The following is a 57671-nucleotide window of genomic DNA, read 5'->3' as shown; positions in this document are numbered from 1 at the left end:
CGCGGAACCGGAGTGGATGCAGTTCCTGGTGCTGGTCCTGGTTTTCTCCGCGTTCGGCTGGATTCCGCTCGCGCTTTCCCTGCGAGCCGCCGTGCGCTCGCTCCGGGAAAGGGATTTCGTGCAGTCCGCCCGAGCCCAGGGCGCGAGCCGCTTCCACGTCGTCGTCCGCGAACTGCTGCCGAACGTCCGGTCACAGCTCCTGGTGCACGCCACCATGGCGGTGCCGACGTACGTCGCCTCCGAGGCCGCGCTGTCCTTCCTCGGCGTCGGCATCACCGAGCCCGTCCCGGACTGGGGGCGGATGATCTCGCGCGGCTCCGAGGTCTTCCGGGCCGACCCGACGTACCTGGCCTTCCCCGGGGTGGCACTGCTGCTGTTCGTGATCGCCTTCAACCTGCTCGGCGACGCCGTCCGGGACGCGCTGGACCCGCGCTCCGGCACCCGTTGAGCGATCCGCGCACCCTGCTCCGCCTTTCCTTTTCCTTCTGTTCTGTTCTGTCCCGTTCGCCCCCTTCCGTTCGTTTCCGTTCGTCACCCGAACCCTCCCGGCGCGATCCGCCGGGGCGAGGAGAGATTCGCCATGCGCTGGACCCGACCGTCCCTCGCCGTCATCGCCACCGCCCTGCTGGCGACCTCCTGCTCGGCCGGCGCGGGCAGCACCGGCTCCGCCGGCACCGGGGCCTCCGCCAAGGAGACCTCCCCGCTGACCGCCACGCTCGGCACCGAACAGGAGAGCGCCGGCCCCGCCCCCGCCGTCCCGGGCGCCCGTGCGGGCGGCACGGTCAACGTGTACAACAGCGTCGAGTTCCGCCACCTCGACCCGCAGAAGGTCTACGCCGGGGCCACCTACAACGCCTCGCTGCTCTGGGGGCGTCAACTGACGCAGTATCAGGTCATTGACGGCAAGGCCAAGTTGGTCGGCGACCTGGCCACCGACACCGGCACCCCGACCGACGGCGGGCGCACCTGGACGTACCGGCTCAAGCAGGGCGTGGCCTGGGAGGACGGCAAGCCGATCACCGCCCAGGACGTCAAGTACGGCATCGAGCGCACCTTCGGCAAGGGCTACGAGGTCGGCCCGCCCTACTGGCCGCAGTGGCTCACCGGCGCGGCCGACTACGAGGCGGCGCGGGCCGCGTACAAGGGCCCGCAGGACGGCGACCTGGCCGCGATCGAGACGCCGGACGAGCGCACCGTCGTCTTCCACTTCCCGCAGCCGCAGGCCGACGTGCCGTACATGGCCGCCCAGTCCTCCTCCTCACCGGTGCGCCGGGACAAGGACACCGGGACGGACTACGACCGGCAGCCGTTCGCCACCGGCCCGTACCGGATCGTCGAGCACGTCCAGAACACCCGCATGGTGCTGGAGCGGAATCCGGCCTGGAAGCCCGAGACCGACCCGATCCGCAACCAGTACCCGGAGCGGTTCGTCTTCACGTACGGCAAGGAGGCGCTCAACCTCAACCAGGAGATCCTCTCCGGACGGGACGGCGGCGCCGACGCCACCACGGCCGCCGACACCCTCTCCCCCGAGCTGTACCAGACGACCGACACCGACCCGAAGGCCCGCGAGCTGGTCGTCTCCGGCCGGCAGGGCGCCTTCGTCACCCAGCTGGTGATCAACAACGAGCGGGTGCCGGACGTCGAGGTCCGCAAGGCGCTGCACCTGGCCTACCCGCGCCAGCAGGCCCGCCAGGTCCAGGGCGGCGCCCGCACCGGCGAACTCGCCACCACGCTCAGCTCGCCCGCGCTGATCGACTGGCAGAAGTACGACCTGTACCCGGCCAAGCCCGAGGGCGACCCGGAGGCGGCCGGGGCCGAGCTCGCCAAGGCCGAGCAGGCCCCGGGCAGCCTGACCTACGCGTACAGGAACACGCCGAACGGGCAGCGCGTCGCGCAGGTGCTGGTCGACGGCTTCGCCAAGGCGGGAATCGCCGTCGTGCCCAAGCCGATCGATCCCAAGGCCTTCCTGGACGAGGTGCACCGCGCCGACTCCCCGTACGACCTGTTCGAGGAGACCTCGTCGGTCGACTGGCCCACGCCGTCCACGCTGGTCCCGTTCTCCTTCGACGGGCGTGCCGGCGGAGACATCAACTCCGCGCGCTACCGCAATCCGGCGGTGGACGCGGAGATCGACCGGATCAACCGGATCGGCGAGCCGCGCGCCAAGGCCAAGGAGCTGTACGCGCTGGAGCAGACGGTGATGAAGGACGTGCCGGTGCTGCCGTTCGCCTACCCGACCGTCAGCCAGCTGCACGGCAGCAACGTCGGCGGGGCGTTCATCCACCCGATCTACGGGACGGTGTCGCTGGCCTGGCTGTACCTGAAGTCCTGAAGCTCTGAAGTCTGAAGGCCTCAAGTCCTGAGGTCTTGAGGCCCCTTGAGGTCTTGAGGTCTTGAGGCCTTGAGGTCCCGCCGTCTCCCTCCCCTGCCACCCCTCCCCCGGATCGGCCATGCTCTCCTTCGTCCTGCGGCGGACCGCCCAGGCCCTCGCCGTCCTGGTCGCGGTCTCCGCCGCCGCCTTCGCCCTCTTCTACGCCGCGCCCGCCGACCCGGCCCGCGCCGCCTGCGGTCCGCGCTGCGACAGCGGGCAGGTCGCAGCGGTGCGCCGGAGCATGGGCCTGGACCAGCCGCTCGTCGCCCAGTACACCGACTACCTGGCCGGGATCGTCGCCGGCCGGGACATCGACGACGTGGACGGCTCGACCGTCCACTGCGCCGCACCCTGCCTCGGCTACTCCTACCGGCTGCACCAGCCGGTCAGCGAGGCCCTGGCCGACCACCTGCCGGTCACCTTCTCGCTGACCGCCGGGGCCCTGGCCGTCCTGCTGGTGCTCGGCCTCGGCACCGGATTCGTCTCCGCGCTGCGGCACGGACGGCGGACCGACCGGCTGCTCTCCGGCTTCACCCTGGTCGGCGCCAGCGTGCAGATCTACTTCCTCGGGTACATCGCCCAGTGGCTCCTGGTCTACTCCACCGGCCTGCTGCCGCTGCCCTCCTACACCCCGCCGGGCGAGGACCCGGCGGCCTGGGCGGGCGGGATGCTGCTCCCCTGGGTCGTCCTCGGCTTCGTCAACTCGGCCGTGTTCGCGCGGCTTTCGCGCTCGCAGCTGCTGGAGACGATGAACGAGGAGTACGTCCGCACGGCCCGCGGCAAGGGGCTCGGGCGGCTGCGCGCCCACCTCAAGTACACCTCGCGCGGCGCCGCCGGGCCGCTCGTGCAGCTGCTCGGGCTGGAGGCCGGGGCGCTGCTCGGCGGGGCGGTGATCACCGAGACGGTGTTCGGGCTGAACGGGGTCGGGCGGTTCGCCGCGCAGGCCGTCGCCGGGCAGGACCTGCCCGCCGTCGTCGGCGCGGTGCTGCTGGCCGCCTGCTTCGTGGTGCTGTTCGTCGCGCTGGCCGACCTCGCGGTGGCCTGGCTCGACCCGCGTGTCCGGCTGAGCTGAGGGGAACGGTTCGATGAAGTCCACTGCCACGAGGGCCGCCGGCACGAGGTCCGCCGGCACGAGGTCCGCCGGCACGGCCACTGCCACCGCCGCCGCCACGGGTGTCGGCGCCGACGGTGCCGTGCCGGGTCTCGACCGGGGCACGGCCGAGCCGGTGCTGAGCGTCCGCGACCTGACCGTCAGCTTCGCCGGCCCGCGCGGCGGCCCGCCGGTGACCGCCGTCCAAGGGCTGTCCTTCGACCTCGCCCCGGGTGAAGTCCTGGGCCTGGTCGGCGAATCGGGCTCGGGCAAGTCGACGGTCGGCCTCGCCGTCCTCGGCCTGCACGACCCGCGCACCACCACCGTCTCCGGTTCGATCCGGCTGGGCGGACAGGAGTTGGTCGGCGCCGGGGAGGCGACGCTGCGCGCGGTGCGGGGCGGCCGGGCCGCCCTGGTCTTCCAGGACGCGCTCACCTCGCTCAGCCCCTTCCACGGTGTCGGCGCCCAACTCGCCGAGGCGTACCGCCTGCACCACCCCGGGGCGGGCCGCGCCGAAGCCCGTCGGCGGGCGGTCGAGATGCTCGACCGGGTCGGCATCCCGGCGGCCCGGGTGCGCGACCACCCGCACCGGTTCTCGGGCGGGATGCGGCAACGCGTGATGATCGCGATGGCGCTGATGAACGACCCACAGCTGCTGATCGCCGACGAGCCGACCACCGCCCTGGACGCCCGCGTCCAGCGGCAGGTCCTCGACCTGCTGGGCGAGTTGCAGCGCGAGCACGGCACCGCGGTGCTGCTGGTCAGCCACGACCTGGGCGTGGTGGCCGGGACGACGGACCGCACGCTGGTGCTGCGCGGCGGCGTCCGGGTCGAGTCCGCGCCGACCGCCGACCTGCTGGCCGCACCGCGCGAGCCGTACACCCGGGCGCTGGTGGGAGCGGCGCTCCGCCTCGACTCCGTACCCGGCACGGCTCTGCCGACAGTCGACGACCCGTCACCTCGGCGGTCGTTCCGGCCGAGGGTCGTCGAGCGGCCCGCGCGGTGGCTGGTCGAGGTGGACGACCTCACCGTGCACTTCCCCGGGCGGCGGCGTCTCCCCGGCCTGCGGGCCGAGCCGGTCCGGGCGGTCGAGGGCGTGGGCCTGCGGATCGCGCCCGGCGAGACGGTCGGCCTGGTCGGCGAGTCGGGCTCCGGCAAGTCCACCACCTCGCGGGTCCTGGCCGGCCTGCAACGACCCACCGGCGGACGGGTCTCGTACGACGGCCGGGACGTCACCCGCCCGGACCGGGAGCTGCGACGCCGCCTCGGCCGCGAGATCCAGCTGGTCTTCCAGGACCCGTACGCCTCGCTCAATCCGCGCCGCACCGTCGCCCAGACCCTCGACACCCCGCTGCGCCTGCACACCCCGCTGACCGCGCCCGAACGGCGGGAGCGCTCCGCCGAACTGCTGGAGCAGGTCGGGCTGGAGGCCGCGCACCTGGACCGCTACCCGCACGAGTTCTCCGGCGGGCAGCGCCAGCGGATCGGCATCGCCCGGGCCCTGGCGCCCCGGCCGCGGCTGATCATCGCGGACGAGCCGGTCTCGGCGCTCGACGTGTCGGTGCAGGCGCAGGTGCTCAACCTGTTGATGGAGCTGCGTGAACGCCTCGGCGTGGCCTTCCTGTTCGTCTCCCACGACCTGGCCGTGGTCCGGCACTTCTGCGACCGGGTGGCGGTGATGCACGGGGGCCGGCTGGTGGAGTCCACCGACCGGGACCGGCTGTTCGCCGCGCCGCACACCGACTACACCCGGGAGCTGCTGGCGTCGGCGCACTGAGGGCGCGGGGGTGGAGGCGGCGGGGACACGGGGGGAGGCGGCGGCAAAAGGGGTGGCACGATCGACGGCGGGTGGATCATGATCCGGCCCTGTCAGGTCCGACCGGAGAGCAAGGTGCGACGAACATGGTGAACACGACGAATGCGGCGGACACGGCGAGCGGCAACGGGGCGCCCGTGGACGAGGAGCTCGTCGCGGCGGCGCTGGAGGTGGCGCGGCGGTACGCGCGCGGTGACAACCACACCGTGGCGGCGGCCGGGCGCAATGCCGACGGGCGGATCGTCACCGCCCTGAACGCCTACCACTTCACCGGCGGGCCGTGCGCAGAGCTGGTGCTCATCGGCGCGGCGGCCGGGCAGGGGGCGTACGAGCTCACCACCGTCGTGGCGGTCGGCGACCGGGAGCGCGGGGTGATCCCGCCGTGCGGGCGCTGCCGCCAGGTACTGCTGGACTACTTCCCGGAGGTGCGGATCGTCGTCGGGCAGGGGGCCGACCTGCGTACCGTTCCGGTGGCGGACCTGCTGCCGGAGACGTACGTCTGGGCCGACCACCAGGTCGACTGAGGGCTGCGGGGCGCGGGGCGGCACGGCCCTGCGTTCGCCCTTCGTTCGGCTGCGCGAGCGCAACCCGAGGCGTTAGCGTGCAGGCGATGTGACGTAGGAGACCCAGGAACCGCCAGCCGAGGGGACACATTGTCGGACGACCTTCTCATCGCAAAGATCAACCACGGCTTCGACCACCTCGACGCCGACGGCGACGGCCTCATCACCGAACGGGACCACGTCCTGATGGGCCACTCGGTGGCCCGCTCGCTCGGGCACCAGGAGGGCTCGGAGGCGGAAGCCGTCATCGTCCGCGCCTACCTGACGATCTGGCACGACCTGCACCTCGCGCGGCTGCCCGCCGGCACCGAGGCGATCACCCGGCAGCAGTTCGTCGCCTCGACCGGCTCGCTCGTCGACGACCCCGAGGCCGCCCGGGACATCCTCGGGGCACTCGCCGAGGCCTTCCTCGCCGTCGCCGACGCCGACCGCAGCGGAACGGTGGACGCCGGCGAGTTCTTCGTCTTCCAGCGCGGCCACTTCGCCGGCCTGTGCCGCGACGACGCCGACGAGGCCTTCCGCCACCTCGACACCGACGGCGACGGCGTGCTGTCCGCGACCGAGTTCACCAACGCGATCATCGAGTACTGGACCAGCCGCGACCCCGACGCACCCGGCAACTGGTGGACGGGGAAGCCCCCGCACGCCTTCTGATCCGGGCCTCGGCCCCGCGCCTCCGACCTGCACGAACCGGGGCCGCCCCCGCGAGCCGGAAGCTCGGGGGCGGCCCCGCACCCGTCACCCCGACGGCGGCTCGTCACCTCACCGGCGCGCGGACACGCCCTTCGCCGGAGGCGTCGACGACGGACCGCGCCGCGGCCGCCGGCTGACGCTCACCACCAGGCAGACGCCCGCGACCACGATCGCCCCGCCCGCCAGGGTGGGGCCGGTCAGCGGCTCGGCCAGGATCAGCCAGCCCAGCAGCACGGCGACCACCGGGTTCACGTACGCGTAGGTGGCGACCAGTGTCAGTGGCGCCGAGCGCAGCAGCCAGGCGTACGCGGTGAAGGCGAGCAGCGAGCCGAACAGCACCAGGTAGGCGAGGGCCAGCCAGGAGCGGCCGGAGACGGCTGCCGGGTCCAGCCCGTGCTGCTCGCCGCGGACCAGGCCGATCACCAGATCGCAGAGGCCGCCGGCCAGCATCTGGTAGGCGCTCGCGGCCAGCACGTTGCCCGGCATCGGGACCTTCTTGCTCGCGAACGAGCCGGACGCCCAGAGCAGCGTGGCGCAGATGATCAGGATCACGCCGAGCGGCTCGACGGACCCGCCGATCGCCGGGGCCGAGAGCACCCCGAGGCCGACCAGCCCGAGCAGCACACCGACGAGTTCGGCCGGCTTCGGACGCTCGCCGCCGAAGGACGTCAGCACCACCATCCACAGCGGGACGGCGGCCACCAGCAGGGCCGCCAGGCCGGACGGGACCGAGGTCTCGCCCAGGACCACCAGTCCGTTCCCGCCGGTCAGCAGCAGCACGCCGACCAGGGCGGAGGAGGCCAGCTGGCGCCCGCTCACCTTCAGCCCGGCCGGGCCCTGACGCACCAGCAGGTAGCCGGTCAGCAGAAGCCCTGCCACGAGGAAGCGGGCGGCGGCGGAGAGGAAGGAGGGCATCGTCTCCACCGCGATCCGGATCGCCAGGTAGGTCGAGCCCCAGACGACGTAGACCACGGCGAGGGCGAGCCAGACCGCGCCGCCCAGGCGGGCGGCCGGGCGGGTGTCCTTGCGCAGGGAGGGGACGGCGTCGCCCAGCGGGCTGGGGACGGCGTCGTCGACCGGGGTGGCGGCGGCGTCGCCGAGCGGGGAGGGGACGGCGACGTCGACCGGGGTGGGGATGGCGTCGGACGGCGGGTCGGGGGTGGTGGCCGGTTGTGAGGAAGCGGGCGGTGTCATGTGTGTCCCCCTTGAATGGTGCTGGCCGAACATCCGATATGACAGCGCATCGACGGCCCGGTGCGCCAGTCGGTATCACGAATCGGACCGGAGCACGTACCGTGGGCGCTCCCCAGCCAGGAGGTCGAACCCGTGTCCGCATCCGACGAGGACCTGCCCTTCTTCGTCTACGGAACCCTGCGCAGCGGCGGCCGGAACCACGCGGTGCACCTGGCCGGACGCTGTGCGGACATCCGCCCGGCGGTGCTGGAGGGCGCCGCGCTGCACGCGGGCCCCGGCTTCCCGTACGCGCTGCCCGATGCGACGCCCGGGCGCCGGATCCTGGGCGAGCTGATCACCGTACGCCCGGGCGCGTACGCCGGAGCACTGGCGGACCTGGACCTGCTGGAGGAGTGCCGGGCGGACGGAACCGGGCTGTACGTGCGGCGGCGGCTGGCGGTGCGGACGGCGGCGGGCGGGTCGCGGGACGCGTGGGTCTACCTCGCCGGGCCGGCCGTGGCGGCGCGGCTCCGGGAGCGGCCGGCGCTGATCGCGTCGGGGGACTGGGCGGACAGGTGACAGGTGACAGGTGACAGCTTTCAGGTTTCAGATTTCAGCGAACAGAGTTTGAAATCTGTCAGCTGTTCTCCGTTGCCCGCCGGCAGTCGGCTGACCCCCCGGACCCACCCGGATATCGCCAGGTAGGCTGCCCCGACCAGCAGGATCGCTGGACCCAGGACCGAACGACGAGGAGCCACCCGGTGCCCGAGCTGCCACCCCCGATCACCGTCGTCGGGATCGGGGCCGACGGCTGGCCCGGCCTCGCCGCCACCTCCCGGGCCGCGCTGCAAAACGCCGAGGTGGTCGTCGGCGGCCCCCGCCAGCTGGACCTGCTCCCCGCGGAGGAGGTCACCGCCGAGCGCGTCCCCTGGCCGTCCCCGCTGCGCCCCGCCGTCCCCGCCCTGTTCGCCGCCCACGCCGACCGCCGCGTCGCCGTCCTGGCCAGCGGCGACCCGATGTTCTACGGCATCGGCCGCACCCTCGCCGAGACCCTCGGCGCCGAGCGGCTGCGCGTCCTGCCGCACCCCTCCTCCGTCTCCCACGCCTGCGCCCGGCTCGGCTGGCCGCTGGAGGCGACCGAGGTGGTCAGCCTGGTCGGCCGCCCGCTGGACACCCTCGCGCTCACCCTCCACCCCGGCCGCCGCCTGCTGGTGCTCAGCGCCGACGCCGCCACCCCGGCCGCCGTCGCCGCGCTGCTCACCGCGCGCGGCTACGGAACCGCCCGACTGCGGGTCCTCGAACAGCTCGGCTCCCCCGCCGAACGGCACCTGGACGGCCCGGCCGACGGCTGGCCGCACCCGCCCGGCGACGCACTGAACCTCATCGCCGTCGACCTCGGCGACGGCCCCCGCAGCTCCCTCGTCCCCGGCCTGCCCGACGCCGCGTACGAGAGCGACGGACAGCTCACCAAGCGCCACGTCCGAGCCGCCACCCTCGCCACGCTCGCCCCCTCCCCCGGCGAGCTGCTCTGGGACGTCGGCGGCGGCTCGGGCTCGATCGCCATCGAGTGGCTGCGCGCCCACCGCGACTGCCAGGCCGTCAGCGTCGAGCGCGACCCGGTGCGCGCCGAGCGGATCACCCGCAACGCCGCCGCGCTCGGCGTGCCCCGACTGCGCGTAGTGACCGGCCGCGCCCCCGCCGCGCTCGCCGAACTCCCCACCCCCGACGCCGTGTTCATCGGCGGCGGCCTCACCGCGCCCGGCCTGCTGGACGGTTGCTGGGCCGCTCTGCGCCCGGGCGGCCGACTGGTCGCCAACACCGTGACCCTGGAGTCCGAGGCGCTGCTCACCGAGTGGTACCGGCGGCACGGCGGCGAGCTCGTCAAGCTGGCCGTCGCCCACGCCGTCCCGGTGGGCGGCTTCACCGGCTGGCGCCAGGCCATGCCGGTCACCCAGTGGTCCGCCGTCAAACCCGAAACCGGCACGCCCAACACCCGCCAGGAGGACGCCTCGTGACCGTCTACTTCATCGGAGCCGGCCCGGGTGCCGCCGACCTGATCACCTTGCGCGCCCAGCGGCTCCTGGCCCGCGCCGAGGTCTGCCTGTACGCCGGCAGCCTCGTCCCGGAGGAGCTCCTGGCCGAGTGCCCGCCCGGCGCCCGCCTGGTCGACACCGCCAACCTGACCCTGGCCATGATCATCGACGAGATGACCGGCGCGTCCGACCAGGGCAAGGACGTGGCCCGGCTGCACTCCGGCGACCCGTCCGTCTTCTCCGCGGTCGCCGAGCAGATGCGCCGCCTGGACGCGGTGGGCATCCCGTACGAGGTCGTCCCCGGCGTGCCCGCCTTCGCCGCCGCCGCAGCCGCGCTGAAGCGGGAGTTGACCGTGCCGACCGTCGGCCAGACCGTCATCCTCACCCGGATCGCCAAGCGCGCCACGCCCATGCCCGAGGGCGAGGACCTCGCCACCCTCGGCCGCAGCGGCGCCCTGCTGGTGCTGCACCTGGCCGCCGGGTACGTGGACGACGTGGTCGAGCAGCTGCTCCCGCACTACGGCGCCGACTGCCCGGCCGCCGTCGTCGCGATGGCCAGCCGCCCGGACGAGCTGGTGCTGCGCGGCACCGTCGGCGACATCGCCGGGCAGGTCAAGGCGGCGGGCGTGGTCCGCACCGCCGTCATCCTCGTCGGCCGGACGCTGGCCGCCGAGCAGTTCCGCGACAGCCACCTCTACTCGGCGGACCGCGAGCGGCCGCACGAGCCCTGCGGGTCGTGATGCGCCACCTGCTCGTCCTCGGCGGGACGACGGAGGGCCGGGAGCTGGCCGCCGCCCTCGACGGCCGGCCGGCCCTGCGGGTCACCAGCTCGCTGGCCGGCCGGGTCGCCAACCCCCGACTGCCCGCCGGGGAGGTGCGGATCGGCGGGTTCGGCGGCCCGGAGGGTCTGGCCGACTGGCTGCGCGCCGAGCGGGTGGACGCCGTCGTCGACGCCACCCACCCGTTCGCGTCCGGCATGTCGCAGAACGCGGCCCTCGCGGCGGCCGCCACCGGCGTACCGCTGCTGGTGCTCCGGCGCCCCGGCTTCACCCCCGTGGAGGGGGACCGCTGGCTCCCCGTCCCCTCGCTCGCCGCGGCGGCCGACCTGCTGCCGCGGCGCGGTGAGCGGGTCCTGCTCACCACCGGACGGCAGGGCATCGCCGCCTTCGCCCACGTCGACGGGGTCCACTTCATCGCCCGCTCGGTCGACCCGCCCGAGCCGCCGCTGCCGCCCTCCTTCGAAGTCCTGCTGGACCGCGGCCCGTTCACGGTCCAGGGCGAGGAGGCGCTGTTGCGCGCGCACCGCATCGACGTCCTGGTCACCAAGGACAGCGGCGGCGCCGCGACCGCGCCCAAGCTGACCGCCGCCCGCGGGCTCCGGCTGCCCGTCGTCATCGTGGAGCGCCCCCCGGTGCCGGACGGCGTGCCGGTCGTTCCGGACGTGGCGGGCGCGGTGCACTGGCTGGAGCGGCTCGGCTGAGTCCGGTCCGTGGAAAAGCCGGGCGGCGGTGCCGTCCGCCCGGCAGGATGGCCCGATGAGCGACGATCAGCGCACCCGGACCCCGCAGACCGCCGACGAACGCGCCACCCTGGCAGGCTTCCTGGACTACCAGCGGGACACCCTCGCGATGAAGTGCGCCGGTCTGACGACCGAGCAGCTCCGCGCCCGGGTGCTGGAACCCTCCGGACTCTCCCTGCTCGGCCTGGTCCGGCACCTCGCCGAGATGGAGCGCGGCTGGTTCCGCAACGTCCTCGCCGGCGAGGAGGCGCCCGGATTCTGGAAGCACCCCGACGGCTCCTTCGCCGAGTTCGACGTCGACACCGCAGACCCGGACGAGGCCTTCGCGACCTGGCGCGGCGAATGCGACCACGCCCGGGAACTCGTCGCCGCCGCCGAGTCGTTGGACGTCCTGGGCCACCACGGCGAGGAGGTCTTCTCGCTGCGCTGGATCGTCACCCACATGATCGAGGAGTACGCCCGCCACAACGGCCACGCCGACCTCCTGCGCGAACACCTCGACGGCACCACCGGCGAGTAGCGCCGGACGGGTCGGCCGGGAGGGAGCACCGGTGCGGACCCGCCAGAAGGAACGCGGCACCCCCGGACCGTCGGACCGGTGGAACGAGATCGTCCCCGGGCTCTGGATGGGCGGGCACTACTTCACCCCACCCGGCGGCGAGCTGGAACCCGCCGTCGTCCGGCACGAGTTCGACCTGGTGGTCAGCCTGTTCACGCTGCCCGGCCACGGCCCGGCACCGGGGGTGGAGCACGTCGTCCGGGAGGTGCCGGACGATCCGCTCTCCCCCGGCCAACTGCTGGCGGTGCAGGAGGCGGCGGAGCTCACGACGGCGGCCGTCCGCCGGGGCCGCCGGACGCTGGTGCGCTGCCACTCGGGCTACAACCGCTCGGGCCTGGTGGTGACGCAGGCACTGGTCGGGCTCGGCCGGGACACCGGTGAGGCGGTCCGGCTGGTGCGGGAGCGGCGTTCGCCCTGGGCACTGAACAACCCGGTGTTCACGGAGTACCTGAACACCGGGTTGGACGTGGCGATCCTGCTGACCGGGCTCAACGCGTGAGGCCGGCCGGCAGGATGGCGGTGATGACGTCGATGACTGTGCGTCAGATGTCGCGGAAGGTCTCGATCCGGGCGCCGATCGAGTTGAGGCGCTCGGCCAGGTCCTCGTAACCGCGGTTGATGACGTACACGTTGCGCAGGACGGAGGTGCCCTGGGCGGCGAGCATCGCGAGGAGGATGACGACGGCCGGGCGCAGCGCGGGCGGGCACATCATCTCGGCGGCGCGCCAGCGGGTGGGGCCCTGGACCAGCACGCGGTGCGGGTCGAGGAGCTTGACGTCCGCGCCGAGGCGGGTCAGCTCGGTGAGGTAGATCGCGCGGTTGTCGTAGACCCAGTCGTGGATCATCGTGGTGCCGTGGGCGGCCGCGGCGATGGCGGCGAAGAACGGCACGTTGTCGATGTTGATGCCGGGGAACGGCATCGGGTGGATGGTGTCGATCGGCGCGGTCAGCTTGGAGGGGCGCACCGTGAGGTCGACCAGACGGGTGTGGCCGTTGTGGGCCCGGTACTCGGGGGTGCGGTCGTAGTCGAGGCCCATGCCTTCGAGCACCGCGAGCTCGATCTCCAGGAACTCGATCGGCACCCGGCGGATCGTCAGTTCGGAGGAGGTGACGACGGCGGCGGCGAGCAGGCTCATCGCCTCCACCGGGTCCTCAGCCGGGGTGTAGTCGACGTCGCGGGTGATCTGCGGGACGCCGTGCACGGTGAGGGTGGTGGTGCCGATGCCCTCGATCCTGACGCCCAGCTCCTCCAGGAAGAAGCAGAGGTCCTGGACCATGTAGTTGGGCGAGGCGTTGCGGATGACGCTCACGCCGTCGTGGCGCGCGGCGGCCAGCAGGGCGTTCTCGGTGACGGTGTCCCCGCGCTCGGTCAGCACGATCGGGCGGTCCATCGGCACGCCCGGCTGGACCGAGGCGTGGTAGGCGCCGCCGGTGGTGGCGACCTCCAGGCCGAAGCGGCGCAGCGCGGTCAGGTGCGGCTGGACGGTGCGGGTGCCGAGGTCGCAGCCGCCCGCGTACGGGATCTCGAAGTGCTCGGCGCGGTGCATCAGCGGGCCGAGGAACATCAGCACGCTGCGGGTGCGGCGGGCGGCCTCGACGTCCATCGCGGCGAGGTCCAGCTCGGCGGGCGGGGTGAGTTCGAGGTCGCGGCCGTCGTTGATCCAGCGGCTCTTGACGCCGATGCTGGTGAGCACTTCGAGGATGCGGTAGACCTCCTCGATCCGGGCGACGCTGCGGATCGTGGTGCGACCGGTGGTCAGCAGCGAGGCGCAGAGGATCGCGACGCAGGCGTTCTTGCTGCTGCGGACGTCGATCGCGCCGGAGAGCCGGGTGCCGCCGGCGACCCGCAGGTGCATCGGGCCGGAGTAGCCGAGGGAGACGATCTCGCTGTCGAGGGCTTCGCCGATGCGAGCGATCATCTCAAGGCTGACGTTCTGCTTGCCCTGTTCGATGCGGTTGACCGCGCTCTGGCTGGTGCCGAGTGCCTCTCCGAGCTGCGCCTGGGACCAGCCACGGTGCTGACGCGCGGTGCGGATGAGGGTGCCGATACGGGTGAGATAGTCGCCTGTCACTCGCCAGACCATATCTCATGGTTGAGATGGCAACGGAAACCAAGGGCGGCATGGCGCTCCTTTTGTCCGTTTCTCTCCTTGTATGGCCGTCAGATCTTCACATCACCACGCGGCGTTGTCACGCTCCCATGACAGTCGTGACGATGTCACGGGCCCAGCGGCTCCGCCCGGCCGACGACGGTTCCGGCGCGGTCGATGCAGATGACGTCCACCGCGACGGGCGAGCCCAGCAGCACGCCGAGCGCCGTCGCCCGCGCCGCCTCGGCGACCAGGTCCCCGAGCGGAACCCCGGCCGCACGGCACAGCTGCACCGCCTCCAGACCGGTGTTGGCGGCCGCCACCGCCGCGGCCAGCGCCTCGTCCGCCCCACCGCGCCGCGCCAGTTCGGCCAGGTACCCCTTGTCCACCTGGGAGCGCGCCGAGTGCAGGTCGAGGTGGCCGGCCGCGAGCTTGGACAGCTTGGCGAAGCCGCCCGCGATGGTCAGCCGGGGCACCGGGTGGCGCTTCAGGTACTTGAGCACGGCACCGGCGAAGTCGCCCATGTCGAGCAGCGCGTCCTCGGGCAGCCCGTGCACCGCGACCGCGACCTTCTCCGAGGTCGAGCCGGTGCAGCCGGCCACGTGCGTGCGCCCCGCCGCCCGGGCCACGTCCACGCCGCGGCGGATGGAGTCGATCCAGGCCGAACAGGAGTAGGGGACGACGATCCCGGTGGTCCCGAGGATCGACAGGCCCCCGAGGATGCCGAGCCGCGGGTTCCAGGTCGAGCGGGCGATCTCCTCGCCGTGGTCGACGGAGATCTCGACCACCACGTCCCCGGTGCCGCCGAACTCGGCGGCCACCTCGGCGACGGCGTCCCGGATCATCTGCCGGGGCACCGGGTTGATCGCCGGCTCGCCGACGGGCAGCGGCAGGCCGGCCTTGGTGACCGTCCCCACCCCGGGACCGGCCCGGAACACCACCCCGGCGCCGGGCTCCCCGGCCCGGACGGTCGACCGGATCAGCGCGCCGTGCGTGACGTCGGGGTCGTCACCGGCGTCCTTGACCACCCCGGCCGTGGCGTGGGACCGCCCGTCCGTCCCCAGTTCCTCGGCGGCGAGGGCGAAGGAGGGCTGCTGGCCCTTGGGCAGGGTGACGGCCACGGGGTCGGGGAACTCGCCGGTGAGCAGCGCGGTGTACGCGGCCTTGGTGGCGGCGGTGGCGCAGGCACCCGTCGTCCAGCCGTGCCGCAGGCCGCTGCTCTTCAGCTGCCCGGCCCGGCCGCCCGCCCCGGCCCCCGCCTGGGCTCCGCCATCGGCTCCCGCTGCGGCCACCTGCGCCTCGCTTCCGACGGCGCCCCGCGCCGTCCCGTCTTCCCGGGCGGCCACCTCGGCCGCCGCCGCCGATTTTCCCCCACTCGCCCGGGCGGGGCCCGACCGGGGTGACCGGCGGTGACCGACGGCGGGCGGTGGCGGGCGGTGGCCGGCGGCGGGCTGTGGCGGGGCGGCGGCCCGTAGCGGGCGGAGCGCGAGCGGCAGGCGGAGCGCGAGTGGCGGCACGGGCCGCCGGGGCGCCGTGTGCGACTTGCGGAGGAGTCCTTCCGATCCGTTCCCGAAGAGTTCTCTGCACGGGTCTCGTCCCGCGGCCTACCAGTGAGTAATCTGGCCGTCCGCCAGATGCGGGTTCATGACACGTCGGTCCGGTGCACGGGTTGTCCGCCCTGCCGGGCCATCACTATGTGGGGGTTTTCTGTGGCAGGGATGAGTCGGCGTACGTTCCTCACCGGTACGTCGGTGGCCGCAGCATGGTCGGCCTTGTCGCTCGGCGGCGCACAGTTCGCCTCGGCCGCGGCACGCGACCAGGCGCTGGCGGCCACGGCCGCGCGGGCGGTCAGAGTCACCGGGACCACCCTGGAGCAGGTGGCCACGCCCGTCGGTACCGGCGGCTACAAGCGGCTGACGGCCGGTCCGGGCTGGCCGCTGGTGGTGCGCGGCGACCTGGCGGCGGCGGGCTCCGGTCGGGACGACCGCCGCACCGGCCTCGCCAGCTTCGTCCAGTTCAGCGACCTGCACCTGGTGGACACCGAGTCCCCGGTGCGCTTCGAGTACCTGGCCCGGTTCAACGGCAGCGCCTACCGGCCGCAGGAGGCCCTGAACGCCCGCGGTGTGTCGGCCCTCGTCGAGCGGGTCAACTCGCTCGCCGGCGGCCCCTACACCGGGATGCCGTTCAGCATGGTGATGGCCACCGGCGACAACACCGACAACCACGAACTGGCCGAGCTCGACTGGTACCTCAAGGTCATGGGCGGTGGCCGACTGGCCCAGAACACCGGCGACCCGAACCGCTACGAGGGCGTGCAGAACTCCGGCAACGCGGCCTACTGGAACCCCGAACTCGCCTACAGCGACGGCTACAAGGCCAAGGGCTTCCCGCAGGTGCCGGGCTTCCTCTCCGCCGCCGGGCGCCCCTTCGACGCGCCGGGCCTGCGCACGCCCTGGTACACGACGGTCGGCAACCACGACGACAGCATCGAGGGCACCCTGCCGGACCTCGGACTGCTCAACGACCTCTACACCGGTCAGTACAAGCTGGAGGGCTGCGACGACGCCACCGCCGCCCAGCTGATGGACTCGCTGCGCCGCGACCCGGCGGGTGCCGTGCTGCTGCTCGCCAAGCTGATCGCCAACGGCGAGGCGGTGCGCCGGATCACCCCCGACGAGCGCCGGAAGCCGTTCACGCTCAAGGAGTTCGCCAAGGCCCACCTGGACCCGGCCGCCACCGGCGCGGGCCCGTACGGGCACGGCTTCACCTCGGACATGGTGGGCAGCGGGAAGCTCTACTACACCTTCCGCATCTCGGAGAAGGTGGTCGGCATCAGCCTGGACACCACCAACCAGGCCGGGTTCGCCGACGGTTCGCTGGGCACCGCGCAACTGCGCTGGCTGGAGCAGCAGTTGAAGGCGCACAGCGGGCACTGGTACGACACCAACGGGAACCGGGTGACGGGCGGCAGCACGGACGACCTGATCCTGGTCTTCAGCCACCACACCAGCACCAGCATGGGCAACCTGCTGCCGGACCCGCGGAACATCTTCGAGAAGCGGCACGACGGCAACGAGCTGGTGGCGCTGCTGCAGCGCTACCCGAACGTGGTCGGGTGGGTGAACGGGCACACCCACATGAACAAGATCACGCCGCACGGCCACGCGGTGCCGGAGCGGGCGTTCTGGGAGATCAACACCGCCTCGCACATCGACTACCCGCAGCACGGCCGGATCATCGAGGTCGTGGACAACGGGGACGCCACGATCTCGCTGTTCACCACGCTGATCGAGTCCTCCGCGCCGTACGGCACGGACTTCGGCAGCACCTCGGACGCCAACCTCGCGGCGCTCTACCGCGAGCTGTCGTACAACGACCCGAACGGGCGGGTGACGTCGCTGCTGGGCTCGGGCGAGGACCACAACACGGAGCTGCTGCTCGCCAAGCCGACCCGCTGACGGCTGACGGCTGACGGCTGACGGCTGACGGAAAACGGATGACAGCTGACAGATGATGAAATCTGTCAGCTGTCATCCGTCAGTCGATCGCCGTCACTCCGCCGCGGGGCCCTCGGCCTCCGGGTACCGCCGGGGCGTCCAGACGACCTCCACGCCGCCGCCGCGCTCGACCGCCCGGGTCTGCGAGGAGCCGATCAGCAGGATCGTCCGCATGTCGACCAGCGCCGGGTCCAGCTCGCCGAGCCGGACGATCCGCACCCGCTCGGTCGGCCCGCCGACGTCGCGGGCCATCACCACCGGCGTCTCCGGCGCCCGGTACTCCAGCAGCAGGTCCCGGGCGAGGCCGACCTGGGTCGTGCGGGACTGCGAGCCCGGGTTGTACAGCGCGAGCACCAGGTCCGCCTCGGCGGCGGCGCGCAGCCGCTTGGCCACCACGTCCCAGGGCTTGAGCCGGTCCGAGAGCGACACCGTCGCGTAGTCGTGCCCGAGCGGGGCGCCGGCCCGGGAGGCGGCCGCGTGGGCGGCGGTCATCCCCGGCAGGACCCGCACCGGTACGTCCCGGTAGGCCTCCTCGCAGGCGACCTCCAGCACGGCGGTGGCCATCGCGAACACGCCCGGGTCGCCCGAGGAGACCACCGCGACCCGGTGCCCGCGCCGCGCGAGGTCCAGCGCGTACTCGGCGCGCTCCGACTCGACCTTGTTGTCCGAGCCGTGCCGGAGCTGCCCCGGGCGCTCCGGCACCCGGGCCAGGTAGGTGGTGTAGCCGACCAGGTCGGTGGCCTCGGCCAGCGCGCCGCGCGCCTCGGGGGTGAGCCAGAGCGGTCCGGCCGGCCCGGTGCCGACGACGGTCACGCTGCCGGTGCCCTCCGACAGCCGGACCTCGGGCTCCAGCGGCGCGACCTTGCTCGGCAGCACCGCGACCGAGAAGTACGGCACCGTCTCCTCGTCGACCTCCGCGAGCGGCGCGATGCGCTCCCCCGCCATGAAGGCCCGCTCGACGTACTGGGCGTCCGCCAGCCGCCCCGCCCGCTCCAGGGCCCGGCGGACGGTCGGGAAGGTGCGCCCCAGCTTCATGATCACGGCGGAGTCGGCCGACGCGATCCGCGCCGTCAGCTCCTCCTCGGGCAGCGTGCCCGGGATGACGGTGAGCGTCTCCTCGGCCTCGGTCAGCGGCTGTCCGAGCCGGGCCGCCGCGGCGCTGACCGAGGTCACGCCGGGCACGACCTCGGTCGGGTAGCGGTACGCGAGCCGCTTGTGCATGTGCTGGTAGGAGCCGTAGAAGAGCGGGTCGCCCTCGGCGAGGACGACGACGTCGCGGCCGGCGTCCAGGTGGGCGGCCAGCCGGGCGGCGGCCTCCTCGTAGAAGTCGTCGAGCGCGCCCCGGTAGCCGCCGGGGTGGTCGGTGGTCTCGACGGTGAGCGGGTAGACCAGCTTCTCCTCGATCTGACCACCAGTCAGATAGCGCTCGGCGATCGAGCGCGCGATGGACCGGCCGTGGCGGGCGCTGTGGTACGCCACCACGTCGGCCTTGCCGATGAGTTCGGCGGCGCGGACGGTCACCAGCGACGGGTCGCCCGGGCCGAGCCCGACACCGTACAGCCTTCCGACCGAGGCGTTCTGATGCTCCGTCACTCTTCCTCGCTCGCAATCGCGTTGACGGCGGCGGCGGCGATCGCGCTGCCACCGCGCCGGCCGCGCACCACCATGTGCTCAAGGCCGGAGGGGTGCTCGGCCAGGGCCTGCTTGGACTCGGCGGCACCGATGAAGCCGACCGGGACGCCGATCACCGCAGCCGGGCGCGGCGCGCCCGCCTCGATCATCTCCAGCAGCCGGAACAGCGAGGTCGGCGCGTTGCCGACGGCGACCACCGCACCCTCCAGCCGGGGCAGCCACAGCTCCATGGCCGCGGCGCTCCGGGTGTTGCCCATCTTCCGGGCGAGCTCGGGCACCGACGGGTCGGTGAGGGTGCAGATCACCTCGTTGTCGGCGGGCAGCCGCTTGCGGGTCACCCCGCTCGCGACCATGTTGACGTCGCAGAGGATCGGCGCACCAGCGTGCAGCGCGGCGCGCGCGGAGGCGACCACGCCGGGCGAGTACACCAGGTCCTCGACCAGGTCGACCATCCCGCAGGCGTGGATCATCCGCACCGCGACCTGGGAGACGTCCGCCGGGAGGGCGGCCAGATCGGCCTCCGCGCGGATGGTGGCAAAGGACTGGCGGTAGATGGACGCGCCGTCCTTCTCGTACTCGATCACTTCGTGGTCCTCCTGGCCTCGGCGACCGCCTCGGCCATCTCCTCGTTCGTCACCTCGGCGGCCGTGGGGGCAGCCGCCGGTCCGTTCACCGTCACCCGGTAGCCGTGCCCCGTGGCGAGCACGTCCACCCACCGCCCGGCCGGGTGGCCGCAGCGCCGTTCACAGCCCGACCAGTGGACGGGCAGCGCGTCGTGGACCCCGTCACCGGCCGCGGACCGGGGGTCGGCGTCCAGCGCCCGGGCCGCGTCCGAGCGGACGTCGGCGAGCGACTTGGCGCACCCCGGCAGCCCGGTGCAGGCGGTGGCCCGCTCCCAGGGCGAGCCCGGCTCGGTACGGAAACCGGCCCCGGCGAGCGCGGGCAGCAGGTCGGCGGAGGCGCCGGGCAGGACCGCACCGCGCCAGGGCGTCAGCCGCAGCTCACCGGCCGAAGCCGTCGCGGCGGCGACCAGCGCCCGCCACTGAGCGGCGCTCGCCCGGCCGAAGCGCAGGCCCACCGAGAGCCCGCCGGGAAGCGCGCCCACGGCGGGCGCCGCACCGGCGAAGGCCGGCAGCGGCACCGAGCCGGCGGGCAGCAACTCGGGGACCTCGCGCAAGTGCCAGGCCTTGCGGCCGCTCGTCCGCAGCGCGTCCAGGAAGGAGCGGGCCGCGTCCAGCACGGCCGTCACCTCCTGCCCGGCCTCGACCGGGCGCCCGTGGCCCGCGCGCCCGAGGCGCAGCAGGGCGGGCCGGTCGCGGTCCGCGGTGGCGGCCCCCGAGCCTGCGATCAATGTCACATCGGCGTCGAGCGCCGCGACGTCACCCCGCCCGTCGTCCAGCGCGAACAGGAACTTGCCGGAGAGCCCGGCCGCCCAGTCGCTCGCGCACAGCCGCGCGTCCAGTTCCCGTACCCAGGCCCGGACATCGGCCGAGTCCGTGCCGTCCAGCCCCGCCAGCGGCGAGGCGACGATGTTGCGGACCCGCTCGTGGGTGTCCGAGGGCAGCAGGCCGACGGCGCGCAGCCGCTCCGCGAGGTCCGCCGCGCAGTGCGGCGCCAGGCCGCGCAGCTGGACGTTGCCGCGCGAGGTGGTCTCCAACTCCCCGTCGCCCAGGGCCTCGGCGGCCTCGGCCAGGGCGAGCGCCTGACGGTCCGTCAGCAGGCCTCCGGGCAGGCGGATCCGGGCCAGGGCGCCGTCGTCGGCCTGGTGCAGTCGCAGCGCTCCGGGGCAGGCGTCCCCGCGCCCCCGGTCGGGCACCTCCCGGTCGGGCACGGCGGCGCCCGGCGCGGTGGCGTCGGGTGTCGGTGGCATGGCGGCGAGCATACAGATGATCCGATCGCTTGCCTCCGTCCGCTGCATCACACTCCGGCGCACCCGCCGCGTACGCCGGGCGGCCGGTCCGCACGACGGACAGCCGTGCGCCGGGCGGTCCGGAGCCCGCGACCGAAAGCTCACTCTCCCCCAGGTCAGCCGTACCCCGTACGATGCAGGGCGGACGGTCCGGCGGACCGTCCGCACACGCCAGCGACGGCGCAGGGGAGGAAACCGGTGCAAGCCCGGTGCGGTCCCGCCACTGTGACCGCGGTTCACCGGGAAACCGGCCGACCGCGGGAGCCAGGAACTCCTGCCGTCCTCCACCGGCCCGGGGCGCGGACCCCGAGGAAGGCAGAAATGCACCAGCGCTGTCGCATGCCCGCACACGCGTCCACGGCCGTCCCCACGGCCACTCCGGCTCACTTCACGGCCATCCCGGCCCATTTCACGGCCGTCCCGGCCACCGACGAGGCCGGGAGGGCCTTCGCATGATCCTGCTGCTGTCGACGTCCGACACCGACCTGCTCAGCGCCCGTGCCTCCGAGGGGCCGGTGCGCTACCGGCTCGGCAACCCGGCCCGGCTGACCCCCGAGGACCTGCCCGCGCTGCTGGTGGGCACCGACCTCGTCGTGGTCCGCCTGCTCGGCGGACGCCGCGCCTGGCAGGAGGGCCTGGACGCACTGCTGGCCGGCCCCCGCCCGGTCGTGGTGCTGACCGGTGAGCAGGCCCCCGACGCCCAGCTGATGGAGCTGTCCACCGTCCCGGCCGGCATCGCCGCCGAGGCGCACGCCTACCTCGCCCACGGCGGCGCGGCCAACCTGGCCGAGCTGGCCTCGTTCCTCTCCGACACCGTGCTGCTGACCGGCCACGGCTTCGCCCCGCCCGCCTCCGCCCCGGCCTGGGGCCCGCTGGAGCGCGAAGCCCGTACCGGCGAGGGCCCGACGGTCGCGGTGCTCTACTACCGCGCCCACCACATGAGCGGCAACACCGCCTTCGTCGAGACGCTCTGCCGGGCGATCGAGGACCAGGGCGCCCGCGCCCGGGCCTACTACTGCGCCTCGCTGCGCGGCGCCGAGCCCGAGCTGCTGGCCGCGCTCGGCGAGGCCGACGCGATCGTCACCACCGTGCTCGCCGCCGGCGGCACCCGCCCGGCCGACGCACAGGCCGGCGGCGACGAGGAGGCCTGGGACGCCGGCGCGCTCGCCGCCCTGGACCGCCCGATCCTGCAGGCGCTCTGCCTGACCTGGTCGCGCGCCCAGTGGGAGGCCAGCGACGACGGCCTGTCCCCGCTGGACACCGCCACCCAGATCGCCGTGCCGGAGTTCGACGGCCGCCTGATCAGCGTCCCGTTCTCCTTCAAGGAGCTGGACGAGGACGGCCTGACGGTCTACGCCGCCGACCCGGAGCGCGCCGCCCGCGTCGCCGGCACCGCCGTCAGCCACGCCCGGCTGCGGTACGTCCCGGCCGCCGAGCGCCGCCTCGCGCTGGTGCTGTCCGCGTACCCGACCAAGCACGCCCGGGTCGGCAACGCCGTCGGCCTGGACACCCCGGCCAGCGCCGTCCGCCTGCTGGAGCGGCTGCGCGAGGAGGGCATGGACCTCGGGCACGACCTGCCCGGCTTCGACGGCACCGAGGACGAGGGGCACGAGGGCGACGCGATCATCCACGCCCTGATCGCGGCCGGCGGCTACGACCAGGACTGGCTCACCGAGGACCAACTGGCCCGCAACCCGGTGCGCATCCCCGCCGCCGACTACCGCCGCTGGTACGCCACCCTCCCGCAGGCCCTGCGCGAGCAGGTCGAGGAGCACTGGGGCCCGGCCCCCGGCGAGCTGTACGTAGACCGCTCGCAGAACCCGGACGGCGACATCGTGCTGGCCGCGATCCGCTCCGGGAACCTGCTGGTCCTGATCCAGCCGCCGCGCGGCTTCGGCGAGAACCCGGTCGCCATCTACCACGACCCCGACCTGCCGCCGAGCCACCACTACCTGGCCGCCTACCGCTGGATCGAGGCCGCGCAGGAGGACGGCGGCTTCGGCGCCCACGCCGTGATCCACCTCGGCAAGCACGGCAACCTGGAGTGGCTGCCCGGCAAGACCGCCGCGCTGTCCGCCGAGTGCGGCCCGGACGCCGTCCTCGGCAACCTCCCGCTGGTCTACCCCTTCCTGGTCAACGACCCGGGCGAGGGCACCCAGGCCAAGCGCCGCGCCCACGCCACCCTGGTCGACCACCTCGTCCCGCCGATGGCCCGCGCCGACTCCTACGGCGACATCGCGCGCCTGGAGCAGCTGCTGGACGAGCACTCCAACATCGCCGCGATGGACCCGGCCAAGCTGCCCGCCATCCGCGCCCAGATCTGGACCCTCATCCAGGCGGCCAAGCTCGACCACGACCTCGGCCTGGACGAGCGCCCCGAGGACGACGGCTTCGACGACTTCCTGCTGCACGTCGACGGCTGGCTCTGCGAGGTCAAGGACGCCCAGATCCGCGACGGCCTGCACGTCCTCGGCCAGGCGCCGTCCGGCACCGACCGCGTCAACATCGTGCTCGCCATCCTGCGCGCCCGGCAGATCTGGGGCGGCGTCAGCGCCCTGCCCGGCCTGCGCGAGGCGCTCGGCCTGGACGAGGCGGCGCTGACGCTCGGCGCCACCGACGCGGCCGAGGCCAGGGCCCGCGCCCTGGTCGAGGCCATGGAGGCGCAGGACTGGGCGCCCGAGGCGGTCGAGAAGGTCACCGCCGAGCTGCCGGAGACCGTTCGGGAGGCCGTCCACGAGGTGCTGACCTTCGCCGCCACCCAGGTGGTGCCGCGCCTGGCCGCCACCACCGACGAGCTGGACGCCGTGCTGCACGCGCTGCAGGGCGGCTTCGTCCCGGCCGGCCCGTCCGGCTCGCCGCTGCGCGGCCTGGTCAACGTGCTGCCGACGGGCCGCAACTTCTACTCCGTCGACCCCAAGGCCGTCCCCAGCAAGCTCGCCTGGGAGACCGGCCAGGCGCTCGCCTCCTCGCTGGTCGAGCGGTACACCGCCGACAACGACGGCGCGTACCCGCCCTCGGTCGGGCTCTCGCTGTGGGGCACCAGCGCGATGCGCACCGCCGGCGACGACATCGCCGAGGCCTTCGCCCTGCTCGGCGTCCGCCCGGTCTGGGACGACGCCTCCCGCCGGGTCACCGGCCTGGAGCCGATCCCGCTGGAGGAGCTGGGCCGCCCGCGCATCGACGTGACGCTGCGCATCTCCGGGTTCTTCCGCGACGCCTTCCCGCACGTGGTCGCCCTGCTGGACGACGCGGTGCGCCTGGCCGCCGCCCAGGAGGAGGCCGACTCGGACAACTTCGTCCGGGCCCACGTCCAGGCCGACCTGGCGGTGCACGGCGACGAGCGAAAGGCCACCGTCCGCGTCTTCGGCTCCCGCCCGGGCACGTACGGGGCCGGCCTGCTCCAGCTGATCGACAGCCGCGACTGGCGCACCGACGCCGACCTCGCCGAGGTGTACACGGTGTGGGGCGGCTACGCGTACGGGCGCGGGCTGGACGGGCGGCCGGCCCGCGAGGAGATGGAGACCGCGTACAAGCGGATCACCGTCGCCGCGAAGAACACCGACACCCGCGAGCACGACATCGCCGACTCGGACGACTACTTCCAGTACCACGGCGGCATGGTGGCCACCGTCCGCGCCCTCACCGGCAAGGCGCCGACCGCGTACATCGGCGACTCCACCCGCCCGGAGACGGTCCGCACCCGGACGCTGACCGAGGAGGCCGCCCGCGTCTTCCGCGCCCGCGTGGTCAACCCGCGCTGGATCGAGGCGATGCGCCGGCACGGCTACAAGGGCGCCTTCGAGATGGCCGCGACGGTCGACTACCTGTTCGGCTACGACGCCACCACGGGCGTGGTCGCGGACTGGATGTACGAGAAGCTGACCCAGGAGTACGTGCTCGACCCGGTCAACCGGGAGTTCCTCGCGGGCGCCAACCCGTGGGCGCTGCACGGGATCAGCGAGCGCCTGCTGGAGGCGGCGAGCCGCGGGCTGTGGGAGCAGCCGGACCCGGAGCTGATCGCGCAGCTGCAGGCCGCGTTCCTGGAGACCGAGGGGGACCTGGAGGGCGACGAGGGCTGAGGCCTCCCAGGGCGGTCTCCCGGACGTTCCCCGGCCTCCCGGTCTCGCGGACGGTCCCCGGCCTCCCGGGCGGTCCCGCGGCCGTCCGGGAGGCCGGGCAGCAGCTCGCTGACGGTGTTCCCGTCGTCCATTCGGGTGATGGGAACACTGGTGGCGCACGCCGTCCGAGCGGACAATACGGGGCATGCCGCGCCGCACCGGTCCCACCAGCCCAGACCTGAGCACGACCCCCGCCGACGAAGCCCGGGAAGCGGAGGAACACGAGCCGCCCGCGCCACACCGCTACCGGGCGCGGCTCGGAGCGCTCGCGGCCGGGGCGGTACCGGTGCTCGCGTTCCCGGCGCCGGGGCAGGCCTGGCTGGCGTGGATCGCGCTCGTCCCCGGGCTGCTGCTGATGCAGCGGGCTCCCGGGGGCCGGGAGGCGGCGGTGCGCGGCTGGTGGTTCGGAGCGGGGTTCATCCTGACCGCGATGTACTGGCTGGTGCCGTCGATCGGGCCCGGACTCCCGGTGCTCGCGGTGCTGTTCGGGGCGCTGCAGGGCGCCGTCGGGTACACCGTGCACCGGCTGCTGCACCCGCCGCTGACCGCCCGTCGGGCCCTGCTCGCGCTGGTGGTCGTCCCGGCGGTCTGGGTGTCCGCCGAGTACGGGCGGTCCTGGCCGGCGCTGGGCGGGCCGTGGGCCCTGCTCGGCGCCACCCAGTGGCAGCACCCGGCGATCCTCGGGCTGGCCTCGGCGGGCGGGATCTGGCTGGTCAGCGCGGCGGTGGCGGCGGTGAACACCGGGGTGCTGATCGCGCTCACCGCGGTGCACTGGCGACCGCGGGCCGTCGCGGCCTCGGCGGCGGTGCTGGTGGTGGCCTCCGGTCCGCTGCTGTTCGCGCTGCGCGAGGCGCCCGCCGGGGCCGGGGCCGTCACGGTCGCGCTCGTCCAGCCCGGCGTCGTGGAGGACCCGCAGGCCCGGTTCGACGCGAGCGCGCGGGCCACCGCCGCGCTGGTCGGACAGCCGCTGGACCTGGTGGTGTGGGGTGAGAGCAGCACCACGGCCGACCTGGACCACGACCCGGCCGCGCTGGACACGCTGCGCGGCCTCGCCGCGACCACCGGCGCCCGGGTCATCGCCGGGGAGGACGCGCGCAAGGCGGACGGGCGGATCTCCAAGGACGCGGTGCTGGTCTCCCCGGCCGGTGTGGTGGACCGCTACCGCAAGATCCGGCTGGTGCCGTTCGGCGAGTACATCCCGCTGCGGCCGGTGCTCGGCTGGATCGCCGGGGTCAGCCGGGCGGCGGGCGAGAACCGGGCGCCCGGCACCGCCTTCCACCTGCTGCCGGCCACCGACCGGACGGGCGCTCCGCTGCCGGTCGGGGCGCTGATCTGCTTCGAGTCCGCCTTCCCCGACATGGCCCGCACCGCCGCGCGGGACGGCGCCCGGGTGCTCGTCTACCAGTCCTCGACCTCGACCTTCCAGCAGACCTGGGCGCCCGAGCAGCACGTCTCGCTGGCGGCGATCCGGGCGGCGGAAACCGGGCGGCCGGCCGTCCAGGCCTCGCTGACCGGGGTCTCGGCGGCCTTCGACGCGCAGGGCCGGGAACTGGCCCGGCTCGGCACCGACGGCACCGGCGCGCTGACCGTCCGGCTGCCGCTCACCGAGCCGGCCACGGTGACCTGGTACGACCGCGTCGGCGACGTGGTGCCGGCCGGGGCGCTGCTGATCACGGCGGGGGCGGCGGTGGTGACGGTGGCGGCGCGACGGCGCCCGCGCACGGAGCCGCGCCCGGCTCAGCCCTCCGCCGGGGGCCGGTAGACGCCGAAGGCGGCGCCCTGTGGGTCGCGCAGCACGGCGATCCGCCGGCCGCCCGGCATGGAGTAGGCGGGCATCAGCACGTCCCCGCCGAGGGCCACCGCCCGGTCGACGGTGTTGTCCACGTCGGCGACCGAGAAGTACGGCAGCCAGTGCGGCGGCACCTCCGGCGGGAAGGCGTCGCCCATCACCAGCATGCCGCCGAAGTCCTCACCGGCCAGGCCCCACTGGGTGTAGTGCTCGGAGGGGGCGACGGACCAGCCGAAGACCGCCGGGTAGAAGGCGACCGCGCCGTCCCGGTCCCGGGTGAGGAGCTCCACCCAGCCGAGCGAGCCGGGCTCGTTGAACACCCCGGCGCCCTTGAAGGAGCGGGCCTGCCAGAGCAGGAAGACCGCGTGGGAGCGGTCGGCGGCCACCGCGAAGCGGCCGCGGTCGAGGACGTCGGCGGGCGTCTTGAGGAGGGTGCCGCCGGCGCTCTCGATCCTGGCCGCGGTGGCGTCGGCGTCGGCCACGGCGAAGCAGATCGACCAGGCCGTCGGCTGCTGCGGCGCGTAGCGCGGGGTGATCGCGGCGACCGGGGTGTCCTTGAGGAGCATCTGGACGTAGTCGCCGTCCTCGGGCCGTTCGCCGTCGTCCTCCCGCCAGCCGAACAGCTCGCGGTAGAAGGCCCGGGCGGCGGTGGGGTCGGAGGTGCCCAGCTCGACCCAGCAGGGGCCGTCGGTGGTCACGGAGGTCTGCTTCATGGCGTCGGTTCTCCAGCTCGTTCTCGGCCCCCGGCCCTCCCCGCCCAGGATGCGGGGCAGGAGGCCCGGAGGCGGGCGCTGGTGGGCCGAACGGGGCGGGGCGGGAGACGGGACGACAGGAGACGGGAAACAGAAGACAGCTGACAGCTGACAGATTTCGAAATCTGTCAGCTGTCAGCTGCTATCTGTCAGCTGCTATCTGTCAGTCGTCAGCCCCGCGGAGCCCGCGCCACCGGGATCCAGAGCTCGGCGTCGGCGTTGCCCGTCCCGGGGACGAAACGGGTCTTCAGGATCTCCGGGCCCGGCCGGGCCTCGTACGGGTTGGACGGGAACCACTGGGCGGCCACGTCCCCCCACATCTCCTGCAGCGCCTGCGGGAACGGCCCGGTGTTGGTGAACACGGCCCAGGTGCCGGCCGGCACCTCCAGGACGTCCATGTCCTCCGGGGCCTCGGCGTCCTCGGCCGCCACCACCGCGTGCCAGTAGTCGAGTTCGGAACCCTCCTCGCGGTTCGGGGAGAAGTCGTCGCTCACCGACACGATGCCGACCGGGTCCTTGCCGCTCAGGGCCGTGATCCGCTCGACGGTCTCCTTGCCGAGCCCCTTGATGAACTCGGCGATGTGCGGGTTGACCCCCAGGTAGATCAGGGGCACCCGGGCCTTCCTGCCGACGATCCGGAAGTCCGGCTTCTCGACGATCCGGTATTCCATGCTGCTGCTTCCTTCCACGACGAGTCGGAAGGACATCCGGGGCTGGGAGGTGAGCACCGCACCGTCGCGCCGGGCCTCCCCCGGCCCGACCCCGTGCATCGCCCGGAACGCCCGGGCGAACGCCTCCCCCGAGGTGTATCCGTACCGGACCGCGATGTCGAGCAACGTCCGCTCGCCGCCGAGGACTTCGGCCCCCGCGACGGTCAGTCGCCGACGCCGCACGTACTCCGACAGCGGCATCCCGGCGAGCATCGAGAACAGCCGCCGGAAGTGGTACTCCGACGTCATCGCGATCCTCGCCAGCTCGGCCGCGTCGACCTCGCCGTCCAGGTGCCGTTCGATGTGCTCCATCGCCCGGTTCAGGTGCTCCAGCACTCCGACCCCGTCCTTCCTTGTGATCACCACCGTAGGAAGGACCCACCCTGCCGCACCCGACGATCGGTGCCCGCTCCGGTCGGGTACCGATCGCCGGGTCGGCGGCGGGAGGCGCAGGTCAGACCAGACCCTGGGCCAGCATCGCGTCCGCGACCAGTTCGAAGCCCGCGATGTTGGCGCCCACCACGTAGTCCCCGGGCCGGCCGTAGCGCTCGGCGGTGGTGAAGCAGGAGTCGTGGATGTGCTTCATGATCCCGGCCAGCCGCTCCTCGGTGTGCCGGAAGGTCCAGGAATCGCGCGACGCGTTCTGCTGCATCTCCAGCGCGCTGGTCGCGACGCCGCCCGCGTTCGCCGCCTTGCCCGGGCCGAACGCCACCCCGGCCTCCTGGAACACCCGGACCGCCTCCGGGGTGGTGGGCATGTTGGCGCCCTCGGCGACGGCGAGCACACCGTTGCGGACCAGGGCGAGCGCGTCGGCCTCGGTCAGTTCGTTCTGGGTGGCGCAGGGCAGCGCGACCTCGCAGGGCACGCTCCACACCCCCGGCCCCTCGACGAACCGCACGTGGCTGCCGCGCAGTTCGGCGTACTCGGAGACCCGGCCGCGCCGGACCTCCTTGACCTCCTTGAGCAGGCCGAGGTCGATGCCCTTGTCGTCCACCACGTAGCCGGAGGAGTCGGAGGCGGTCAGCACCGTGGCGCCGAGCTGCTGCGCCTTCTCGATCGCGTAGAGCGCGACGTTGCCCGAGCCGGACACGACCACCCGGCGCCCGTCCAGGCTCTCGCCGCGGCTGTGCAGCATCTCGGCGGTGAACAGCACGCAGCCGTAGCCGGTGGCCTCGGTCCTGACCTGCGCACCGCCCCAGCCGAGCCCCTTGCCGGTGAGCACGCCGGCCTCGTAGCGGTTGGTGATCCGCTTGTACTGGCCGAAGAGGTAGCCGATCTCGCGGCCGCCGACGCCGATGTCCCCGGCGGGCACGTCGGTGTGCTCGCCGAGGTGTCGGTGGAGCTCGGTCATGAAGGACTGACAGAACCTCATGATCTCGGCGTCCGAACGGCCCTTGGGGTCGAAGTCGGAGCCGCCCTTGCCGCCGCCGATCGACAGCCCGGTGAGCGCGTTCTTGAAGATCTGCTCGAAGCCGAGGAACTTGACGATGCCGAGGTTCACCGAGGGGTGGAAGCGCAACCCGCCCTTGTACGGGCCGAGGGCGCTGCTGAACTCCACCCGGAAGCCGCGGTTGACGTGGATGTCGCCGGAGTCGTCCGTCCACGGCACCCGGAACATCAACTGCCGCTCGGGCTCGCAGATCCGCTCGATGATCCGGGCGTCGAGGAGTTCGGGGCGGTGGGCGAGCACCGGGGCCAGGGTCTCCAGCACCTCGTGGACGGCCTGGTGGAACTCCGTCTCCCCCTTGTTGCGGCGGACCACGTCCGCGTAGAGGGCCTCGACCGCGCGCTGCTCGGCGTCGAAGCGGAGCCGGGTCGCGGTGTCGGTGGTGATGGCGGTGGCGGCGGTGGTACCGGTGGCGGTGGTACCGGTGGTGGAGTCGGGGCGGCTCATGGGCATCTGATCAGGACCTTCCGTCGTCGTCGGTGGTCGTGCGCGGGTGCGTTCCCGTGCCCAGGAAACGGGAGGAAGTCTCGCAGTGTCGACACCCCGGGCCGCCTCCCTTCCACATGTTGGAACACCGGACGGCGGCCGCGCGGGAACACGCGAGGCGGGCGGGGTGTTGTGCGCCTCCGCAGTCGTGCCCCGCACCTTCCGGGCAGTTGTTCAAATTGGAACAACCGAGTACGGTCGACATCCGATCCATCCCGGATCCCGACCGAACCCGGTCCGCCCCCGATCGACGAAGGCCCGCCCATGCCTCAACCCGGCCCCGCCACGGTGCGCTCGCGCGTGCGCATCCCGCTGACCTTCCCCGACGGCTACCGCGCCGAGGCGGAGGTCTTCACCTTCCACGGCCTCGCCGACGGCGCCGAGCACCTGGCGCTCGCCCTCGGCACGGTCCCCGAGGGCGGGACGCCGCTGGTCCGGCTGCACTCCGAGTGCCTGACCGGCGACGTCTTCGGCTCCGAGCGCTGCGACTGCGGGCCGCAGCTGCGCGAGTCGGTGGAGCGGATCAGCGAGGCCGGCGGGTACCTGCTCTACCTGCGCCAGGAGGGCCGGGGCATCGGGCTGTACAACAAGCTCGACGCGTACGCCCTGCAGGACTCCGGGTTGGACACGTACGACGCCAACACCGCGCTCGGCCTGCCCGAGGACGGCCGGGACTACACCGCCGCCGCCCAGATGCTCGCCGCGCTCGGCGCCACCGGCATCGACCTGCTGAGCAACAACCCGGACAAGGCCGCGCAGTTGGCCGGCCTCGACATCTCCGTGCGGCACCGGGTGCCGACGGGCGTGCACCTCTCGCCCAGCAACGTGCGGTACCTGACGGCGAAGGTTGAGCGGACGGGGCACTCGATCGAGCTCTCCCGGCTGGTCGGCTGAGCCGGCCCGGCCGGCCCGCGGTCGCACCCGCCGGACGCCGTCAGGCCCGTCGGCCCCCGTCAGGCCGTCAGGCCCGTCGCAGGGTCAGGCGTCCCGGAACCCGATGACCCGTTTGACCGCCCCGCGCAGCCGCCGGTCCAGCGCCGTCAGCGGCAGCCGCTCGCGGTAGTACGCCGGGAACGCCGCCGGCCGCGCGCCGAAGCTCTGCTTGAAGTGGGCCAGCGAGGACTCGGGCCTGGCATCACCCATGTCGTAGAGGCGGCTCCCGGCCGCGCACGCGTCCTCGATCGCCAGCCGGTGCAACAGGTGGTTGGCGTGGACCGGATGCGCCAGGCTCCGGTCCATGGCCCCGCGCCAGTACTTGGTGTGGGTGCCGTGCCGCAGCACGACGATCGCGGCGGCCGGCTGCCCGCCGCACCTGGCCAGCCAGATCGCGCAGGAGGAGCCGAACCGCTCCGCGACCGCCTCCAGGAGCCGCGGCGGTTCCTCCCGCCGCCGGCGCCACCGGGCCAGGGCGAGCGGCTCGTTCTGCTGCTCGGCCCAGCGGACGACCGACTCCTCGTAGAGGCGCCGGAACTGCGGCACCAGCCGCCCGCTCCGGTCCACCTCCACCTCGACGTCCTCCCGTTCGGCCCGCCGTACGCCCCGGCGCACCTGCTGGTGGAAGCGGTGGGACCAGACCTCCTCCCACCCGCCGTCGAGGTCGAGCAGGTAGGTCGTGCGGTCGACCGCCGCGAAGGCCCCCGGCACGACCTCGTTCCAGACCGCTGCGGAGCCGGGGCCGAACCGCACCGCCACCCGCAGGGCGGGCCGGTCCGCGAGGTCGGCGAGGACGAGCCGGGCCTCCCGCGCGTCCGGTGCGCCGTCCGGCACGACGGCGCCGCCGACACCCCACCCGGGCCAGGACTCCTCGGTCAGCAGCCGCATCGGCCGGCGGCGGTGCCGGACCAGCGGCACGAGGATCCGCCGACCGTCGACGAACCGGTACATCCGGCTCGCGTCCTCCCACGGCCAGGCCTCGCACAGGCAGTCCAGCCAGGTCGGCGTCTGCGTCACCAGCGCGTCGGCGTCGCGCGCGATCAGCTCCCACCACACCTCGCGCGGCGCCGGACTGGTCACCTCGACACCGGCGGGAAGCGTCCTGGGCATGGCGCGCCGACTCCTCTCCGGCCGATCCGGCGGGGGCCGGTTCCCGTCCGGCCGATCCGGCGGACCCCGGTTCCCAGGCTAGGTTCGCCCGCGGGCACCCGCCCGTCCGGCGGGGGCTCGCCGTGGCCGGGCAGCGAGCGGGGGTCGGGTCATAAAATGGGCACGCCGGCCCGTACCGGCTGCGGGCCGCGTCCGGACCGGGGTGGGCCGACGACGGGAGCTGCTGGTGGTGAGCAACGGAGCCGGCCCGTCCGCCGCCGTCCTCCGGTCGGTGCGGACCCGGGGCAGGGCTCTCCTCGGCTCCGCCAAGGGCTACGACCCGCTGCTGCGCAACGCGCACGTGCTGACCCTCAGTTCGCTCCTGACCTCCTTCTTCGGCGCCCTCTACTGGGCGCTGTCCGCCCACTGGTACAGCCCGGCCACCGTCGGCCGGAACGTCGCCGCCGTCTCCGCGATGATGTTCCTCGGCGGGATCGGCCAACTGAACCTCGCCAACGCCATGGTGCGTTTCGTGCCCTCCGCCGGGAAGCGCACCGGGCGGCTGGTGGGACTGGCCTACCTCACGGCCGCGGCGGTCACCCTGGTGTTCGCCGCAGGGTTGGTGCTGCTGATCCCCGTGGTCTCACCGGGGCTCGGTTTCCTGCACACCTGGGGCCTGGGCCTGGCCTTCGTCGTGGCCACCGCCGGCTACGCCATCTTCAACCTGCAGGACGGCGTCCTCACCGGCCTCCGACGGCCGGACTGGGTGGCGCTGGAGAACGGGCTCTTCTCGGTCGAGAAGATCGGGCTGCTGGGCCTGTTCGCCGTCGTCGGCGCACAGAACGGGATCCTGCTCTCCTGGATGGTCGGGCTCGCGTTCGCCCTCCTGGTGACGAACACCTTCGTCTTCGGCCGCGCCGTACCCCGGCACGAACGCACCCCGCCCAAGGCCCGCGCGGACACCTCGGCCCCGACGTTCGGCTACATCGCCGCGGACTACCTGGGCGCGATGTGCTGGCTGGCGGCGGTGAACCTGCCCCCCGTGATGGTGCTCAACCGCCTCGGTGCCGCCGACAGCGCGTACTTCTCGCTGGCCTGGATGGTGCCGTTCGCGCTCTACTGCTTCAGCTCCAACATGGGCTACTCGCTGGTGGTGGAGTCCGCCCGGGACATCACCCGGCTCGACGACTACCGACGGGTGCTGCGGCACTCCGGCCGGGTGCTGGTGGCGGCGGTCGTGGTGCTGATCGCGGTCGCCCCGTGGGCGCTGCGCGTGTTCGGCCGCGAGTACGCCAACCACGGCACGGTCGTCCTGTGGCTGCTCGCCCTGTCCGCACTGCCGAACCTGCTCAACACCACCGTCGTGGCGCTCTCCCGGGCCCGGCGCCGGATGGGCGTGGTGGTGGGCGTGCTGGCGGCGCTCGCGGTCGTCGTGCTGGCGCTGACCGCGCTGCTGCTGCCGGTGCTGGGCATCACCGGCGCGGGCGCGGCGTGGCTGATCGGCCAGACCCTGGTGGCGGCCGTGCTGCTCTGGCGCCGCTCCTGGTGGCTGCCCACCCCGCCGCGGTGACGGGGCCGGGGAGCGGCCGCACCACACCCCGGACCCGGCTCCATCCCCGTACCGGGCCCCGTACGAGGCCCCGACCTCGTTCCCGTCCCCGTTCCGTGCCGCTCAGCGGCCGGCGCGCAGCACGGTGCGCTGGATGCCGAGGCACACCAGGGGAAGGGCGATCAGGACGGCCGCCCAGAAGGCGCTGTGGCCCCAGAGCCCGGCGATGCCGCGGTAGACCGGCCCGGCCACCGGGATGCGCAGCGCCTCCATCGGGCCGAGCGGCGGCGGCAGGGCGCCGAGCACCACCGTGCCGAGCAGCCAGAGGGCGAACAGCCGGCGCGCGGTGCGCGGCCCGGCCAGCGTGCCGGCGACCGACACGGCGGCCAGCAGCAGGGTGAAACCGGCCTGGTAGTCGGCGCCGACCTGGCCGGTGCCCCAGGACGCCGGGGTCGGGTGGTGCCCGGTCGCGGCCAGCCGTACCTCGACGGTGGCCCACAGCAGGACGACCAGGACGAAGGTGCTGCCGAGCACGAAGCGGGCGCGCTCCCGCGCACCGGCGCTGCCCGGGCTCCAGTCCCGCGCGGCGGGCGCGGCCCCGGTCCGGCCTGTCCCGGTCCGGCTCCCGCTCCCGCCTGTCGTGGTCCGGCCTGCCCCGGTCCGGCCTGCCCCCGGCCGGCCGGTCGCGGTCCGGCCGGTCGCGGTCCGGCCGGTCCCGCCGGCAGCCCCGCCGCCGCCCCTCGTACCGGCCCCGGCCCCGCCGCCGGCCGAGGCCCGCGCCAGGCGCCGCCACTGCTCGGCCGTCCGCCGCCGGGCCTCGGACGCCGCGATCGACAGCCGGGCGGCGCGCTCGGTCAGCACCACGGCCAGGACGACCCCGACGGCCGCCGCCACCCCGGCCCAACTGCCCATGCCGCCCTCGAACATCACCACCCGGTCGACGACGGCGGGCGGCGGCTTGAGCACCGTCATCGGCGGCCCGAGCCGCAGGTAGCCGATCGCCGCGGCCCCCGCCGCGGCCAGGGCCAGCGTCCCGCGGCCGACCCGGGCGGGGAACACCGCCAGGACGAGGGCGGCCGCCAGGGCCGCACCCAGCTGCGGCGCCACCGACCGGGCCGCCAGTTCGCCGGCCGTGCGCAGCCGGTGGCCGAACGGGCCGTTCGGCAGGATCGCGAGGCCGTTGCCGGCGTCGACGCTGGTCCGGGCGAGCGCGCCGGCCCAGAGCAGCAGCGCCAGGGCCGTGCACACCAGCAGGGCCGCGGCCGCCTGGCGCGGCACGGCGATCCGGGCGTTGCCCCACCAGACCCGGGCCCGGGGGACGAGGTGGGCCCACAGCCGCCGCGCGACCGGTTCCCGGCCGTCCGGCACCCGCCCGGGCGCCTCCTGCGTGCCGCCGGCCGCCCTGGCCCGCAGCGCCTCGGCGGCGACCAGGACCGCGCAGCCGGCCACCGTCCCGGGGTCGGCGCGCACCGCGCGGCGGCGCAGTGCGGACCAGCGGCGCCGCACCCCGTCCGCCGTCCCGCGGCCGGTCGGGGTCCTGGCCCAGGCGGCGAGCACGACGTCCACCACGACCGCCGCCACCACGGCGAGGACGGCCGACACCCGCGCGGGCAGCGGCAGCCGGTGCAGCGCGGTGGGCAGCGGGGACAGCCGGCCCAGCAGCCGGGCGTGCTCCTCGGGCTGGACGGTCAGCCAGACCGCCAGCCGGTAGGCATCGGCCCGTTCCTCGGCGCTCAGGCCGTCCCCGGTGCGCCGGCCGCCGCCGAGCTCCCGGGCGGCCCGGTCGGTGTCCGCGACGACCTGCGGCACCCGGGCGAGCGCGATCAGCCGCCCGCAGTGCTCGCCGTGGCACTCCGGGTGGTCGCAGTCGTAGCGGGCGGCGACGGTGGACACCGAGCCGGCGAGCAGGTCGTCGACGAAGGCGACGGTGTCCGGCCCGGCGGCGATCCGGGTGAGGCCGGCCGCGTCGACCGGGCGCTCGCGGTAGACCGGGGTGGCCGAGGGCGCGAACGCGGCGCCGAAGGCGAGGACGGCGAGTGCGGCCGCGTCGGCCCGCCGGGCGCCCCTGGCGCTGTCGACCGCCCGCAGGTACTGCAGGTCGAACAGGGTGTCCCTGACCTCGTCGCGCAGCCAGTCCAGCAGGTGCTGCGCGCCGCCGTCGACGAGCCACTCCGCCGCCTCCGCGGAACGGTTCAGCATGCTCCAGGCCAGCACGGACGGGGCGTGGTACGGCTCCCCCAGGAAGGTGACCGGCCGGTGGGTGTGGCCGCCCGCACCTCCCGCGGAAGCGCCCTGCGGGCGCACGACCGCCGGGCTGGCCCCCTCCAGCCAGCCGGTGACCTGCTGGGCCTTCCAGCGGTGGGCCGGGTTCCTGGTCAGCAGGCCCTGGAGCAGCATCAGCCGGCGCGGGTCGGTGACGCCCGAGAGGTCCGCCTCCTCCCCGAAGACCAGGTCGTACTGCAGCACCTCGTCGCTGACCAGCAGGCCCTCCGCGTCCAGGTAGTGCGGGCGGCCGGAGAACAGCTCGTACAGCACGTTGCCCAGGCCCCACCACGGCCCGGCCGGGTGGTTGGCCCCGGCGAGCTGCTCGGGGGCCATGTAGGCGATGGTCACCTGCATCTCGGGCGAGAAGCTGCGGCTGGCGGTGAGGCGGGCGACGCCGCCGAAGTCCGCGATCACGAACTCCCCGGGGCCGCCGCCGGGGCGCACCAGGATGTTGGAGGGCTTGAAGTCCACCGGGTTGCGCTCGATCCGCCGCTGCCAGAAGTCGAGCATGGCGACGAGTTCGCGGATGATCCGGTCGGTCTCCCGCGGATCGGTGTGCCGGCCCTTGTCGTGCAGGGCGGCGATGTGGTCGGCGAGGGTGACCGGCAGGTACTCCATGGCCACCCAGGCGCACTCCACGCCGGCGTGCTCGACCTGCCCGAAGTCGATGATCCCGGGAACGTGCCGCCGGTAGGCCGGGGTGCGCAGGTGCCGCAGCAGTTCGACGTCCATGGCCTGGCCCGCCCGGGCCACCTTGACCGCGGCGTCCCCGCCGCCGTCCGTGCGCCGGACGTGCCAGACGGTGCCCTCGGTGCCGGAGCCGGCGACCTCGTACGGCTCGTAGCGGTTCAGCAGGGCCGCGGGGAAGGCGCCGCCGAAGTGGCCGCCGCGGGCGGGCGCCGGCCGCCGCAGGACGGTCCGCGGGTCGGCGTCGCGGGGCGGGACGACCTTGGTCGGCGCCTCCGGGTGGGTACCGCGGGGCGGGACCACCCTGGTCGGCGCCTCCGGGTGGGTACCGCGGGGCGGAACGACCCTGGTCGGCGCCTCCGGGTGGGCGCGGAACCGCTTGAGCCGCGAGGGCGGGCCGGCTGCCGGGTCGTCCTCCGGGCGCCCCCAGGGCCTCCGGTCCACCCGTGTGCGCGGTCCCGATCCCGTCGGCGCCCCGTCGGCCATCCTGCAGCTCCCCTTCCAGCCGACATCTTGACGCGTCATCATCTCGCAGTCACCGGCCGGAGGTTGCCGACTTCGACCGGTTCCCGACCGGCCCGTGGCCAAGCTGTTACCCGCCCGGCGACCACGGGCCCTCCGCGCCCGGCACGGTCGTGGGCCGCGCCGGGCGGCGGCGGGCGGGCACGCAGCGCGGCCGCACGGCCACGGATCCGGGCTGTCGTTCCGGGCCGGGCCGGTGCACCCTGGACGGAACGGGGGGTTCGAGGAGGAGACGCCCGATGCCCGTGCCGGTCCCCGCGGACGCCGCGCCGACGGTCGCCGACGCGGGTCCGGCCCCGTACCCGCGGACGGTCGGCGCGACGACGGCCCGGGGCGGGCACGGCCCGTCCACGGCACGCGCCTCCCGCTGCACCACGCGCCGCCGCGCGCCCCGCGAACGGCTGGAGGAGCAGGCGGGACGCCGGATGCCTAGAGTGGGGAGGCACAGCGGCTGCACGGCTCCGCGGGCGCTGTCCCCTCCTTCGGGAGCTCACGGGAGTCCACCAATGAACGATGCGCAGACCGCAGCGGCCGACGGTGCGCGAGCACCGGTGGACCTGCACCTCGCCGTGCCGGAACTGACCGACCGCCTGCTCGGACGCGCCGCCGGTGGACAGTGGCTGGACGCCTTCCTGCTGAGCGCCGGGCTGGTCCAGGTGGTCGAGGACGTGCTGCAGGGCACCGCGTGGCGGCCCCGCCGGCTGGTGGAGCACCTGGCGAAGGGCGGTCCGCCCGCAGTGGTCGGGGCGGCCCGGGCCGGGCTGCGGACCGCGACCGGGCTGTGGCTGGCCGTGCCGCCGGCCCACCGGTTGCACGCGTGGTGCCGGCGGATGGCTGCGCTGCGTGACCGTCTCGCGCTGCGGGCGCTCCGGGACGGCCCGGTGGCGGACGACCCGGGAACGGCCGGCCCGGCGAGCCCGGCGATGCACCCGGACACGAACGATCCGGACGCCGGCCGGGACGCCGCCCTGTGCGCCGAACTGTGCGTCGAACTGCGGGCCGCCGTGGACGAGTTGGCCCGGTTGTCAGGAGCCCGGCGGCTGTTCTCCGACGCGGTGCAGCGCCCACCGGCCTGCTTCCGCAGCTTCGACCAGCACCCGCAGGACTGCGTCGCGCTGGCCCGGCTGGTCCACGCCCGCCACCCGGACCGTCACCGCCCGGTGCTGGTCCTGGGCGTGCGCACCTCCGGCAGCTACCTCGCCCCGCTGCTCGCGGCCCAGCTGCGCCGGCTCGGCCACCGGGCGGTGACGGTCGGCACCACCCGGCCCGGTGCGGCGCTGCTGCCGGGGCGGCCGGCGGCGGTGCGCGACCTCCGGCGCCGGGGCGCCCTGGTGCTGCTGGTCGACGACCCTCCGGTGACCGGCGGCTCCCTGGCGAATCTCGCCGCGCTGGCCGTCCACGACGGTTTCGGCCCGGCGGCGGTCGTACCGGTGCTCGCCACCCTCGACGACGCGGGCGCCCTGCCGCCCGCCCTGCGCGGCCTGCCGTGCGTGACCCTGCCGGGCCGCGACTGGCACGTCCGGACGCTGCTCTCCCCCCGGGCGCTGGCTTCCCTGCTGCCCGCCCTGCTGCCGCCCGGACGACGGCTGCTGGACCTGTCGGTCGGCCCGCAGGGGCCGCTCTCCCGCCGCGCGCACCTGGCGGTCACCTGCACGGCCCGTACGACCGGCCCGGACGGCGCGGTGGAGAGCCTGCCACTGCTCGCCGAGTGGACCGGCGTCGGCTACTTCGGGGCGTACGCACCGACCGTCGCCGGGGTGCTCAGCGGGCTGGTCCCGCGGCAGCTCGGCTTCGCCGACGGGGTGCTGCTCCGGGCCCTGCCTCCGACCCGGCCGACGGAGGACCCGGCGCAGGAACCGCCGGACGGCCCGCCGACCGGCCGGAGCGTCCCGCCCGCCGAGGTCGCCCGGTACGTGGCCGCCCGCCGGCGCCTGCTGGCCGTCCCCGCCGACCGGAGCCTGCGGCTGGCCGGCCGCGACCCCGTCTGGGAGGCCGCCGCCCGCCAGCTCGCACCCGCCTTCGGGCGCCTGCACACTGTGCTGCGCCCGACCCTGCTCGACCCGCTGACCCGCACCCTGCTGGCCTCCGACCGCCCCTGCGTGACCGACGGCCTGACCGCGCGTCACCGCTGGACCGCCGACGGCGCCGGCGGCTGGTACAAGACCGGCTACGCCGACGGCGCCTTCGGCCACCTCAACCTGGCCAGCTACGACGCCGCCTACGACCTCGCCGGCGCGGCCGAGCGGCCCGACGGGCCGGACCGCCCGCCGGCGGACGGGGACGCCGAACTGCTCGCCGCGTACCGGCGGGCCACCGGCGAGGAGGTCTCCGCCGCCCGGTGGTGCCTGCTGAGGCTCGTCCAGGCCCGGCACGCCGCCGTCCAGGACGGGCTGACCCCCTCCGAACGCACCCGCGCCGACGCCCGGCGGGCCCAGGCCCGGGCGGTGCAGCGCTTCCTCTCCGACGTCTACCTCGCGGACCTGGACGAGGAGCCCCGGGGCCCGTGCTGCGTCCTCGACGTGGACGGCGTCCTGGAGTACGACGTCCTCGGCTTCCCGGTCTCCTCCCCCGCCGGCGCGCTGGCCCTGCGCGCCCTGCGCGCCCACGGCTACCGCACGGTGATCGCCACCGGACGCTCCGCCCCCGAGGTCGCCGACCGCTGCGCCGCCTACCGGCTGGCCGGCGGGGTCGCCGAGTACGGGGCCGTCCTGGTCGACGCGGCGACCGGCGGCACCGAGGTCCTGCTCGACGACGGGCGCCGCCTCGCCGGCGACGGCGGGCTGCCCGAACGCCTGGGCTCGCTGGACCCGCCCGCCGTCACCGATCCGCTCGCCCGCTGGTGCGTGCGGGCCTCGGTCCGCGCGCCGCGGGACGGCCGACGGCACGCCCTGCCACCGGAGACCGTCGCCGCCCTCCTCGACGAGGCGCCGATCGGCGAACTCTTCACGACCGTCCCGGGCCGGGCCCAGACCGACTTCGTCCCGCGCGGCACCGGCAAGCTCGCCGGAGCCCGCGCCCTGCTGACCCGCCTCGGGGCCGACGGACCGCCCGCGCTCGCCGTCGGCGACGGCATCGCCGACGTGGAACTGCTCGGCTGGGCCTCGCTCGCCGCCGCCCCCGCGAACGCGGAACCGCCGGTCCGGGCGGCCGGCGTCCCGGTGACCCGCCACGCCTTCCAGGCCGGGCTCACCGACGCCGTGGGCCGGCTGATCGGCCACCGCCCCGGCGGCTGCCCGCGCTGCCGGGCCCCGCGGCCGAACGCCGACGCCCGCGCGCTGCTGGCCGTCCTGGCCGTCCCGGAAGCCGGCCGGACGGGCGCGCCGCTGCGCCTGGCCCGGCTCGCCGCCCAGGCCGCGCGCACCGCGGCGACCTCACCGACCCACCGGGGCCCGGGCAGATGAGCCGCCACCACGTCCTGCTCCCCCGGTACTCCCCCCGGCTGCCGCACGGCCGACCGGACCGGGACGGCGGCGCCGCGCGGCTGCCGTTCTCCCCCCGGGCGCTGCTGCCGCTGCGCCGCCCACCGCTGGTCTACGGCGCCGCCGACCGACTGAAGGCCCGCCGGATCGCCCGCCGGCTGGGACTGGACGACCCCGGCGCCCTGCGGCCGGTGGCCCCCGGGCTGACCGACGTCCTGGTGCTCTCGCTGCAGGCCCCGGGCCAGGAGCGGCTGGCGGTCAAGCACGCCCGCAACGACCCCGCCGTCACCTCCCTCGACCACGAGTGGCGGGTGCTGCAGGCCCTGGCCGCCGACGACCGGCTCGGCGCCTGGCGCGCCCTCGTCCCCGCCCCCGTCCGCCGTCGGCTGACCGGACCGCTGCCGCTGATCACCGAGAGCTGGCTGCCCGGGACCACCGCCGACCGGCTGCTCCGGGACGGCCTCGGCACGGACACCGCGGTCGCCGAGCACGCGCTCACGGCCATCGCCGGACTGCACCGGGCCACCGGGCGCACCGAGGCCGCCACCGGCCGGCTGGCGGACTGGGTCGACGAGCCGCTGGCCACGATCCGGGCCGGCATCCCCTGGTGCCGCAGCGGGACCGGAGCCGCCGGGCTGGCCGGCGTACGGGCCCGGCTGCGCGCCGGACTGGCCGGTGCCGAGACCACCGTCGCCTGGACCCACGGCGACTTCCACGCCGGCAACGTCCTGCTCGACGAACGCTCCGGCCGGGTCACCGGCGTGATCGACTGGGGCGGCGCCCGGCCCGACGGCCCCTGCGCCATCGACGCGTACACCTTCGTCATCGCCCTGACCTGCCGCCGCGAGGGCCGCCAGCTCGGCACCGCCGTCCGGGAGATGGTGCGCCGCGGCGCCCTGACCGGCCCGGACCTCGCCCTGATCGACGGCACCCGCACCGACCTGGTGGACCTGCGCCGGGACGGCCCGGCCGGGCCGCCGGACGGCGCCGTGCTACCGCTGCTGACCTGGCTCTGGCACATCGTGTCCAACGTGACCAAGTCCCCGCGCTACGCACGCAGCCACTGGTGGGTGACCCGCAACGTGACCCCGCTCCTGGAGGAGGCAGCCACATGGCCGGCGACCCGGCCGTGACGCCGTTGTCGGCGCCGAGGCCGCAACCGCCCACCGGGACGACGCGCGACCGCCCCCGGCGGTCCCTGCGACTGCCCGCGCTGACGGCACGCCTGCTGCTGCCGGTGTCCCTGCTGCTCTGGCTGCTGGCGCTGCGCCACGTCGACCTGGACCGGATGGGCGACCTCGGCCTGTTGCAGGTGCTCCCCGTCCTGTACTGGGTCGCGGCGGGCCTGCTGACCGCGGGCTTCGTGCTCGCCCTGCGGGACCGCAGCCTCCGCCAGTGGTGGCTGGCCGCCTACGTCCTCGCCCTGATCGCGGTCGTCCACGCCACGCCGACCCTGCTCTACGCCAACCTGCGGTACTCCTGGGCCTGGAAGCACGTGGCGGTGATCGACGCGATGCTCCGCCACGGCGGGGCGGTCCCGCACGCCGCCCTGCTCGACCCCTACAACCAGTGGCCCGGCTTCTTCGTCCTCAACGGCCTGCTGCTGAGGGTCACCGGACTGCACTCCGCGCTCGGGTACGCGAGCTGGGGGCCGCCCCTGTTCAACGCGCTGCTGCTCGCCCCGCTACTGCTGCTCTACCGGGCGATCAGCTCGGACCGGACGGTGGTGTGGGGGGCGGTCTGGATCTACTTCTCCTGCTCCTGGGTCGGCCAGGACTACTTCTCCCCGCAGGCGTTCGCCCTGGTGCTGTACGTCACCGTGATCGCCGTCGTGGTGCGCCGGCTGCCCGACCGGAGCGTCCCCCGCGCACCCGGCCGGTCGCCGCCGGGCGGGGCTCCGCCGGGTGGGGCTCCGCCGGGTGGGGCTCCGCCGGGAGGGGCTCCGCCGGGCGGGGCGCACCGCTCCGCCGCTCCCCGGGCGGCGAACGGCGCGGCGGGGGCCGTGACGGCGAGCGGGGCGCGGGCCAGCGGCGCACCGGCCCCGGCGTGGGGGCTGCGGCTCCCGATGGTCCTGGTGCTGGAGGCCGCGATCGTCTGCTCGCACCAGCTCACCCCGCTGATGCTGATCAGCTCGCTGGCCGCGCTGGCGCTGCCGCGCCGCAACCGCCGGGTGGTCCTGCCCCCGCTGCTGGCCGCGGTCGTGATGACGGCGGTGTGGGACGCCACGGTGGCACGCCCGTACCTGGCCGCCAACTTCGGCCAGTTCGTCAAGGCGCTCGCCACGCCGGACTCCAACGTCACCTCCGGGTTCGCCAACCTCGGGACCGCCTCCGCGGACCAGGTGATGGTCGACTGGATCGACCGCGGGCTGACGGCGGCAGTCGTCCTGCTGGCGGTGATCGCGCTCGTCCGCCGTCCCTGGGTCCGGCGCACCCTGCTGCCGTACCTCCTGCTGGCCCCGGTGCCACTGCTGGCGGCCAACAGCTACGGCGGCGAGATGCTCTTCCGCACCTACCTGTTCATGCTGCCCGCCGCGGCGTTCCTGGTGGCCGCCCTCGTGCTGCGGCCGACACCGCGGCCACGGCTGCGCTCGGCCTGCGCGCTGGTCCTGCTGCTGGCCGTGCTGGGCGGGCTCTTCTTCGGCTACGACAGCAAGGAGCGGATGAACCGGTACACCACCGCGGAGGTCACCGCGACGCAGCAGCTGTTCGCGGCGGCGCCGCCGTACTCGGTGGTGGTGTCCGTCACCGGGAGCGTGCCCGGGATCTACGACCACTACGAGGACCACCCCCAGGTGCGGCTGGCCGAGACCAGCGAGCCGACCCGGAAGCTGTTGACGCAGGACCCGCTCGGCGGGCTGGAGGCGGCGGTCGGGTTCACCCACCCGGGCGTGCCCGCGTACCTGATCCTGAGCCGGGCCCAGGCCGCCGAGACCTCGGTGACCGGCGTGCTGCCGGCCGACACGGTGGACAAGCTCTCCGAGGTGGTCGCCCGCACCCCCGGCTTCGAGCTCGTCTACAGCAACGACGACGCCGTGGTCTACCGCTTCGTCCCCAACCCGCTGCCCGGCCAGGTGCCCGAGGCCGCCCCGCCGGCCGCCCTGGCGCCGTTGCAGCCCTTCCTCCGGCAGGGAGGCGGCCCGTGAACAACGATCCGTCCGTGAACGGCGGCCCGTCGGTGCGCGGCGAGGCCTCCGTGGACTCCACGGGTTCCACCGGTTCCACGGGTTCCACGGACTCCGTGGACTCCGCGAAGGACGACCCCTCGGTGGACGACGGCCCGTTCCCGGACGGCGCTCCGGCCGGGGACGGCGGCCCGTCCGCGAACGACGTCCGGCTCGGCTGGGCGCTGGCCGCCTCCGGCTGGCTGACCCTCGCCGTCTACACGCTGGCCGACGCGAACCCCGTCCGGGTGGCCGTGTCCGGCGTGTTCCTGCTCTGCTGCCCGGGCCTGGCGGCGGTGCGCTCGGCCCGGCCACGGCTGGCCGCCGCCGGCGCGCCGATGGGGCGGCTGGAGTCCTGGGTGATGGTGGTGGCCCTCAGCCTGGCCATCGACACCCTGATCATCGTGGCCTTCTACCTGACCGGCGGCTTCATCAGCGGCTGGGCGCTGGCCGCCGTGGCCGGTGCCACCACCCTGCTGGCGCTGCCGCAGTGCTTCCCCCGCCGACGGACCCCGGGCGGCCCACCACAGGCCGGACGGCGGGGCGGTGGCCGGACGGGCGGACGCCACCGGGACAGCAGCCGGGACGGCCACCAGGGCGACCACCAGGACGGCCGCGGGAACGAGCACCGGGCGCACGACCGCGACCGCGGGCGCGGTGAGCGGCGCCGACGGCGGGCCGTGGCGGCCGGGGCCGGAACGGCGGGGCTGCTGCTGGTCGCCGCCTGCGCGGGCGGCGGCGCCTCCTCCTCGCCGTCCGCCGCCGGGGACTCCGGCGGGGCCGCGGGCGGGACGAGTGCCCCCGGCCGGGCCCCGGCCGACCCGGCGGCCCCCGGCTCCTGGCACCTGGCCTTCCAGGACGGGTTCGACGGCGACCGGCTCAACCGCTCGAACTGGACCACCTGCTACGACTGGAACCAGGACGGCTGCACCAACGCCGGCAACCACGAGCTGGAGTGGTACCGCCCGCAGCAGGTGACGGTGGGCGGCGGCGACCTGACCCTGACCGCGAACCGGTCGGCCACCGAGGGCAGCGACGGCACGACCTACCCGTGGACCTCCGGCATGGTCTCCACCGGCCGGGACTCCTGGAACGCGCAGCCGCGCCACACCTTCACCTACGGGTTCTTCGCGGCCGCGGTGCGCATCCCGCCCGAGGCCGGCATGTTCCCCGCGTTCTGGCTCCTGCCCGAGTCCCGCACCACGCCGCCGGAGCTCGACGTCGCCGAGTTCATCTCCACCACCCAGTACGTCCAGATGACCGTGCACTACACCGGTCCGAACGGCGAGGACAAGGACCAGTGGGAGCGCTACGGCCCGCAGGACTTCCCGGCCGGCTACCACGTGTTCGCGGTCGACTGGGAGAGCGACTCCCTCACCTGGTACGTCGACGGCGTGCAGCGCTACCAGGTGACGGACCCGGAGAAGATCCCGCACACGGCGATGGAGGTGCTGCTCAACCTGGCGGTCGGGTACCCGAGTTCACCGCCGCAGAGCGTCGACACGGCCCGCATGACGGTGGACTGGGTGCGGGTCTGGCAGCACTGACCCCGGCAGTCCCCGCTCAGGGCCCGGCTCGGGGCGCGGCTCAGGGCGCGGCTCAGGGCGCGGCTCGGGCACGGTTCTCGGCGCGGCTCAGGGCGCGGCCGGTGACGACCCCGGCGGCCCGCCGACCGGGCTGCCGAGGCCGGACCGCAGCCTCCGGTAGGCGCGCCAACCCTTGGTGCGCAGGCGTTCGGGGAACGGGGAGACGGGTGCGCCGGTGCCCTCGACCCACTGGCCGAACAGCTGTCGCGGGGTGTCCCGGCGCACCATCAGCCGGGCGATCCGCAGCGGCTCGTCGGCCGTGGAGCTGAAGGCGTCGGCGACGGCGCAGGCGCTGGTCCAGCCGGCTTCCTGGACGCAGCGGCGCACGGCCGGGCTGGAGTAGCCGTGCGGGTAGGCGAAGGAGTCGACGGAGTGGCCCAGCAGGTCCTCCAGCCGGCCCTTGCAGCCGCTCACCTCGTCGTTCAGCCGTCGCCGGGAGAGGGTGTCGAGCTGGGGGTGGGTGCGGGAGTGTCCGCCGATCTCGACGCCGAGCGCGTCGAGGTTGAGGAGCTGGCGCCAGCTGAGCATCTCGGCGGGCGGCAGCAGACTGCCCTCGGCGGGGTGGCCCGGGGTGTGCAGTGCACCGGTCGTGACGAACACGGTGGCGGGCAGGTCGCGTTCGGCGAGGAGGGGGGCGACGGTCCAGTAGAAGTCGGCGAAGCCGTCGTCGAAGGTGAGCACCGCGCAGTGGTCGGGCATGGGCGGACCGCCCCGCAGGGCGGTGACCAGTCGGTGGAGCGGGACCACCAGCCGGCCGGCGTCGGCGAGCCGGTCGAGCTGTTCGCCGAACACCCGTGGTGTGACGGCGAACGGGGCGATCCACTCGGGCGGGTCGTCGGAGACCGAGTGGTAGAGGAGCACCGGAACGACCGGTGTCACCGCACACCTCCCGGCCGGCCCCGTGCGGCGGGGGCGGCGGACGTGGCGGGCACGGCAGGCCCGGAGGAGGCGGCGGGCCCGGCGGAGACGCCGTCCGGCTCGGCGGACGGCTCGGCGGACGGCTCGGCGGACGACTCGGCGGACGACTCGGCGGACGGCTCGGCGGAGGGCACGGCGGACGGCTCCCACACGGCCCGGGGCGCGACGAACGCCCGCGCGCGGCCGAGCGCGTACCCGGCCACGGTGAGCGCCACTCCGGCGGCCAGCGCCCCCGCGCGCCGCGGCCCGCCGCCACCGGGGCGCAGACAGCCGCCGAACGCCCGCGGGACGGTCGAGCGCAGGTAGCGCCGTTCGCTGGAGAGCGCGGCGTCGGCCCCGCGGTGGCGCGCCACGGCGGCCTTGGACCAGCCCTCGGCGAAGCAGCGGGAGCGGAAGTAGGAGAAGCCGGCCCGGCCGGGCGGCACGTGGTGGTGGACGACGGCGGCCGGCTCGTGGAGCAGCAGCGCCCCGGGGTGGCGCTCGGCGACGCGGAGGCAGAACTCGGTCTCCTCGCAGCCGAGCGGCCGGGTGCCGACGCGGCCGAGGTCGGTGCGGAAGCCTCCGACGGCGAGCACCTCGGCGCGGCGGAAGGACATGTTCGCGCCGATGAAGTTCCGTACGGCGCTGCGGTGGACGGGCAGCCCGCGGTACGAGCAGCCGACCACCCAGTCGAACTCGGGCGGGAACCAGTCCGGCCGGCCGCCGTCCTCCCAGCGGGCGACCACCAGTCCGCCGACGCCGTACACCTCCGGGTCCCGGTAGGGCGCGAGGAGGCGGACCGTCCAGTCTGGCTCGGCGGCCGCGTCGTCGTCGAGGAAGGCGACCACCTCGTGACGGGCGGCACCCACTCCGGTGTTGCGGGCGCCGGACAGGCCCTGCCGCTCCCGGTTGGCGAGGACGCGCACGCCGTCGAACGCCGACTCGGCCCGGCGGCCGAGGGCCGGGCAGTGGTCGACGACCAGCAGGATCTCCTCGGGCGGTTGCCGCTGGGCGTGCAGGGAGCCGATCGCCTCGCACAGGTCGTCCCAGCGGTCGAGCGTGTAGGCGCAGACGATGACGGAAAGGCCCGGGGTGTTCACGGCCGCCTCCGTTCGGTTGTCGGGTCCGCGGTCGGCGGGAGCCCGGTCGTCCGGACCGTGGTCGTCGGAACCGCGGCTGTCGAGCGCCCGGCCGTCGAGCGCTCGGTTGTGCGAACTCCGTCCGCCGGAGCCGCGGTTGTCGGGGTCTCAGCCGCCGTGGTGGCGCCGGCCGGGAGCCACCGCGGCAGGGTGCACAGCAGCGGGACGGCGAGGACGGTGGCGGCGATCAGCCAGGCCAGGCCGACCCCGACGAGGCCGAACGGCGGCAGCAGCCAGACCGTCAGGCCGAGGACGAGGACGCAGTAGACCCCCTGCAGGGCGACGATCGGGACCAGCCGTCGGCGGGCCCTGGCGGCGTCGACCGCGATGCTGAGCACCAGGTGCGGCAGGGCGGACAGGGCCAGCAGGCGCAAGAGGGCGGTGCCGTGCTCGGCGTACTCGGCCCCGAACAGGGACAGCACCCACGGCGCGGCCACCACCGTGACCAGCACCCCGGCCGCCACCAGGACACCGGCGTGCCGCAGCACGCGGCGGCCGTGCTCACCGAGCCGGCCGGGAGCCCCGGCGGCCTCGACGATGAGCGAACTGCCCAGGTTGAGGGCGACGAGGTAGAACGTGTACGCGATCACCCAGGCGAGCGAGTAGTAGGCGATCTGATCCGGCCCGAGGGTGTCCAGCACGACCAGCGGGACGACGGTCGCGGCGGTCAGCCGCAGCAGGGCGCCCAGGTAGTCCGCGGTCGCGTAGCGGGCCAGCCGCGGGGCCGCCGTCGCGCTGTCCCGGCCGGCCGCGCCGTCGGCGGCGCGGGCGGCGGTCCGGTCGGAGGCGGAGGCCCGGGCGGGCAGGATCCGGCGGAAGAGCAGGACGTTGGCGGTGAGCAGGGCGGCCAGCAGGGCACCGGCCCAGGACACCAGGATCCCGGCCCGCAGCGCCCAGCCCGCCAGGACGGCCAGCAGCACGATCTTGACCACGGCGAACAGGGCGTTCTCGCCGAGCACCCAGCCCGGGCGGCGCAGACCGGTCAGCGCGCCGTCCTGGAGGGCGAAGAGCGTGTAGCCCGCGGTCATGGCCAGGAAGGAGACGGCGACGGGCGGGCTGCGCAGGAAGTCGAGGTCCGGTGCGATCGCCGGGACGAGGACGAGGAAGAGGCCACCGACCAGCAGGGCGGCGGCCGTGGCGATCAGGTAGCAGCGGATCAGCAGGCTCCGCGCGCCCCGGCCGACGGCGGGCAGGAACCGGATCAGGACGTCGGCGAGGTCGAGCTGGCCGATCTCGGAGATCAGCACCACCGCCGTGAGCACCGCGTAGCTGAGGCCGACGAACTCCGAGCCGTACCAGCGGGTGGCGAGCATCCAGAAGACCGCGCCGAAGGCGGCGGTGAGGAGCGAACTGGCCGTCAGCACGTGCCCGTTGCGCAGCAGCGGTTCACCCGCCGTCAGGGCGCGCACCCGGGCCCGCAGCAGGCCGGCGTACGAGCACTCGCAGGGCAGCGGCAGCGGGCAGGAGCAGGCGGCCCGGCCCCGAGTGGGGACGGCGGCGGGCACGGCGGCGGGCACGGCGCGCGTGGACACGGCGGGTTCACCCCGCCGTCCGGACCGAGGCCCGGTGCCGGCGCAGGCTGCGCGCGTAGCCGAGCGGTCCGTAGACCAGGCCCTGGAGTTCGAGCCGGGCCAGGCGCCTGCCGGGCCGGCGGTCCACCGCGCCCGGGTCCGGCCGGGTGCGTGCGCGGCGGACCGCGTACCGGAGGCCGCTGGGGAGGCGGCGCAACAGGGCGGGCAGCATGGCGGGTTCGTGGTGCAGGGCGGCCGCGAGGTAGGCGCCGAAGCCGGCGCCGTAGCCGAAGGCCTGGGCGGGGACGGCGTCCATGGTCCGCCGGTGGCGGTGCCAGACGATGGCGTCCGGCGCGTAGGCGATGGCGTGGCCGGCGACCAGGATGCGGAAGAACGAGAGCAGGTCGTCGCCGCCGCGGGCCGGGGTGCCGGTGCCGGTGGCGGGGTCGAAGCCACCGAGGGCGCGCAGCCGGGCGGTGCGGAAGGCCATGTTGGCGCCGGAGCCGAAGCGGCCCGCCGCGAACGGGAAGAGCGGGTCGGCGGGCCCGTCGGCGAGGGTCCAGGTGCGGGCGGCGAAGCCCTTGGCGAAGCCGCCGTGGCACTCCAGGGCGGCCTGGGCGGGGGTGTCGAGTTCGGCGGGCAGGATCAGGCCGGTGACGCAGCCGATCCGCCGGTCCTCGGCGAAGGTCTGGGCGAGGGCGGCGATCCAGCCGGGGTCGACGAGGGTGTCGTCGTCGGTGAAGGCGGCGATCTCGCCGCGGGCGGCGGCGAGCCCGGTGTTGTGGGCCCGGGCCAGGCCCGCCACCGGCTCGCGCAGGTAGCGGACCCGGCCCCGGTACCGGTCGCGGATCAGTCGTTCGGCGGTGTCGTCGGCGGGGGCGTTGTCCACGACGATGACCTCGAACCGCGGATAGCCGTTCCGCAGCAGGGAGTCGAGGCACGATCGCAGGAGGTCCGCCCGGTTGTGAGTCGCGACGATCACGCTGACCGTGACCGGGTCCGCGGGCACCCGGGCGCGGCCTACCCGACCAGGGCGCGCCGCGGGTGTCGCGGTGGACAGGGAGGGAACTCGCAGTTCCCGGTGAGCGGCGTCGACCAGCGCCCGGCGCAGCGCGGCGCTGTGGCCTGCTGCCCCGGTGGCTGTGACCAGACCGAGCGGGTGTCCGTGCAGCCGCACCAACGCCAACACGCGTCCGTCCGGGGCGGCGGCACCGAGACCTCCGGGCGAGCGCAGCCCGCTCGGTTCGTCCAGGTCAAGGTCGACGACACGGACGGGGGTGTGGAGCGAGTCACGAGCGGCGGGGCGCGGGCAGGCGGCTCCGGCGCGCCGGTCGGTGCCATTCATCAGCGCTCCCCCGCGGGGGCGTCCGCCGAGGACCGGGCACCGGGGCGCTCGGCGATCAGGGTCCTCAGCACCCGGCGGCCGTCGGAGACGGCGTGCAGGTGTGAGCGACCGCTGCGGCGGGGGAGTTCCAGGCTCGGCACTTCGGCGATCCGCAGCCCGGAGCGCAGCGCGTGCGCGACCATCTCGGCCTCGATCTCGAAGCCGGTGGACCGCAGGTCGAGCGCGTCCAGGAAGGAACGGCGGAAGGCGCAGTAGCCGTAGCACAGGTCGGTGAGGCGCGTGTCGTAGAGCCGGTTCACGACGGCGAGCAGGGCGCGGTTGCCGAGCGAGCGGACCCGGGTGAAGTCGAGCGAGCCGCCGCCGGCGATGCAGCGCGAGCCCTTGACGAAGTCGAACCCGTTGTCCAGGAAGTGCAGGAAGTGCGGGATCTCGCCGGGCCACATGGAGCCGTCGGCGTCCATCATGACGATGTACTCGCCGCCGGCGGCGGCGAACCCGGTGCGCAGCGCGTCGCCCTTGCCGCGGCCGCGCTGCTGCACGCTGCGCACCGTCGGCAGGCAGTACCGGGCCATCGGGACGGTGGCGTCGCTGGACGCGCCGTCGACCAGGATGACCTCGTCCACGCAGCGGGGGATCTGTTCGAACACCCAGGGGATGTTGCGGGCCTCGTTGTGGGCCGGGATCACCAGGCTGACCGTGTGGGTGGGGACGACGCCGTCGCCGGAGCGGCGCATCGGCCGGTCGGTTCGGCGGCGTCCGCCGCGGTCCTCGGCGCGCCGGTTCGGGTGGTCCGGCACGGCCCGGTCGGAGGCCGAGGGGGCCGAGGGGGCGGCGGGTGCCGAGGGGGTGGTGGCGGGGGTCGTCGGGGCGGTCAGGGCCGTCGGGGCGACCGGAGCGGCTGGAGCAGCCGGTGGGGTGAGGAGCGCCGCGGAGGGGGCGGCCTCGGGTGAGTGGCCGGGCGAACCGTCGGCGGATGCGTCCGCCGCGGCGGTGGGCGACCCGTCGGACGCGGCGTCGGGCGCTCGGCGGCCCGGTCCGGCCTGCGCCGGCGAGGAGCCGGAACTCCGGGCACGGCGGGAGTCTGCGTCGGGGGGCATGGTGATGCTCATGGAGCGGCCTCTCGGGGGGAGGCGGTGGGCGGGCGCCGGCGAGGCGCGGGCCTGGATTATGGCGAACGGGCGACCACGCGGGCGGATACGCGCGGGTCGAGCCCTGCGGGGAAGCCCGGGGAAGGGCCCCGGAGCTGCCGATACGATGCGGAGAGCACTGGGGCGGCCGAAGGGGGTGCGCACCGCCGTCGCGCTCCCGGCGCCCGGAGGCGCCGATCGTACGAACTGGCCTATGTCCTCCCACCCCTGCGGGTGGGGGCCAGACCCCATCCTCGTCCAGTACGGACAGTCACGTCAAGGGTGTTTTGCCCGCTTTTACAGCAACTTTTGGTGACGTTCAGTGATAACCGGCTGAACCGGGCCTGCCCGGGAACCCCGCCCCGACCCCGCCCCGCGAACGGCTCAGCTCTCGACGGGGCGACCCTTCGGCTCCTCCACGATCCGGCGGGCGATCTCGGACGGCCGCACCGGGCGGCCGAAGTGCCAGCCCTGCGCCCAGTCGCAGCCCATGGTCCGCAGCCGTTCGGCGTCCTTGGCGGTCTCCACGCCCTCGGCGGTGACGTTCAGCCCGAGCGCGTGCGCCATCGACACCAGGCCGCTGACGATCCGCCACCCGGTGGACTCGTCCTTCCCCGGTTCGTGCAGGTCACCGACGAAGGACCCGGCGATCTTCAGCCCGGAGACCGGAAGGTCGCGCAGGTAGGCGAGGTTGGACCAGCCGGTGCCGAAGTCGTCCACGGCCAGCGACACCCCGAGGTCGACCAGACCGTGCAGACTGCGCAGCGCCTCGTCCTCGGGCCCGACCACCGTCGACTCGGTGATCTCCAACTGCAGCCGGGCCGGGTCGAGTCCGGTGCCGTCCAGGATCCGGGCGAGGTCGTTGACCAGTGCGGCGTTGCGGGCCTGACGGACCGCCAGGTTGACGTTGAGCTGCGGCGCGTCGTCACCGAACCGCTTGATCCAGTCCGCGGCCTGACCGCACGCCTGCTCCAGCACCCAGCGGCCGAGCGGCATGATCAGGCCGGTCTCCTCGGCGGTGGTGACGAACTCGTCCGGGCCGAGCACGCCCAGCTGCGGGTGACGCCAGCGCACCAGCGCCTCCACGGCAGCCAGTCGGCCGTCCGCCAGCCGGTAGAGCGGCTGGTAGTCGATGAAGAACTCGCCGCGGTCGAGGGCCGCGGGCATCCGCACCGACACCGCGTAGCGGCTGACCGCGCGGGCGTTCTCCTTGGGGTCGAACAGCGTCCAGCGGCCGCGGCCGGCCTCCTTGGCGCGGTACAGCGTGAGGTCGGCGGCCCGGACGGCGGCGCCCGGGGTGGTGGTGGACACCCGCCGCTCCAGCACGCCGACGCTGGCGCCCACGGCGAGCTTGTGGTCGCCGATCAGCACCGGGCCGGCCAGCGCCGCCAGGACGGTTTTCGCCGCGGCCACCGCCTCCTTCTCTCCCCGGCACTTCTCCAGCAGGACGACGAACTCGTCGCCGCCGAGCCGGGCCACCAGGTGCCCCAGAGGGGTGAGGGCGGCCTTCAGCCGGGCGGCGACGGCGGACAGCAGCTGGTCGCCCATGTCGTGGCCGAGACTGTCGTTGACCACCTTGAAGCCGTCGAGGTCGACGTAGCAGAGGCCGAAGCGGGCGCCCGGCTCCGGGTCCTCGAACAGCTTCTCCAGCCGCTCGAAGAAGGCCGCCCGGTTGGGCAGGCCGGTCAGCGGGTCATGGGTGGCCTGGTGGCGCAGCCGCTCCTGGAGCCGGTAACGGTCGGTGACGTCCTCCAGCATCGCCACCTGGTACTGCGGGGTGCCGTCGTCGTCGCGGATCAGCGAGACGGTCAGGTGGGTCCAGACCACCTCGCCGTCCTGGCGGTAGTACGGCTTGTCGAACTGGAAGTACTCGCGCTTGCCGCTGATCAGCTCCTCGTACGCCTCCCAGACGCCCGGCGTGTCCTCGGGGTGCACCAGGTCGCCGACCCGGCGGCCGACCATGTCCGCGGGCCCCGCGCCGAACAGCTCCTGCAGGGCCCTGTTGACGGCCAGGATGTTGCCGTCGGTGTCGCCGATGCCGATGCCGATCGCGGCGCTCTCGAACAGCGCGCGGAACCGGGCCTCGGAGGCGCGCAGCGCCCGCTCGGCCTCCTTGCGGGCGGCGTCCGCGGCGGTGCGGATCGCCTCCTGCTCGCGCAGCGTGCGCTCCCGCAGGGCGGCGGCCCAGCCGGAGGCGAACGCGCCGGTCAGGGCGGGGCCGCGGTCGTCGGTGAGCGACTGGGCCTGGAGCAGCTCGACCGCCCGGGCCAGCAGCACCGGGTCGGTGAAGTGCGCGTCGACCAGCTCGGCGCCGGCCTGCGCGGCCAGCTGCGGCTCGAACGGCGCTTCCTCCTGGGCGCGGTGCAGCAGGGCGGCGGTGCGGGCCACCAGGCGGTTGAGCAGGCCGGGGTGGACGACGATGCCGTGGTCGGCGGAGAGCAGCCGGGACCACTCCTCGTGGAACCGCTCGGCACTGCCGACGGGGGTCCCGGTCATGTCCGTGCCCCTGTCGGTCCGGCGGACCTCGTGGGCCCCGCGTGCGGCGGGCGGGGCCCGGCTCCGGTCCCGGCTCCGATCCTGCCTCCGGTCGCCGCGCAGCACCGTACGGCCGCCGCCCGGTGCGCCGCCCGGCCGTCGGTCTCCCGCTCGCTGCCTCCGCTCAAGGGCGGAACCCCACGCCCGCCACCCCGGTCATCCGCTCGGGGTGCTCGCCGACCGACTCCGGCTGGTCCGGGTGCCACTGCGGCAGGTAGACCACGCCCGGTTCGACCAGCTCGAAGCCGTCGAACATCGAGGTGATCTGCTCGCGGGTGCGCATGGTCAGCGGGGTCGGCGTCATCCGGTAGAGCTTCTGGTGGTCCTCCGCCTGGTCCGGGCGGCCCTCCAACGAGGCGTGCGAGAGGACCAGGGCGCTGCCGGGCGGCAGCACGTCGCGGATCGCGCCGATCAGCTTCCACGGGTCCTCGGCGTCGCTGACGAAGTGCGCCACGGCCACCAGCAGCACGCCCACCGGCTCGCCCTCGGCCAGCAGCCCGGCCACCTCGGGGCGGGCCAGCAGATCGTCGACGTCACGCAGGTCGGCCTGGACGACGGCGCAGGCCCCGTCCCCCTCCAGCAGCAGGCGGCTGTGCGCGACGGCGACCGGGTCGCGGTCGACGTAGACGACCTTCGCCTCGGGGCGGATCGCGCGGGCGATCTCGTGCACCGCGCCGAAGGTCGGGATGCCGGAGCCGATGTCCAGGAAGCGGGTGATGCCCTGCTCCGCGAGGAAGGTCACCGCGCGGCGCAGGAAGGCGCGGTTGGAGCGCATGATCTGCGGCAGCTCCGGCCACAGGGCCATCGCCTTGCGGGCCATCTCCCGGTCGACCTCGAAGTTGTGCGAGCCCCCGAGGTAGTAGTCGTAGACCCGCGCGGCGTTCGGTTTGTCCAGGTCCGTACCCTCCGGTACCCAGCTCGGTCGCCGCATGCCTGTGACTCCTTCACTCCGGTCAACGGGGAGGCAGTGCCGCGAGGGCACTCCTGTGACAGCTGAGACTACAAGCACAGAAGATCCTCCTCCGCACCCCGAACGGGTGCAAGCGGAGTGCCGGGCTCCTGGCGGCCGACGGACCGTACGGCCGGTGCGGGCGGGCCGCAGGGCGTGCCGGGGCGTGGCGCCCGGCGGTGCACCGGCCGGGCGTGTCGCGTCGGCGTGGCGTCTCGGGCAGGCCGGGGCGCTCCTGCCGCGCCGCGGGCGCGGGCGCGTCCCACAATGAGCTTGATGACCTTAGCCATCGAGGACTACGCCCTCATCGGCGACCTGCAGACCGCCGCCCTGGTGGGCCGGGACGGATCGGTCGACTGGCTGTGCCTGCCCCGCTTCGACTCCCCCAGCTGCTTCGCCGGGCTGCTCGGCGACCAGCGCCAAGGCGCCTGGCGGCTGGCCCCGGCCGGCGCCGCCGAGTGCCACGCCCGCCGCTACCGGGGCGACAGTCTGGTGCTGGAGAGCGAGTGGCAGGCCCCCGACGGGCGGGTGCGGATCACGGACTTCATGCCCCAGCGCGGCCAGGGCCGGCAACGCGACCCCCAGCTGATCCGGATCGTCGAGGGCCTGGACGGCACCGTCCCGATGCGCGGCACCCTGCGGCTGCGCTTCAACTACGGGCGGATCGACCCGTGGGTCCGGCGCACCGAGCACCACCGGGTCGCCGTCGCCGGGCCGGACTCCGCCTGGCTCCGGGTGCCCGCGGGCGTCCACACCTACGGGCTGGACGGCGTCACCGTCTCGGAGTTCACCGTCACCGCCGGGCTCCGCGTGCCCTTCGTCCTCACCTGGCAGCCCTCGCACCTGGCCTCCGCCCCGCGCACCGACCCCGAGCAGGCGCTGCTCGCCACCCTCGACCGCTGGCAGCACTGGGCGTCCGGCTGCCGGTACCAGGGCGAATGGCGGCCGGCCGTACTGCGCTCGCTGCTCACCCTCAAAGCCCTCGCCTACGCCCCCACCGGCGGGATCGTAGCGGCCGCCACCTCCTCCCTGCCGGAGCGGATCGGCGGCCTGCGCAACTGGGACTACCGGTTCTGCTGGCTGCGCGACTCGTCGATGACGCTCTCCGCCCTGCTGCGCGGCGGGTTCCGGGAGGAGGCCGCCGCCTGGCGCCGCTGGCTGCTGCGGGCCATCGCCGGCGGCCCTCGGCACGTCCAGGCCGTGTACGGGGTCGCCGGGGAACGGGTGCTCGGCGAGACCACCGCCGACTGGCTGCCCGGGTACGAGGGTTCACGGCCGGTCCGGTTCGGCAACGCCGCCGTCGACCAGCTCCAACTCGACGTCTACGGCGAGGTGGTGGACACCCTCCACCTCGCCCTGCTGGCAGGGCTGCCGATGGAGCGGCACGTCTGGACACTGCTGCGCTCGCTGATGGACCACCTCGAACGGCACTGGCGCGAGCCGGACGAAGGGCTGTGGGAGGTGCGCGGCGGGCGGCGGCACTTCGTCCACTCCAAAGTGATGTGCTGGGTGGCCGCCGACCGCGCCGTCCGGCTCGCCGAGGCCACCGGGCTGCCCGCGCCGGTCGACCGCTGGCGGGCGCTGCGCGACACCGTCCACGCCGACGTCTGCGCGAACGGCTACGACCGTCGGCTCGGCGTGTTCGTCCAGCACTACGGCGGACGCGGGCTGGACGCGGCCACCCTGTTCGTCGTCAAGAGCGGCTTCCTGCCGCCGGACGACCCCCGGGTGGTGCGCACCGTGGACGCCGTCCGGGACGGGCTCGACCACGGCGGACTGGTGCGCCGCTACCGCGCCGGGCCGCACGGCGACGGGCTGCCGGGCGGCGAAGGCGCCTTCCTGGCCTGCTCGTTCTGGCTCGCCGACGCGCTCGCCGCGACCGGGCGCACGGACGAGGCGCGGACGCTGTTCGCGCGGGTGGTCGGGCTCGCCAACGACGTCGGGCTGCTCTCCGAGGAGTGGGACCCGTACGCCGGGCGTCAACTCGGCAACACGCCACAGGCGTTCAGCCATGTGGCGCTGGTCAACACCGCGTTCGCGCTGGCCGAGCCGCGGTAGCGGCGGGGACGGGACGGGGCGGGACGGGGCGGGGCGGACACGTCCCGGGTCGGGTCGGGGCGAGGTGGCGCGGGGCTAGGGTGGCCTCGTGGATCCCAACCACTACCGGTTCCGGGGCGTGTGGCGATTCGCGGCGCCGACGCCTGCGGTGTTCGCCGCGCTGGAGGACGTACGGAGCTACCCGCTGTGGTGGCCGGAAGTCCGGGAGGCCAGGCCGACCGGGGAGGACTCCGGGGAGGTGGTGGTGCGCGCCCTGCTGCCGTACAGGCTGGTGATCGGCCTGGAGAGGCGACGGCGCGACCCGGCCGCCGGAGTCCTGGAGGCGGAGATGCGGGGCGACCTCGTCGGGTGGCTGCGCTTCACGGTGCGGGCGGAAGGCGCGGGCGGGAGCGGCGGCGTTGGCGGGGCCGGCAGTCGGGTGCTGTGCGAGCAGGACACCCGGCCCCGGAAGGCGCTGCTGCGCCGGCTCGCCCTGCCACTGCACCCGGTGTTCCGGGCCAACCACGCGGTGATGATGCGCCGGGGGCGGCGCGGTCTGGCGGCGTACCTGGCGAGCGGGCCGGAAGGCGGGGCACGGCGAACGGGCGACAGCGGACGACTTTCAGCGGACGGATGACAGCTGACAGATTTCGAAATCTGTTATCTGC

At 74.7% G+C, this 57671-nt stretch carries 41 protein-coding genes and 1 riboswitch (1 of these 42 running past the window's edge); of the genes, 23 read left to right on the top strand and 18 right to left on the bottom strand.

The window, feature by feature from the left end:
* The 6 genes from ACIGG8_RS34690 to ACIGG8_RS34665 all read left to right on the top strand — a co-directional run.
* On the top strand, nucleotides 1–448 hold the end of the coding sequence (locus ACIGG8_RS34690) for an ABC transporter permease (RefSeq protein ID WP_396552607.1). 530 nt of this gene lie to the left of the window's left edge; only the last 448 of its 978 coding nucleotides appear in the window; the start codon falls outside the window, past its left edge; the stop codon is at nucleotides 446–448.
* Nucleotides 449–580: 132 nt separating this feature from the next.
* A complete protein-coding gene (locus ACIGG8_RS34685) occupies nucleotides 581–2335 on the top strand; it encodes an ABC transporter substrate-binding protein (protein ID WP_396552606.1) in 1755 nt (584 codons plus the stop codon).
* Between the two features lie 118 nt (nucleotides 2336–2453).
* Entirely contained in the window at nucleotides 2454–3446 is a 993-nt protein-coding gene (locus ACIGG8_RS34680; RefSeq protein ID WP_396552605.1) for an ABC transporter permease, read from the top strand.
* A 13-nt stretch (nucleotides 3447–3459) separates the two neighbouring features.
* Nucleotides 3460–5241, top strand: a complete 1782-nt coding sequence (locus ACIGG8_RS34675; RefSeq protein ID WP_396552604.1) for a dipeptide ABC transporter ATP-binding protein — start codon at nucleotides 3460–3462, stop codon at nucleotides 5239–5241.
* A gap of 125 nt (nucleotides 5242–5366) precedes the next feature.
* Nucleotides 5367–5804, top strand: a complete 438-nt coding sequence (locus tag ACIGG8_RS34670) for a cytidine deaminase (protein WP_350524209.1) — start codon at nucleotides 5367–5369, stop codon at nucleotides 5802–5804.
* 129 nt (nucleotides 5805–5933) lie between these two features.
* On the top strand, nucleotides 5934–6497 hold the full coding sequence (locus ACIGG8_RS34665) for an EF-hand domain-containing protein (protein WP_396552603.1): 564 nt from the start codon (nucleotides 5934–5936) through the stop codon (nucleotides 6495–6497).
* A 108-nt stretch (nucleotides 6498–6605) separates the two neighbouring features.
* Here the strand turns inward: ACIGG8_RS34665 and ACIGG8_RS34660 are convergent, their stop codons facing one another.
* Nucleotides 6606–7730 carry an EamA family transporter gene (locus tag ACIGG8_RS34660; protein WP_396552602.1) on the bottom strand — a complete coding sequence of 375 codons (1125 nt, stop codon included), beginning with the start codon at nucleotides 7728–7730 and terminating at the stop codon, nucleotides 6606–6608.
* Between the two features lie 132 nt (nucleotides 7731–7862).
* Between ACIGG8_RS34660 and ACIGG8_RS34655 the strand changes: the two genes are divergently transcribed.
* From ACIGG8_RS34655 to ACIGG8_RS34630, 6 genes are all read left to right on the top strand, one after another.
* On the top strand, nucleotides 7863–8288 hold the full coding sequence (locus ACIGG8_RS34655; RefSeq protein ID WP_396552601.1) for a gamma-glutamylcyclotransferase family protein: 426 nt from the start codon (nucleotides 7863–7865) through the stop codon (nucleotides 8286–8288).
* A gap of 182 nt (nucleotides 8289–8470) precedes the next feature.
* Nucleotides 8471–9724 (top strand): precorrin-6y C5,15-methyltransferase (decarboxylating) subunit CbiE, encoded by a 1254-nt coding sequence (cbiE, locus tag ACIGG8_RS34650; RefSeq protein WP_396552600.1) that lies wholly within the window; start codon nucleotides 8471–8473, stop codon nucleotides 9722–9724.
* Nucleotides 9721–10482, top strand: a complete 762-nt coding sequence (gene cobM, locus ACIGG8_RS34645) for a precorrin-4 C(11)-methyltransferase (RefSeq protein ID WP_396552599.1) — start codon at nucleotides 9721–9723, stop codon at nucleotides 10480–10482. The genes cbiE and cobM overlap by 4 nt, the downstream gene beginning before the upstream one ends.
* Nucleotides 10482–11222 carry a cobalt-precorrin-6A reductase gene (locus ACIGG8_RS34640; RefSeq protein WP_396552613.1) on the top strand — a complete coding sequence of 247 codons (741 nt, stop codon included), beginning with the start codon at nucleotides 10482–10484 and terminating at the stop codon, nucleotides 11220–11222. Before cobM ends, ACIGG8_RS34640 begins: the two co-directional genes overlap by 1 nt.
* A gap of 55 nt (nucleotides 11223–11277) precedes the next feature.
* Nucleotides 11278–11781: a DinB family protein gene (locus ACIGG8_RS34635; RefSeq protein WP_396552598.1), complete on the top strand. Its 504-nt coding sequence runs from the start codon at nucleotides 11278–11280 to the stop codon at nucleotides 11779–11781.
* Between the two features lie 31 nt (nucleotides 11782–11812).
* The gene (locus ACIGG8_RS34630; protein WP_396552597.1) at nucleotides 11813–12319 is read left to right on the top strand and encodes a protein phosphatase; all 507 of its coding nucleotides are present in this window, start codon (nucleotides 11813–11815) and stop codon (nucleotides 12317–12319) included.
* Between the two features lie 43 nt (nucleotides 12320–12362).
* Here the strand turns inward: ACIGG8_RS34630 and ACIGG8_RS34625 are convergent, their stop codons facing one another.
* On the bottom strand, nucleotides 12363–13892 hold the full coding sequence (locus ACIGG8_RS34625; RefSeq protein WP_350524200.1) for a UDP-N-acetylglucosamine 1-carboxyvinyltransferase: 1530 nt from the start codon (nucleotides 13890–13892) through the stop codon (nucleotides 12363–12365).
* A gap of 146 nt (nucleotides 13893–14038) precedes the next feature.
* Nucleotides 14039–15202, bottom strand: coding sequence for a cobalt-precorrin-5B (C(1))-methyltransferase (locus ACIGG8_RS34620; protein WP_396552596.1), 1164 nt, complete (start codon nucleotides 15200–15202; stop codon nucleotides 14039–14041).
* Nucleotides 15203–15628: 426 nt separating this feature from the next.
* On the opposite strand from ACIGG8_RS34620, the gene ACIGG8_RS34615 reads away from it, so the two are divergent.
* Nucleotides 15629–17368 carry a TIGR03767 family metallophosphoesterase gene (locus ACIGG8_RS34615; protein ID WP_396552595.1) on the top strand — a complete coding sequence of 580 codons (1740 nt, stop codon included), beginning with the start codon at nucleotides 15629–15631 and terminating at the stop codon, nucleotides 17366–17368.
* Between the two features lie 93 nt (nucleotides 17369–17461).
* On the opposite strand, the gene ACIGG8_RS34610 is transcribed toward ACIGG8_RS34615, so the two are convergent.
* Genes ACIGG8_RS34610 through ACIGG8_RS34600 form a run of 3 tightly spaced genes read right to left on the bottom strand, consistent with a single transcriptional unit; the run spans nucleotide 17462 to nucleotide 20909 of the window.
* The gene (locus ACIGG8_RS34610; protein ID WP_396552594.1) at nucleotides 17462–19000 is read right to left on the bottom strand and encodes a precorrin-2 C(20)-methyltransferase; all 1539 of its coding nucleotides are present in this window, start codon (nucleotides 18998–19000) and stop codon (nucleotides 17462–17464) included.
* The gene (locus tag ACIGG8_RS34605) at nucleotides 18997–19623 is read right to left on the bottom strand and encodes a precorrin-8X methylmutase (RefSeq protein WP_350524196.1); all 627 of its coding nucleotides are present in this window, start codon (nucleotides 19621–19623) and stop codon (nucleotides 18997–18999) included. The genes ACIGG8_RS34610 and ACIGG8_RS34605 overlap by 4 nt, the downstream gene beginning before the upstream one ends.
* Complete coding sequence (locus tag ACIGG8_RS34600; RefSeq protein WP_396552593.1) at nucleotides 19620–20909, bottom strand: hypothetical protein; 1290 nt, start codon at nucleotides 20907–20909, stop codon at nucleotides 19620–19622. The genes ACIGG8_RS34605 and ACIGG8_RS34600 overlap by 4 nt, the downstream gene beginning before the upstream one ends.
* A 227-nt stretch (nucleotides 20910–21136) precedes the next feature.
* Nucleotides 21137–21222: riboswitch (cobalamin riboswitch) on the top strand.
* A gap of 178 nt (nucleotides 21223–21400) precedes the next feature.
* On the opposite strand from ACIGG8_RS34600, the gene cobN reads away from it, so the two are divergent.
* Entirely contained in the window at nucleotides 21401–25027 is a 3627-nt protein-coding gene (cobN, locus tag ACIGG8_RS34595) for a cobaltochelatase subunit CobN (RefSeq protein WP_396552592.1), read from the top strand.
* Nucleotides 25028–25211: 184 nt separating this feature from the next.
* On the top strand, nucleotides 25212–26828 hold the full coding sequence (lnt, locus tag ACIGG8_RS34590) for an apolipoprotein N-acyltransferase (protein WP_396552591.1): 1617 nt from the start codon (nucleotides 25212–25214) through the stop codon (nucleotides 26826–26828).
* Here lnt and ACIGG8_RS34585 read toward each other — a convergent pair.
* The 3 genes from ACIGG8_RS34585 to gdhA all read right to left on the bottom strand — a co-directional run bounded on the left by ACIGG8_RS34585 (nucleotide 26804) and on the right by gdhA (nucleotide 30211).
* On the bottom strand, nucleotides 26804–27568 hold the full coding sequence (locus tag ACIGG8_RS34585) for a VOC family protein (RefSeq protein ID WP_396552590.1): 765 nt from the start codon (nucleotides 27566–27568) through the stop codon (nucleotides 26804–26806). The two genes, lnt and ACIGG8_RS34585, sit on opposite strands and share 25 nt — an antisense overlap.
* Nucleotides 27569–27777: 209 nt before the next feature.
* Nucleotides 27778–28653, bottom strand: coding sequence for a GyrI-like domain-containing protein (locus ACIGG8_RS34580; RefSeq protein WP_396552589.1), 876 nt, complete (start codon nucleotides 28651–28653; stop codon nucleotides 27778–27780).
* A 118-nt stretch (nucleotides 28654–28771) separates the two neighbouring features.
* Complete coding sequence (gene gdhA, locus ACIGG8_RS34575; RefSeq protein ID WP_350526273.1) at nucleotides 28772–30211, bottom strand: NADP-specific glutamate dehydrogenase; 1440 nt, start codon at nucleotides 30209–30211, stop codon at nucleotides 28772–28774.
* A 303-nt stretch (nucleotides 30212–30514) separates the two neighbouring features.
* Between gdhA and ribA the strand changes: the two genes are divergently transcribed.
* Entirely contained in the window at nucleotides 30515–31144 is a 630-nt protein-coding gene (gene ribA / locus ACIGG8_RS34570) for a GTP cyclohydrolase II (protein WP_396552588.1), read from the top strand.
* Between the two features lie 84 nt (nucleotides 31145–31228).
* Here ribA and ACIGG8_RS34565 read toward each other — a convergent pair whose 3' ends face one another.
* Nucleotides 31229–32293 (bottom strand): GNAT family N-acetyltransferase, encoded by a 1065-nt coding sequence (locus ACIGG8_RS34565; protein WP_396552587.1) that lies wholly within the window; start codon nucleotides 32291–32293, stop codon nucleotides 31229–31231.
* A 229-nt stretch (nucleotides 32294–32522) separates the two neighbouring features.
* On the opposite strand from ACIGG8_RS34565, the gene ACIGG8_RS34560 reads away from it, so the two are divergent.
* Nucleotides 32523–33842 carry a lipopolysaccharide biosynthesis protein gene (locus ACIGG8_RS34560; protein ID WP_396552586.1) on the top strand — a complete coding sequence of 440 codons (1320 nt, stop codon included), beginning with the start codon at nucleotides 32523–32525 and terminating at the stop codon, nucleotides 33840–33842.
* A 102-nt stretch (nucleotides 33843–33944) separates the two neighbouring features.
* On the opposite strand, the gene ACIGG8_RS34555 is transcribed toward ACIGG8_RS34560, so the two are convergent.
* On the bottom strand, nucleotides 33945–37217 hold the full coding sequence (locus ACIGG8_RS34555) for a hypothetical protein (protein ID WP_396552585.1): 3273 nt from the start codon (nucleotides 37215–37217) through the stop codon (nucleotides 33945–33947).
* Between the two features lie 584 nt (nucleotides 37218–37801).
* Between ACIGG8_RS34555 and ACIGG8_RS34550 the strand changes: the two genes are divergently transcribed.
* Genes ACIGG8_RS34550 through ACIGG8_RS34535 form a run of 4 tightly spaced genes read left to right on the top strand, consistent with a single transcriptional unit; the run spans nucleotide 37802 to nucleotide 45424 of the window.
* Nucleotides 37802–40696, top strand: a complete 2895-nt coding sequence (locus ACIGG8_RS34550; protein ID WP_396552584.1) for an HAD hydrolase family protein — start codon at nucleotides 37802–37804, stop codon at nucleotides 40694–40696.
* Entirely contained in the window at nucleotides 40693–41847 is a 1155-nt protein-coding gene (locus ACIGG8_RS34545) for a phosphotransferase family protein (protein ID WP_396552583.1), read from the top strand. The genes ACIGG8_RS34550 and ACIGG8_RS34545 overlap by 4 nt, the downstream gene beginning before the upstream one ends.
* Entirely contained in the window at nucleotides 41826–43859 is a 2034-nt protein-coding gene (locus ACIGG8_RS34540; RefSeq protein ID WP_396552582.1) for a glycosyltransferase, read from the top strand. The genes ACIGG8_RS34545 and ACIGG8_RS34540 overlap by 22 nt, the downstream gene beginning before the upstream one ends.
* The gene (locus tag ACIGG8_RS34535; RefSeq protein ID WP_396552581.1) at nucleotides 43856–45424 is read left to right on the top strand and encodes a family 16 glycosylhydrolase; all 1569 of its coding nucleotides are present in this window, start codon (nucleotides 43856–43858) and stop codon (nucleotides 45422–45424) included. Before ACIGG8_RS34540 ends, ACIGG8_RS34535 begins: the two co-directional genes overlap by 4 nt.
* A gap of 87 nt (nucleotides 45425–45511) precedes the next feature.
* Here ACIGG8_RS34535 and ACIGG8_RS34530 read toward each other — a convergent pair whose 3' ends face one another.
* From ACIGG8_RS34530 to ACIGG8_RS34500, 7 genes are all read right to left on the bottom strand, one after another.
* Complete coding sequence (locus tag ACIGG8_RS34530) at nucleotides 45512–46342, bottom strand: polysaccharide deacetylase family protein (protein ID WP_350526253.1); 831 nt, start codon at nucleotides 46340–46342, stop codon at nucleotides 45512–45514.
* Nucleotides 46339–47460, bottom strand: coding sequence for a glycosyltransferase family 2 protein (locus ACIGG8_RS34525; RefSeq protein ID WP_396552580.1), 1122 nt, complete (start codon nucleotides 47458–47460; stop codon nucleotides 46339–46341). Before ACIGG8_RS34525 ends, ACIGG8_RS34530 begins: the two co-directional genes overlap by 4 nt.
* Nucleotides 47457–49031 carry a lipopolysaccharide biosynthesis protein gene (locus tag ACIGG8_RS34520; protein ID WP_396552579.1) on the bottom strand — a complete coding sequence of 525 codons (1575 nt, stop codon included), beginning with the start codon at nucleotides 49029–49031 and terminating at the stop codon, nucleotides 47457–47459. The genes ACIGG8_RS34525 and ACIGG8_RS34520 overlap by 4 nt, the downstream gene beginning before the upstream one ends.
* A gap of 7 nt (nucleotides 49032–49038) precedes the next feature.
* Entirely contained in the window at nucleotides 49039–50355 is a 1317-nt protein-coding gene (locus ACIGG8_RS34515) for a glycosyltransferase family 2 protein (protein WP_396552578.1), read from the bottom strand.
* Complete coding sequence (locus ACIGG8_RS34510) at nucleotides 50355–51452, bottom strand: glycosyltransferase family 2 protein (protein ID WP_396552577.1); 1098 nt, start codon at nucleotides 51450–51452, stop codon at nucleotides 50355–50357. Before ACIGG8_RS34510 ends, ACIGG8_RS34515 begins: the two co-directional genes overlap by 1 nt.
* 414 nt (nucleotides 51453–51866) lie before the next feature.
* Nucleotides 51867–53978 carry an EAL domain-containing protein gene (locus tag ACIGG8_RS34505; RefSeq protein ID WP_350526258.1) on the bottom strand — a complete coding sequence of 704 codons (2112 nt, stop codon included), beginning with the start codon at nucleotides 53976–53978 and terminating at the stop codon, nucleotides 51867–51869.
* Between the two features lie 163 nt (nucleotides 53979–54141).
* A complete protein-coding gene (locus tag ACIGG8_RS34500; protein WP_396552576.1) occupies nucleotides 54142–54948 on the bottom strand; it encodes an SAM-dependent methyltransferase in 807 nt (268 codons plus the stop codon).
* Between the two features lie 294 nt (nucleotides 54949–55242).
* Between ACIGG8_RS34500 and ACIGG8_RS34495 the strand changes: the two genes are divergently transcribed.
* Together ACIGG8_RS34495 and ACIGG8_RS34490 are read left to right on the top strand one after the other, a co-directional pair.
* Entirely contained in the window at nucleotides 55243–57024 is a 1782-nt protein-coding gene (locus ACIGG8_RS34495) for a glycoside hydrolase family 15 protein (RefSeq protein WP_396552575.1), read from the top strand.
* Nucleotides 57025–57112: 88 nt separating this feature from the next.
* Nucleotides 57113–57640, top strand: coding sequence for an SRPBCC family protein (locus ACIGG8_RS34490; RefSeq protein WP_396552574.1), 528 nt, complete (start codon nucleotides 57113–57115; stop codon nucleotides 57638–57640).
* Nucleotides 57641–57671: the final 31 nt, after the last annotated feature.

The sequence above is a fragment of the Kitasatospora sp. NPDC085464 genome (assembly GCF_044541955.1).
Taxonomy (GTDB): Bacteria; Actinomycetota; Actinomycetes; order Streptomycetales; family Streptomycetaceae; genus Kitasatospora.
The sequence above is the reverse complement of the archived record's forward strand: the minus strand, read 5'-3'. Positions and strand labels throughout refer to the sequence as shown.

What these genes read in the sequence shown, in the direction of transcription:
- ACIGG8_RS34685 (WP_396552606.1), top strand. Translation starts at nt 581, where the DNA reads ATGCGCTGGACCCGACCGTCCCTCGCCGTCATCGCCACCGCCCTGCTG.
- ACIGG8_RS34680 (WP_396552605.1), top strand. Translation starts at nt 2,454, where the DNA reads ATGCTCTCCTTCGTCCTGCGGCGGACCGCCCAGGCCCTCGCCGTCCTG.
- ACIGG8_RS34675 (WP_396552604.1), top strand. Translation starts at nt 3,460, where the DNA reads ATGAAGTCCACTGCCACGAGGGCCGCCGGCACGAGGTCCGCCGGCACG.
- ACIGG8_RS34670 (WP_350524209.1), top strand. Translation starts at nt 5,367, where the DNA reads ATGGTGAACACGACGAATGCGGCGGACACGGCGAGCGGCAACGGGGCG.
- ACIGG8_RS34660 (WP_396552602.1), bottom strand. Translation starts at nt 7,730, where the DNA reads ATGACACCGCCCGCTTCCTCACAACCGGCCACCACCCCCGACCCGCCG.
- ACIGG8_RS34640 (WP_396552613.1), top strand. Translation starts at nt 10,482, where the DNA reads ATGCGCCACCTGCTCGTCCTCGGCGGGACGACGGAGGGCCGGGAGCTG.
- ACIGG8_RS34635 (WP_396552598.1), top strand. Translation starts at nt 11,278, where the DNA reads ATGAGCGACGATCAGCGCACCCGGACCCCGCAGACCGCCGACGAACGC.
- ACIGG8_RS34615 (WP_396552595.1), top strand. Translation starts at nt 15,629, where the DNA reads ATGAGTCGGCGTACGTTCCTCACCGGTACGTCGGTGGCCGCAGCATGG.
- ACIGG8_RS34600 (WP_396552593.1), bottom strand. Translation starts at nt 20,909, where the DNA reads ATGCCACCGACACCCGACGCCACCGCGCCGGGCGCCGCCGTGCCCGAC.
- cobN (WP_396552592.1), top strand. Translation starts at nt 21,401, where the DNA reads ATGATCCTGCTGCTGTCGACGTCCGACACCGACCTGCTCAGCGCCCGT.
- lnt (WP_396552591.1), top strand. Translation starts at nt 25,212, where the DNA reads ATGCCGCGCCGCACCGGTCCCACCAGCCCAGACCTGAGCACGACCCCC.
- ACIGG8_RS34585 (WP_396552590.1), bottom strand. Translation starts at nt 27,568, where the DNA reads ATGAAGCAGACCTCCGTGACCACCGACGGCCCCTGCTGGGTCGAGCTG.
- gdhA (WP_350526273.1), bottom strand. Translation starts at nt 30,211, where the DNA reads ATGAGCCGCCCCGACTCCACCACCGGTACCACCGCCACCGGTACCACC.
- ribA (WP_396552588.1), top strand. Translation starts at nt 30,515, where the DNA reads ATGCCTCAACCCGGCCCCGCCACGGTGCGCTCGCGCGTGCGCATCCCG.
- ACIGG8_RS34565 (WP_396552587.1), bottom strand. Translation starts at nt 32,293, where the DNA reads ATGCCCAGGACGCTTCCCGCCGGTGTCGAGGTGACCAGTCCGGCGCCG.
- ACIGG8_RS34550 (WP_396552584.1), top strand. Translation starts at nt 37,802, where the DNA reads ATGAACGATGCGCAGACCGCAGCGGCCGACGGTGCGCGAGCACCGGTG.
- ACIGG8_RS34545 (WP_396552583.1), top strand. Translation starts at nt 40,693, where the DNA reads ATGAGCCGCCACCACGTCCTGCTCCCCCGGTACTCCCCCCGGCTGCCG.
- ACIGG8_RS34540 (WP_396552582.1), top strand. Translation starts at nt 41,826, where the DNA reads ATGGCCGGCGACCCGGCCGTGACGCCGTTGTCGGCGCCGAGGCCGCAA.
- ACIGG8_RS34515 (WP_396552578.1), bottom strand. Translation starts at nt 50,355, where the DNA reads ATGAATGGCACCGACCGGCGCGCCGGAGCCGCCTGCCCGCGCCCCGCC.
- ACIGG8_RS34510 (WP_396552577.1), bottom strand. Translation starts at nt 51,452, where the DNA reads ATGCCCCCCGACGCAGACTCCCGCCGTGCCCGGAGTTCCGGCTCCTCG.
- ACIGG8_RS34505 (WP_350526258.1), bottom strand. Translation starts at nt 53,978, where the DNA reads ATGACCGGGACCCCCGTCGGCAGTGCCGAGCGGTTCCACGAGGAGTGG.
- ACIGG8_RS34500 (WP_396552576.1), bottom strand. Translation starts at nt 54,948, where the DNA reads ATGCGGCGACCGAGCTGGGTACCGGAGGGTACGGACCTGGACAAACCG.
- ACIGG8_RS34495 (WP_396552575.1), top strand. Translation starts at nt 55,243, where the DNA reads ATGACCTTAGCCATCGAGGACTACGCCCTCATCGGCGACCTGCAGACC.